Annotated in this window: 66 protein-coding genes and 2 pseudogenes (2 of these 68 running past the window's edge); 32 read left to right on the top strand and 36 right to left on the bottom strand. The window is 30.6% G+C overall.

What is annotated here, in order from left to right; all coding sequences use genetic code 11:
• The 7 genes from ACOSP6_RS08850 to ACOSP6_RS08820 all read right to left on the bottom strand — a co-directional run.
• Positions 1–672, bottom strand: the 5' end (the start) of a protein-coding gene (locus tag ACOSP6_RS08850) for a PcfJ domain-containing protein (RefSeq protein WP_422095165.1). Its footprint begins 690 nt before the window's first position; the window shows 672 of its 1,362 coding nt (coding positions 1–672); it begins with the start codon at positions 670–672; the stop codon falls past the left edge of the window.
• Positions 673–1,489: 817 nt separating this feature from the next.
• A complete protein-coding gene (locus ACOSP6_RS08845; RefSeq protein ID WP_422095164.1) occupies positions 1,490–2,227 on the bottom strand; it encodes a hypothetical protein in 738 nt (245 codons plus the stop codon).
• A 36-nt stretch (positions 2,228–2,263) separates the two neighbouring features.
• Positions 2,264–3,040 (bottom strand): zinc-dependent peptidase, encoded by a 777-nt coding sequence (locus ACOSP6_RS08840; RefSeq protein WP_422095163.1) that lies wholly within the window; start codon positions 3,038–3,040, stop codon positions 2,264–2,266.
• Between the two features lie 33 nt (positions 3,041–3,073).
• Complete coding sequence (locus ACOSP6_RS08835; RefSeq protein WP_422095162.1) at positions 3,074–3,754, bottom strand: hypothetical protein; 681 nt, start codon at positions 3,752–3,754, stop codon at positions 3,074–3,076.
• Positions 3,714–4,034 carry a hypothetical protein gene (locus ACOSP6_RS08830; protein ID WP_422095161.1) on the bottom strand — a complete coding sequence of 107 codons (321 nt, stop codon included), beginning with the start codon at positions 4,032–4,034 and terminating at the stop codon, positions 3,714–3,716. Before ACOSP6_RS08830 ends, ACOSP6_RS08835 begins: the two co-directional genes overlap by 41 nt.
• Complete coding sequence (locus tag ACOSP6_RS08825; RefSeq protein ID WP_422095160.1) at positions 4,031–5,407, bottom strand: RtcB family protein; 1,377 nt, start codon at positions 5,405–5,407, stop codon at positions 4,031–4,033. Before ACOSP6_RS08825 ends, ACOSP6_RS08830 begins: the two co-directional genes overlap by 4 nt.
• Positions 5,408–5,598: 191 nt before the next feature.
• Entirely contained in the window at positions 5,599–5,895 is a 297-nt protein-coding gene (locus ACOSP6_RS08820; RefSeq protein ID WP_422095159.1) for a hypothetical protein, read from the bottom strand.
• A gap of 130 nt (positions 5,896–6,025) precedes the next feature.
• On the opposite strand from ACOSP6_RS08820, the gene ACOSP6_RS08815 reads away from it, so the two are divergent.
• From ACOSP6_RS08815 to ACOSP6_RS08805, 3 genes are read left to right on the top strand one after another with little or no spacing between them, the layout of a single operon-like run.
• Entirely contained in the window at positions 6,026–6,646 is a 621-nt protein-coding gene (locus tag ACOSP6_RS08815; RefSeq protein ID WP_422095158.1) for a hypothetical protein, read from the top strand.
• A gap of 26 nt (positions 6,647–6,672) precedes the next feature.
• Positions 6,673–8,967, top strand: a complete 2,295-nt coding sequence (locus ACOSP6_RS08810) for a CAP domain-containing protein (RefSeq protein WP_422095157.1) — start codon at positions 6,673–6,675, stop codon at positions 8,965–8,967.
• Positions 8,968–8,972: 5 nt separating this feature from the next.
• Complete coding sequence (locus tag ACOSP6_RS08805) at positions 8,973–9,998, top strand: helix-turn-helix transcriptional regulator (protein ID WP_422095156.1); 1,026 nt, start codon at positions 8,973–8,975, stop codon at positions 9,996–9,998.
• 49 nt (positions 9,999–10,047) lie between these two features.
• Here the strand turns inward: ACOSP6_RS08805 and ACOSP6_RS08800 are convergent, their stop codons facing one another.
• The 3 genes from ACOSP6_RS08800 to ACOSP6_RS08790 all read right to left on the bottom strand — a co-directional run bounded on the left by ACOSP6_RS08800 (position 10,048) and on the right by ACOSP6_RS08790 (position 12,204).
• Complete coding sequence (locus ACOSP6_RS08800) at positions 10,048–11,046, bottom strand: VOC family protein (RefSeq protein WP_422095155.1); 999 nt, start codon at positions 11,044–11,046, stop codon at positions 10,048–10,050.
• A 201-nt stretch (positions 11,047–11,247) separates the two neighbouring features.
• A complete protein-coding gene (locus tag ACOSP6_RS08795) occupies positions 11,248–11,796 on the bottom strand; it encodes a hypothetical protein (protein WP_422095154.1) in 549 nt (182 codons plus the stop codon).
• Positions 11,797–11,820: 24 nt separating this feature from the next.
• The gene (locus ACOSP6_RS08790; protein ID WP_422095153.1) at positions 11,821–12,204 is read right to left on the bottom strand and encodes a hypothetical protein; all 384 of its coding nucleotides are present in this window, start codon (positions 12,202–12,204) and stop codon (positions 11,821–11,823) included.
• 369 nt (positions 12,205–12,573) lie between these two features.
• Between ACOSP6_RS08790 and ACOSP6_RS08785 the strand changes: the two are divergent.
• The 4 genes and pseudogenes from ACOSP6_RS08785 to ACOSP6_RS08770 form a co-directional block, all read left to right on the top strand.
• A pseudogene (locus ACOSP6_RS08785) lies at positions 12,574–12,846 on the top strand (DUF4331 family protein); the annotation flags it as partial.
• A 30-nt stretch (positions 12,847–12,876) separates the two neighbouring features.
• Positions 12,877–13,797, top strand: a pseudogene (locus ACOSP6_RS08780) (DUF4331 family protein).
• Positions 13,798–13,968: 171 nt separating this feature from the next.
• A complete protein-coding gene (locus ACOSP6_RS08775) occupies positions 13,969–15,255 on the top strand; it encodes a tetratricopeptide repeat protein (RefSeq protein ID WP_422095152.1) in 1,287 nt (428 codons plus the stop codon).
• Entirely contained in the window at positions 15,255–17,504 is a 2,250-nt protein-coding gene (locus ACOSP6_RS08770; RefSeq protein ID WP_422095151.1) for a TonB-dependent receptor, read from the top strand. The genes ACOSP6_RS08775 and ACOSP6_RS08770 overlap by 1 nt, the downstream gene beginning before the upstream one ends.
• A 261-nt stretch (positions 17,505–17,765) precedes the next feature.
• Here ACOSP6_RS08770 and ACOSP6_RS08765 read toward each other — a convergent pair whose 3' ends face one another.
• Positions 17,766–18,569, bottom strand: a complete 804-nt coding sequence (locus ACOSP6_RS08765; protein ID WP_422095150.1) for an anti-sigma factor — start codon at positions 18,567–18,569, stop codon at positions 17,766–17,768.
• A gap of 2 nt (positions 18,570–18,571) precedes the next feature.
• Positions 18,572–19,099, bottom strand: a complete 528-nt coding sequence (locus ACOSP6_RS08760; RefSeq protein ID WP_422095149.1) for an RNA polymerase sigma factor — start codon at positions 19,097–19,099, stop codon at positions 18,572–18,574.
• Between the two features lie 256 nt (positions 19,100–19,355).
• Here ACOSP6_RS08760 and ACOSP6_RS08755 point away from each other — a divergent pair, with 256 nt between their 5' ends.
• Positions 19,356–20,102 (top strand): sulfite exporter TauE/SafE family protein, encoded by a 747-nt coding sequence (locus ACOSP6_RS08755; protein ID WP_422095593.1) that lies wholly within the window; start codon positions 19,356–19,358, stop codon positions 20,100–20,102.
• Positions 20,103–20,163: 61 nt separating this feature from the next.
• Positions 20,164–20,916: a TerC family protein gene (locus ACOSP6_RS08750; protein WP_422095148.1), complete on the top strand. Its 753-nt coding sequence runs from the start codon at positions 20,164–20,166 to the stop codon at positions 20,914–20,916.
• Between the two features lie 103 nt (positions 20,917–21,019).
• On the opposite strand, the gene ACOSP6_RS08745 is transcribed toward ACOSP6_RS08750, so the two are convergent.
• Positions 21,020–21,355, bottom strand: coding sequence for a single-stranded DNA-binding protein (locus tag ACOSP6_RS08745; RefSeq protein WP_422095147.1), 336 nt, complete (start codon positions 21,353–21,355; stop codon positions 21,020–21,022).
• 161 nt (positions 21,356–21,516) lie between these two features.
• Between ACOSP6_RS08745 and ACOSP6_RS08740 the strand changes: the two genes are divergently transcribed.
• A complete protein-coding gene (locus ACOSP6_RS08740; protein WP_422095146.1) occupies positions 21,517–21,870 on the top strand; it encodes a hypothetical protein in 354 nt (117 codons plus the stop codon).
• Positions 21,871–21,911: 41 nt separating this feature from the next.
• Positions 21,912–22,589, top strand: a complete 678-nt coding sequence (locus ACOSP6_RS08735; RefSeq protein ID WP_422095145.1) for a GIDE domain-containing protein — start codon at positions 21,912–21,914, stop codon at positions 22,587–22,589.
• A gap of 3 nt (positions 22,590–22,592) precedes the next feature.
• Here ACOSP6_RS08735 and ACOSP6_RS08730 read toward each other — a convergent pair whose 3' ends face one another.
• Positions 22,593–23,060: a CBS domain-containing protein gene (locus tag ACOSP6_RS08730; RefSeq protein ID WP_422095144.1), complete on the bottom strand. Its 468-nt coding sequence runs from the start codon at positions 23,058–23,060 to the stop codon at positions 22,593–22,595.
• 194 nt (positions 23,061–23,254) lie between these two features.
• On the opposite strand from ACOSP6_RS08730, the gene ACOSP6_RS08725 reads away from it, so the two are divergent.
• Both ACOSP6_RS08725 and ACOSP6_RS08720 read left to right on the top strand, forming a co-directional pair.
• Positions 23,255–25,546: a M28 family peptidase gene (locus ACOSP6_RS08725; protein ID WP_422095143.1), complete on the top strand. Its 2,292-nt coding sequence runs from the start codon at positions 23,255–23,257 to the stop codon at positions 25,544–25,546.
• Between the two features lie 62 nt (positions 25,547–25,608).
• Positions 25,609–25,890 (top strand): Sec-independent protein translocase subunit TatA/TatB, encoded by a 282-nt coding sequence (locus tag ACOSP6_RS08720; RefSeq protein ID WP_422095142.1) that lies wholly within the window; start codon positions 25,609–25,611, stop codon positions 25,888–25,890.
• Positions 25,891–25,901: 11 nt separating this feature from the next.
• Here the strand turns inward: ACOSP6_RS08720 and ACOSP6_RS08715 are convergent, their stop codons facing one another.
• The 4 genes from ACOSP6_RS08715 to ACOSP6_RS08700 form a co-directional block, all read right to left on the bottom strand.
• Positions 25,902–26,543 (bottom strand): O-methyltransferase, encoded by a 642-nt coding sequence (locus ACOSP6_RS08715; protein WP_422095141.1) that lies wholly within the window; start codon positions 26,541–26,543, stop codon positions 25,902–25,904.
• A 100-nt stretch (positions 26,544–26,643) separates the two neighbouring features.
• Complete coding sequence (locus ACOSP6_RS08710) at positions 26,644–26,907, bottom strand: hypothetical protein (RefSeq protein WP_422095140.1); 264 nt, start codon at positions 26,905–26,907, stop codon at positions 26,644–26,646.
• Between the two features lie 3 nt (positions 26,908–26,910).
• Positions 26,911–27,483: a sigma-70 family RNA polymerase sigma factor gene (locus ACOSP6_RS08705; RefSeq protein ID WP_422095139.1), complete on the bottom strand. Its 573-nt coding sequence runs from the start codon at positions 27,481–27,483 to the stop codon at positions 26,911–26,913.
• A 14-nt stretch (positions 27,484–27,497) separates the two neighbouring features.
• Positions 27,498–27,977 (bottom strand): nuclear transport factor 2 family protein, encoded by a 480-nt coding sequence (locus ACOSP6_RS08700; protein ID WP_422095138.1) that lies wholly within the window; start codon positions 27,975–27,977, stop codon positions 27,498–27,500.
• A 112-nt stretch (positions 27,978–28,089) separates the two neighbouring features.
• Between ACOSP6_RS08700 and panB the strand changes: the two genes are divergently transcribed.
• The 7 genes from panB to ACOSP6_RS08665 all read left to right on the top strand — a co-directional run bounded on the left by panB (position 28,090) and on the right by ACOSP6_RS08665 (position 32,172).
• Positions 28,090–28,908 (top strand): 3-methyl-2-oxobutanoate hydroxymethyltransferase, encoded by an 819-nt coding sequence (gene panB / locus ACOSP6_RS08695; RefSeq protein ID WP_422095137.1) that lies wholly within the window; start codon positions 28,090–28,092, stop codon positions 28,906–28,908.
• A gap of 24 nt (positions 28,909–28,932) precedes the next feature.
• Entirely contained in the window at positions 28,933–29,328 is a 396-nt protein-coding gene (locus ACOSP6_RS08690; protein ID WP_422095136.1) for an RDD family protein, read from the top strand.
• 12 nt (positions 29,329–29,340) lie between these two features.
• The gene (locus ACOSP6_RS08685; RefSeq protein ID WP_422095135.1) at positions 29,341–30,279 is read left to right on the top strand and encodes a 2-hydroxyacid dehydrogenase; all 939 of its coding nucleotides are present in this window, start codon (positions 29,341–29,343) and stop codon (positions 30,277–30,279) included.
• 27 nt (positions 30,280–30,306) lie between these two features.
• Positions 30,307–30,714, top strand: a complete 408-nt coding sequence (locus tag ACOSP6_RS08680) for a response regulator transcription factor (protein ID WP_422095134.1) — start codon at positions 30,307–30,309, stop codon at positions 30,712–30,714.
• Positions 30,715–30,809: 95 nt separating this feature from the next.
• Positions 30,810–31,316, top strand: coding sequence for a DUF4199 domain-containing protein (locus ACOSP6_RS08675; protein ID WP_422095133.1), 507 nt, complete (start codon positions 30,810–30,812; stop codon positions 31,314–31,316).
• Positions 31,317–31,324: 8 nt separating this feature from the next.
• Entirely contained in the window at positions 31,325–31,783 is a 459-nt protein-coding gene (locus ACOSP6_RS08670; RefSeq protein ID WP_422095132.1) for a DUF1801 domain-containing protein, read from the top strand.
• Complete coding sequence (locus ACOSP6_RS08665) at positions 31,783–32,172, top strand: VOC family protein (RefSeq protein WP_422095131.1); 390 nt, start codon at positions 31,783–31,785, stop codon at positions 32,170–32,172. Before ACOSP6_RS08670 ends, ACOSP6_RS08665 begins: the two co-directional genes overlap by 1 nt.
• On the opposite strand, the gene ACOSP6_RS08660 is transcribed toward ACOSP6_RS08665, so the two are convergent.
• Positions 32,167–33,672 (bottom strand): hypothetical protein, encoded by a 1,506-nt coding sequence (locus ACOSP6_RS08660; RefSeq protein WP_422095130.1) that lies wholly within the window; start codon positions 33,670–33,672, stop codon positions 32,167–32,169. The two genes, ACOSP6_RS08665 and ACOSP6_RS08660, sit on opposite strands and share 6 nt — an antisense overlap.
• A gap of 154 nt (positions 33,673–33,826) precedes the next feature.
• Between ACOSP6_RS08660 and yiaA the strand changes: the two genes are divergently transcribed.
• Positions 33,827–34,315, top strand: coding sequence for an inner membrane protein YiaA (yiaA, locus tag ACOSP6_RS08655; RefSeq protein ID WP_422095129.1), 489 nt, complete (start codon positions 33,827–33,829; stop codon positions 34,313–34,315).
• 105 nt (positions 34,316–34,420) lie between these two features.
• Positions 34,421–34,963, top strand: a complete 543-nt coding sequence (locus ACOSP6_RS08650) for a hypothetical protein (protein ID WP_422095128.1) — start codon at positions 34,421–34,423, stop codon at positions 34,961–34,963.
• Between the two features lie 63 nt (positions 34,964–35,026).
• On the opposite strand, the gene ACOSP6_RS08645 is transcribed toward ACOSP6_RS08650, so the two are convergent.
• The 7 genes from ACOSP6_RS08645 to ACOSP6_RS08615 all read right to left on the bottom strand — a co-directional run bounded on the left by ACOSP6_RS08645 (position 35,027) and on the right by ACOSP6_RS08615 (position 40,770).
• Positions 35,027–35,896: an OmpA family protein gene (locus tag ACOSP6_RS08645; RefSeq protein WP_422095127.1), complete on the bottom strand. Its 870-nt coding sequence runs from the start codon at positions 35,894–35,896 to the stop codon at positions 35,027–35,029.
• 115 nt (positions 35,897–36,011) lie between these two features.
• Positions 36,012–36,188, bottom strand: a complete 177-nt coding sequence (locus tag ACOSP6_RS08640; protein ID WP_422095126.1) for a hypothetical protein — start codon at positions 36,186–36,188, stop codon at positions 36,012–36,014.
• A 32-nt stretch (positions 36,189–36,220) separates the two neighbouring features.
• Positions 36,221–36,487, bottom strand: a complete 267-nt coding sequence (locus tag ACOSP6_RS08635; RefSeq protein ID WP_422095125.1) for a hypothetical protein — start codon at positions 36,485–36,487, stop codon at positions 36,221–36,223.
• A gap of 108 nt (positions 36,488–36,595) precedes the next feature.
• Positions 36,596–37,093, bottom strand: a complete 498-nt coding sequence (locus ACOSP6_RS08630; protein ID WP_422095124.1) for a LytR/AlgR family response regulator transcription factor — start codon at positions 37,091–37,093, stop codon at positions 36,596–36,598.
• An 88-nt stretch (positions 37,094–37,181) separates the two neighbouring features.
• Positions 37,182–38,993: a GNAT family N-acyltransferase gene (locus tag ACOSP6_RS08625; RefSeq protein WP_422095123.1), complete on the bottom strand. Its 1,812-nt coding sequence runs from the start codon at positions 38,991–38,993 to the stop codon at positions 37,182–37,184.
• Between the two features lie 48 nt (positions 38,994–39,041).
• Complete coding sequence (locus ACOSP6_RS08620) at positions 39,042–40,298, bottom strand: aspartate kinase (RefSeq protein WP_422095122.1); 1,257 nt, start codon at positions 40,296–40,298, stop codon at positions 39,042–39,044.
• Positions 40,285–40,770, bottom strand: a complete 486-nt coding sequence (locus ACOSP6_RS08615) for a GNAT family N-acetyltransferase (RefSeq protein WP_422095121.1) — start codon at positions 40,768–40,770, stop codon at positions 40,285–40,287. The genes ACOSP6_RS08620 and ACOSP6_RS08615 overlap by 14 nt, the downstream gene beginning before the upstream one ends.
• A gap of 188 nt (positions 40,771–40,958) precedes the next feature.
• Between ACOSP6_RS08615 and fbp the strand changes: the two genes are divergently transcribed.
• Positions 40,959–41,966: a class 1 fructose-bisphosphatase gene (fbp, locus tag ACOSP6_RS08610; RefSeq protein ID WP_422095120.1), complete on the top strand. Its 1,008-nt coding sequence runs from the start codon at positions 40,959–40,961 to the stop codon at positions 41,964–41,966.
• A gap of 132 nt (positions 41,967–42,098) precedes the next feature.
• On the top strand, positions 42,099–42,707 hold the full coding sequence (locus tag ACOSP6_RS08605) for a superoxide dismutase (RefSeq protein WP_422095119.1): 609 nt from the start codon (positions 42,099–42,101) through the stop codon (positions 42,705–42,707).
• 338 nt (positions 42,708–43,045) lie between these two features.
• On the opposite strand, the gene ACOSP6_RS08600 is transcribed toward ACOSP6_RS08605, so the two are convergent.
• Positions 43,046–43,687 (bottom strand): TetR/AcrR family transcriptional regulator, encoded by a 642-nt coding sequence (locus tag ACOSP6_RS08600; protein ID WP_422095716.1) that lies wholly within the window; start codon positions 43,685–43,687, stop codon positions 43,046–43,048.
• Positions 43,688–43,794: 107 nt separating this feature from the next.
• Here ACOSP6_RS08600 and ACOSP6_RS08595 point away from each other — a divergent pair, with 107 nt between their 5' ends.
• Together ACOSP6_RS08595 and ACOSP6_RS08590 are read left to right on the top strand one after the other, a co-directional pair.
• On the top strand, positions 43,795–44,628 hold the full coding sequence (locus tag ACOSP6_RS08595) for a DUF2975 domain-containing protein (RefSeq protein WP_422095117.1): 834 nt from the start codon (positions 43,795–43,797) through the stop codon (positions 44,626–44,628).
• Positions 44,629–44,631: 3 nt separating this feature from the next.
• Positions 44,632–44,841 carry a helix-turn-helix domain-containing protein gene (locus ACOSP6_RS08590; protein WP_422095116.1) on the top strand — a complete coding sequence of 70 codons (210 nt, stop codon included), beginning with the start codon at positions 44,632–44,634 and terminating at the stop codon, positions 44,839–44,841.
• An 89-nt stretch (positions 44,842–44,930) separates the two neighbouring features.
• Here ACOSP6_RS08590 and ACOSP6_RS08585 read toward each other — a convergent pair whose 3' ends face one another.
• Both ACOSP6_RS08585 and ACOSP6_RS08580 read right to left on the bottom strand, forming a co-directional pair.
• Positions 44,931–46,079, bottom strand: coding sequence for a cystathionine gamma-synthase (locus ACOSP6_RS08585; RefSeq protein WP_422095115.1), 1,149 nt, complete (start codon positions 46,077–46,079; stop codon positions 44,931–44,933).
• Between the two features lie 23 nt (positions 46,080–46,102).
• On the bottom strand, positions 46,103–46,558 hold the full coding sequence (locus ACOSP6_RS08580) for a DinB family protein (protein ID WP_422095114.1): 456 nt from the start codon (positions 46,556–46,558) through the stop codon (positions 46,103–46,105).
• Between the two features lie 40 nt (positions 46,559–46,598).
• Here ACOSP6_RS08580 and ACOSP6_RS08575 point away from each other — a divergent pair, with 40 nt between their 5' ends.
• Positions 46,599–46,946 carry an arsenate reductase family protein gene (locus ACOSP6_RS08575; RefSeq protein ID WP_422095113.1) on the top strand — a complete coding sequence of 116 codons (348 nt, stop codon included), beginning with the start codon at positions 46,599–46,601 and terminating at the stop codon, positions 46,944–46,946.
• On the opposite strand, the gene ACOSP6_RS08570 is transcribed toward ACOSP6_RS08575, so the two are convergent.
• Positions 46,943–47,419, bottom strand: coding sequence for a DUF4252 domain-containing protein (locus tag ACOSP6_RS08570; RefSeq protein ID WP_422095112.1), 477 nt, complete (start codon positions 47,417–47,419; stop codon positions 46,943–46,945). The two genes, ACOSP6_RS08575 and ACOSP6_RS08570, sit on opposite strands and share 4 nt — an antisense overlap.
• A gap of 99 nt (positions 47,420–47,518) precedes the next feature.
• Positions 47,519–48,253: a bacteriorhodopsin-like gene (locus ACOSP6_RS08565; protein WP_422095111.1), complete on the bottom strand. Its 735-nt coding sequence runs from the start codon at positions 48,251–48,253 to the stop codon at positions 47,519–47,521.
• Positions 48,254–48,347: 94 nt separating this feature from the next.
• On the opposite strand from ACOSP6_RS08565, the gene ACOSP6_RS08560 reads away from it, so the two are divergent.
• A complete protein-coding gene (locus tag ACOSP6_RS08560) occupies positions 48,348–49,232 on the top strand; it encodes a Brp/Blh family beta-carotene 15,15'-dioxygenase (RefSeq protein WP_422095110.1) in 885 nt (294 codons plus the stop codon).
• Here the strand turns inward: ACOSP6_RS08560 and ACOSP6_RS08555 are convergent.
• Genes ACOSP6_RS08555 through ACOSP6_RS08545 form a run of 3 tightly spaced genes read right to left on the bottom strand, consistent with a single transcriptional unit; the run spans position 49,204 to position 51,518 of the window.
• Entirely contained in the window at positions 49,204–50,262 is a 1,059-nt protein-coding gene (locus ACOSP6_RS08555; RefSeq protein ID WP_422095109.1) for a DUF3089 domain-containing protein, read from the bottom strand. The genes ACOSP6_RS08560 and ACOSP6_RS08555 overlap by 29 nt on opposite strands.
• Entirely contained in the window at positions 50,246–50,638 is a 393-nt protein-coding gene (locus ACOSP6_RS08550; protein ID WP_422095108.1) for a DUF6165 family protein, read from the bottom strand. Before ACOSP6_RS08550 ends, ACOSP6_RS08555 begins: the two co-directional genes overlap by 17 nt.
• A gap of 19 nt (positions 50,639–50,657) precedes the next feature.
• A complete protein-coding gene (locus tag ACOSP6_RS08545; protein WP_422095107.1) occupies positions 50,658–51,518 on the bottom strand; it encodes a hypothetical protein in 861 nt (286 codons plus the stop codon).
• Between the two features lie 100 nt (positions 51,519–51,618).
• On the opposite strand from ACOSP6_RS08545, the gene ACOSP6_RS08540 reads away from it, so the two are divergent.
• From ACOSP6_RS08540 to mscL, 3 genes are read left to right on the top strand one after another with little or no spacing between them, the layout of a single operon-like run.
• A complete protein-coding gene (locus tag ACOSP6_RS08540; protein WP_422095106.1) occupies positions 51,619–52,227 on the top strand; it encodes a thymidine kinase in 609 nt (202 codons plus the stop codon).
• On the top strand, positions 52,224–53,324 hold the full coding sequence (alr, locus tag ACOSP6_RS08535) for an alanine racemase (RefSeq protein ID WP_422095105.1): 1,101 nt from the start codon (positions 52,224–52,226) through the stop codon (positions 53,322–53,324). Before ACOSP6_RS08540 ends, alr begins: the two co-directional genes overlap by 4 nt.
• 45 nt (positions 53,325–53,369) lie before the next feature.
• A complete protein-coding gene (gene mscL / locus ACOSP6_RS08530) occupies positions 53,370–53,783 on the top strand; it encodes a large-conductance mechanosensitive channel protein MscL (RefSeq protein ID WP_422095104.1) in 414 nt (137 codons plus the stop codon).
• Positions 53,784–53,854: 71 nt separating this feature from the next.
• Here mscL and ACOSP6_RS08525 read toward each other — a convergent pair whose 3' ends face one another.
• Positions 53,855–54,445: a carboxymuconolactone decarboxylase family protein gene (locus tag ACOSP6_RS08525; protein WP_422095103.1), complete on the bottom strand. Its 591-nt coding sequence runs from the start codon at positions 54,443–54,445 to the stop codon at positions 53,855–53,857.
• Between the two features lie 55 nt (positions 54,446–54,500).
• Here ACOSP6_RS08525 and ACOSP6_RS08520 point away from each other — a divergent pair, with 55 nt between their 5' ends.
• A complete protein-coding gene (locus ACOSP6_RS08520) occupies positions 54,501–54,926 on the top strand; it encodes an OsmC family protein (RefSeq protein ID WP_422095102.1) in 426 nt (141 codons plus the stop codon).
• 1 nt (position 54,927) lies between these two features.
• Here ACOSP6_RS08520 and ACOSP6_RS08515 read toward each other — a convergent pair whose 3' ends face one another.
• Positions 54,928–55,329, bottom strand: partial view of a T9SS type B sorting domain-containing protein gene (locus tag ACOSP6_RS08515; RefSeq protein WP_422095101.1) — the end only. It continues 1,752 nt past the right edge of the window; 402 of the gene's 2,154 nt are visible here — the last part of the coding sequence; the start codon falls outside the window, past its right edge — the gene reads right to left on this strand; the stop codon is at positions 54,928–54,930.

The following is a 55,329-nucleotide window of genomic DNA, read 5'->3' as shown; positions in this document are numbered from 1 at the left end:
AACCACTGTTACCCAAAATTTCTCTTCACTTTCTCTGATAATAGAAAGTCTTGAAAAACCTATTGTTTTGGCTGTTTCTACTGAAGCTCCAAACCCGAGTGCTTGTGCATATCGTAATGCTTGGTTTGCTTCAAAAAAAGCTGGAGCATTTCTAAATTCGTGTGCCATTTTACTTGTTAATTGTACTGGCATTTGTGATAACTCTTTAATGCTTTTTCCTCTTCCTATTTGTATATACCAAAGCATGTATTTTTTATCACTTCTAAAGAATGAACTCTCCAAAAAAGCAGGTGTTTCATAAATTGCAAAACAGTGCTGTATTAATGACTTTAACTGTTCTTCCTTTTCAAAACCTTCTTGCTTCCAGTCTTCTATGTTTCTCACTATTTTATTTCCGAAAGAACTCATTTTATGAACTACCTCTACACTGTAATAATCTCTTAGTATTGCATAACATTTTTGATTATACAAATGAATTAATAGCCTTTTAAAAGTCTCTCTTTTCCAAGTATAGCGCTTCTTACTAGTTTTTCCAAAAAACTCAAGAAGCATGGTCTCAATAGTTCTTTTATAACGTGTTGGTTTATTGTTTTCTCTATCAATTTTTTCAACAAGTTGAATAAAACTACTTTGACGGTTCTCTACATTTTGTGTTTTCCAATTCGTTTTCATTTTTAAAGTTCTTTACTAGATTATTGTCTACGTAAAGCCACTTAATTTCTAAGCCAATACATGTTGATTTTTTGCATTAGCGATTAATTTTGGCAAATACTTCTTCATTCAGAAAACTCACGATAGCTAGTTATTTGAGAGTTTCCCACAGATCAATTCTTCCTAAAAAGGGTATTGTCGAATCTTTTTGAGTTTCGAAATTTTGCTTAAACTACTTTTGGAAAAGGCATAAAAAAATCCGAAACTTTAATTTGGCTTCGGACTATTCATATAATTAGATTGGTATTCTATTTATTACTGAAGTCACGAAGCGAGTATACTAAAGAACCTAGTTCTGTTGTAATACTTTGTTTTACTGTTTTACTAAACATATGTACTTCGTTTTAAAATTGTTTTGTTGCATAATTGCGATGCAAAGATGTGAGGCTTTTTTGAATTACGCAAATCTTTTTTGAATTTATTTTGTTGAAAATCAAATAGTTATGTTGTTTTTATAGAATAGAATTCCTGTCCGAATTTCTTCAGATAACTAATCTACTGATGCAGAACTATGTAGTACTTCACAGGATGTTTTCAATAGCTTGAAAATTTTTCATAAAAAAAGCGTCCAAATTTTACAACTTGGACGCTTTTAAGTGATTTTATACTACAATAACCTATTTGTAACACCATAGAAATCGCTTTTGGGCGTCCATTATGTAATCAAATTGCATTGTCATAGGTTATATATTTTATCGTTTTATTACTTATTTGATGGCAAATATGCCATTTTTATTTGATTAAAGTCCTTAGATTGATTTTAAATTGACTTTTAAAACTACTTAGAAGTTAAATATTCTAAGATTACATATCTCATTGGGTCTGATTTTGAAACTTTCAATAATATTTTATCTCCAATTTTTTTTTCTCCAACAAACTTATTTATCCTAGTAATATCATTATAACTCTTTCCATCACATTTAAATTTATAGTAAATTCTTTGATAATATCCTCCACCTGCTGCATGAGCCCAATTTGTTTTATAAATCTCTGCTTTGATAATCTCAGTTTCTTGACCTATAAATTTATAATCTCCTGTGTAAAATAAATTCAACACATATAGCGCTAATGGCATTAAGGACAACCCGATAATAATATTCTTTATAAACTTAGATTTATTTGAAACTTTTAATTGAGAGTTTTCCCTTTTCCATTTTTCATATTTTATTTTTTGTTCTTTCTTATTTTGAAGGGTTAATTTATCGAACAATTCTCTCGTTTTATTTTCATTTTCATTCAGAAAACTTCGGACATAACTAAAATACTCGGAAATAGTATAAATCTGTATCGTATCAAAATTTGATTCTGTTTGATTAAAGTATTCTATAGAATATATTTCATCTTTCTTATGTAATTTTATTCCTTCATATTGTTCTTCAGAATACACTTTAAAAACTATAAAATTATACTGAGTAAAATCTTGAAGTTCCTCTAAGAATACTATTATTTCATCAAGGGAATTAACTCTATAAGTTTCATCTTTGAATTCAAAAAGTGCTCTTACAATTATCTCCATAACATGTTACCTTTATCACTATAATTTCATGAAATCCTAATCTACATTAAAACAGTCGTGTAACATTTTATATAAGTCGGGATGTTTACGTTGTAATAATTTTGGGCGCTCGAAAAAATACTCAGAAGCAACAGCAAAAAATTCTTCTTTAGATGTTCCTCCATAGTTTCTAATATCAGAATCATCATTGTTAATCGCCTCCATTTTATCATGAACCACATCTAACCATTGCAGTAGATTCTCGTTATCAATTAATGCTTTTGGAATTCCATCTATGTTTCCGTCAAGCTTATCTAACAAATGAACAAACTCGTGAATTCCTGTATTTCCTTTATCTGTTTTATTCAAAAAACCATGATGCAAGGCGCGTCTAGATAAAATCATTTTGTTTTCGAACATTCCATTTCCGACCAAGCCACCAATAGTTTTGTTATCAGATTTTGCAGCAAACTCCAAATTCTCATTAAAATAATCTGGGTAAATAATAACAGTTTTCAAATTTGGATACATCCAGTTATTAAAACCAAATACCGGAATTACTGCGCTTGATGCAACTAAAAGAATATCTAAATCTTCCAATTCAAAATCTACTGCGACAATTTCAATACTATTTAAGAAAGATTGGATTCTCTTTTTAAAATGTAATCGTTGTTGAGCACCTAACTTTTGATAAAACAGTACATTTTCCTCGAGAATTGTATACCAATGTTCTTGAATTTCAATTTTATTTACAACTTCTTGGGATTTCTTCTCTTTTTTTTGAGACAAATAAATAATCAGGAGTAGCGCGATAGTAATAATTATGTAGATCAAAATACTTTTTCTTTGTTGGTAAAATTAAGGAAATTAAATGTTTTCCGAATTTAGAAAAGGCTCAACAAAACCAATAAAATCTAGATTACTCATTTTCCAACGAACACCATGGCCAGAAGCTACTCTAATTTCATAAACAAGTTCATGCTGAAAATGATAATACACATTCCACCACGTTTTATGTTCAAAGACAAATTTCAATATTTCTCGAACTTTTCCCTCTTTCTGTTTTGGATTCCCCTTTACTTTTCCCCAAAAGTTCTTCTCAAATCTTTCTGAATGTTTTTCAAAAGCTCTAACTGCTTTGCTAATTTGACTATTATACAATTGAAAACTAGCGATAAATAAATCGTTATCTAACGGAGGAATTGCTTTCTCATTTCTTACACTGGCTGAAGTGAGACGCTGACCTAATACAATTAAAAAATCTTCCATCTTTGTTTTTTGAATTCTCAAAGCATTCTCTGATTGTTCTTCATTGAATAAGAATAAAAACTCTTTAAATGATTCACTTCGATCAATCTTAAATTCTTCATCAAAAAAAGGCAGATTGAACTTATTTAAAAACTCTTCATCCCCATCAAACGAGCATAGATTATTCGCAAACTCTTCAAGATGTTCATTTTTGAAACGAACTAAATAATGATTTAAATTTCTTTGAAGAATTTCTTCTTTAAGAAACAATAACTTTTGATATAAATTTTCTTTTTTCATTTCTTAAGTTTTTCTTTTCACAATTTAAAAATATAATCAACTCACATAGAGACTCCAACTTCCAAAAGTCAGAGTCCTTATGCTTTACTAATCTAAAAGCCTTTTTAATCTCTTCAACGTTTTCTGATTCAATATTCAAATATTCTTTAACCGCTTCATAATATTCAGAAACCTCGTTAATCTCATCAGGCCAATCATTTATAGCATTAAAAAGATTTAAATAATGTTGACTTTCTGGAAGATTACTATCTATTATATCAATTAACTCGTCTATATTCATTTTCTTCTATTTCTTCTTCGTTTCCAAGGCGCATTCTTTTGCCAGTCTCCTGCCATAATACAACCATAAGGCATAACTTCATCAATTACTTCTCCTAAACCAAATTCTTCCATTTGGTTACGAACTATTTCTGCATTTTTATATGCTGATGGTAATTCAGTAATATCAATTTCATTTGAGAAAAAACGCACATCTAAGCCTTTAGTTTCTTCTTCAAAAATCTCTTCAAAAGTTCCTGTTTTGCTTTTTCTATGTTGAGTTCTACTCACATTTCTACCCGCACCATGTGGAGCAAAACCTAAGTTACCATCCGTCGTTTTTCCTTTAACAATTAATACTGGCTCACTCATATTTAATGGAATTAATCTCGGTCCGGTAATATCTGGCATAAACTTAGGATCTAATGGTGTAGCTCCTTTTGCATGATAGAATAAATCACCATCTTTAAACACAAAATTATGCTCATTCCAGAATCTATTTTCCTTTTCAATTCCTAACTTCTCTAAAGTTGCATCATGTAAAACCTCATGATTCTTTTTAGTCCATTTTCTAATAATTTGTAAGGCTTCCCAATATGCTTTTCCTTCTTCTGTTTCAAAAGGAATCCATGCATTTTGTTTCATCGTTTGTGGAGAAAGTTCTTTTCTAAAACGTTCAGCCACTTTCATACCTTCTTTATATAATCCAGCTCCAAAACCTCTACTTCCATGATGTGTAACCAACATTGTGTTTCCGGTTTTTTTAGATTTTCCAACAAATAGAAAATGGTTTCCGTCTCCTTGTGTTCCTAAATGTGAACGCGCAGCAGCGACACTTTTTTGACCATTTAAAAATCTGTTGTTTTCGATTTCTTCAAGTAAATCTGACGGAAATCTAAACTGATTTTCTCTTGATCTTCCACCGAAACCAAAATGTGTAATACTATGAGCAGCATCTAATACATCCTTTGGATTTGCTTTACCAAAATCTGTTAGCATCACTGAACAACAAATATCTGCACTATGCATTCCCGGATGAATTGCATTTTTTGCTACTGCCACTCCACCTACAGGAATATTACCAGCTGGACCAGTAGGACAAGCATCTGGCATTACCGCTCCGTTAACTAAAGTTGGAGTTTTCATTAGGACTTCCATTGAATTCACCACAGCATTTACATTAGTTTCTTCTAATTCGTTTTCAGCCTTGATATTAATGCTGAAATTTGCTGGCGCTTCTAATAATGGAATCTCAGGTGCAGATCTAAATTGCTCTAAATATTCCACGATTTGAAGATTTGTTAATTCATTTGAATTCACATATTCCATAGCTTCTGGAAACCACTTTCCTGGTTTAAATCCCATTTCAATTAAATCTTTTCCTGTAATTTTCATTTTTGTTTGTTTTAAATTGTTTTGTTTCTTCATAGCATTTCCCCACTTACGGCGTTTTCTTTTTCTTAATCAGACTGCAAATATTTTACAATATTGCGCAATGTTTTTGCGTAATAAAAATTACTTAGAAAAAATTTTGAATTTTATTTGAGAGTAGAAAAGTCTAGAAATAAAAAAAGTGCTTATCAGCACTACTTAAATGGTAAGATTTCAGTTACTATACCATAAACATTTTTCGTCCATCCGTTAAGATGTCCACGATTATTACCTATTACTAATCCTCGTTTGTCGTTTTTACCTTTTACTAAATGTGTAAAACAATTTCCCCGCACTTTACAAAAAACGATATCGCCTTCCTTACAATCTTGCCAATCCACAGGTTCTAAAACCACAGGTTGTCTAGATTTCAAAATTGGTAACATTGAGTTTCCTGGCTCTTTAGAGATAATTGTTTCTCCATTCAATAGCTTTTGAATTTTCCAATTCATAATTATTTGTATTTAAATTAAACATTAATTCAAAGACTATTGTTGAACAAAAAGTAAAAGAACGAATAACTTTATTCCTTTTAAAGTCTGTATAAAATTAGTTTTTATTTTTGTAAAGCAAACTATTTAATTGAAAAAGTTGACTTTACAAGAACGTTTTACCGACTTATTAAGTCGTTTTACAAATGATATTACGTTGATTTCTTCTTTATGGAAATCAATAGAATCAAAGTACACTGAAAAACACAGAACCTACCATAATCTTAAACATTTAGAAGAACTATTCTCTTATTTTGATGATTATAGGACTCATCTTGAACAACCTGATGTAGTAGCTTTTTCTATTTTTTATCATGATATTATTTATAACATTTGGAAAAAAGATAACGAAGAGAAAAGCGCAGATTTTGCCATAGAAGTTTTGAGTAGTTTTTTACCAGAATTAAGTTTAGAGATTATTAAAGAACAGATTATTGCAACAAAAACTCATGAAAGTGAACATCTAGATTCTCAATATTTAATTGATTTTGATTTAGCAATTTTAGGTCAGTCTTCAGAAGTATATCAACAGTATTCGAAGTTAATTCGGACTGAATACAAACTCGTTCCCAATCTATTATACAAACAAGGTAGAAAAAAAGTACTACAACATTTTATTGACAAACCTTTTATTTTTAAGACTGATAGCTTTATTGAAAAATATGAGCAACAAGCGAAAACGAACCTTCAAAACGAATTAAATCAGCTTTAGGCATTGTTTTTGAAATGCTTCTTTCTATGAAAAAACTACTACTACTAATTGCTATTATAAGTTCATCTTTTAAACTGTATTCTCAACTGACTAACGAAGAAGAAAGTTATTTATCCGATATACTGATTAAAAAAATCAATACACTCAGAAAAATAAAAAACATTGGTCCTCTTGAAAAACATATTCAATTAGACAGTGCTGCAAAATTTCACGCTAGTTATATGTGTGAGAAAAACAAACTAACTCACCATCAATTAGAAAGTGAATTTGTAACCCCCAAACATAGAATTGAAAAATACTCAAATGATTTTACAGGATTTGGAGAAAATGTGCTTAAATCAAGATCTATAAAACCACCATTCACAAAAAGAAAACTAACATTACTTGCAAATTTAATGTTTAACTCATGGAAAAAATCAGAAGGCCATTATAAAAACATGATTTCCAGAGAATTTACCCATTCTGGATTTGGTTTTGCTTATTATAAAAAAACCAAGCAAATATATGCTACACATAACTTCGGAACGAAAAGTTTTAAAATTCAAAATCAGTTTTCTAACAACTCCTTTGGTATTGGTGACAATTATGATGACTGTATGGAAATGTTAGATTACAGTAATATTATTGCAAGTTTCGGAAATAATATCAGTATTGAAGACAATGAAATAATTTTTAGATATCATAATCTCTATTATTTTAAAAAAATTTTCAAAGATAAAAATGATGGATTAGCCATCGATTTGGTAAAAAACGAACAATTTGCTTGCAATCAAAGTAATAAATTAGACGATTCTCCGATTTATGATGGGGTATTATTGAAACCTGTTTATAAAGATGAAATACTTTCAAGAAATAAAGCACTAAGTCCTTTTAGACTAAAAGTGTCTTTAGGTAAAATACCGATATCTTTTAATACAAAGGAACTATCTGCAAACCTTATTCTAATTAATAACGGTAATAGATGTGAATACAGAGTTCCCATAACCATCCCTCGTTCTCGTTATGGTTTAATTCCTATTGAACCAGAATTATTTACTCCTTCAATCCAATTAAAAACAGAAGGAATCTCTTTTGTAAAAGAAATATTTTTCGACTTTGGTTCCTCTAAAATAACAGCGAGTAAAATTACTTCGGACACGATTAATCCAAATAGTATTCAGACTATTGATATTAAAAGTTATACTTCTGTTGACGGTACTTATTCTAACAACAAGTATCTTTTTGACAAAAGAGCTTTATTTATTAAAAACTACTTACATAAAAATTACGGTAAATTACATCATAAAATTTCAATTGAATCAAAGGAAAACTGGGAATTGTTTGATTTTCAATTAGAAGTTTTCGGATATTTAAATGAATTACAAAAACCCAAAAAAGAAAAAAGACGATATGCCAATACTACTTTAAAAAGCTTATTCAAGTACCAATTTGAACAACAAAGAAAATCTAAAGCTATTATTTATGAAAAAGGAATTTGGACAACATCAGATAAGAATCACGCAACCTATAATTTGATTGATGCACTACTTCATGAAAATAGTGATTTGGCCAACGTAGCTTTAGTAAACTTATACAAACAAAAAAATGCTGGTTATATTCTTGAACAAGATTTTATTCTAGACAGATTAATACACAAAAAGGAATTAGTACAAAACACCTCAGCGTTAATTATAAAAAACATACAGCAATATCAAACTGATCTTATCATATATTATATTAATTATTGGCTCAAAAGGGCAGATAAACTATCAAAAGATGCTCAAAAAAACTTATTAAATCTTTATACAATAACTACTAGAGAACTTTTAATGTTTTGGGATATAGATAATGAAAGACTTGCTAGAGTATTACACCCAGAAAAGGTCAACCATTTGTTTTCAGAAATAGAAAAATCTGAAGGGAATGACGCTTTATACTTAAATTATCACATGGCTATAATTCAATACTATGCTCAGATTAATGATTATCCTATGATTTCAAGGTCCTTTGATTACATAAGTAACTATTTTAAGAAAAAATCATTAAGTATAGAGGATGATATAAAATTAGCTTTGTTTTTTAATCAATGGAGTAGGTATGATTTAACTTTACAACTACTTGCTAAAGCCTATTTAAATGATCAATTAAATGAAGATGCATTGTTTATTTATGCGCAAACGTTAATGGTAGATAAAAGTAATTCTAATGATATTCTTAGAGAAACAATAGTTGAAGAAGCTTTGAAAAAAAATAAAAAAAGGTGGTGTAAATGGATTAAAAAAGATTTTCAAAATTTACGATATCCATTGATTAAAAATGCATATTGCAATTATTGTAAGTAACTATTATGGCTTCTAATAAAAACGCACTTATTCGCTACAAAACCATTGATCAATGTTTACGAAACACGATGCGTAAATGGACTTTGGATGATTTAATTGATGCTTGTTCTGATGCTTTATATGAATATGAAGGAAAAGATGTGTATGTTAGTAAACGAACTGTTCAGTTAGATATTCAAATGATGCGAAGTGATAAATTGGGTTATAATGCTCCTATTGAAGTTTATCAACGTAAGTATTACAAATATGCCGAAGAAGGCTATTCTATCATGAATATTCCTGTTACTGAAAATGATGTTAAAGTGATGAATGATGCTATTCAGGTGCTTCGTCAGTTTAAAGATTTTTCTTTATTTAAAGAGATGGACGGTGTTTTACAACGACTGGAAGATTCGGTGTATTCTTCTCAAAAAAACAATAGAGCGATTATTCATTTGGATAAGAATGAACAGTTAAAAGGATTACATTTTATTGATCCATTATATAATGCGATTCAGAAAAAACGAGTACTTGAAGTTAACTACAAATCTTTTAGAGCTCGGAAGGAAAGTCAACTCGTTGTTCATCCACAGCTGTTAAAAGAATTTAATAACCGTTGGTTTTTAATTGTTCATCATAAATCAGATTTTATGAATTTGGCTTTAGATAGAATTGTAGCAATTAAGGAAATATCAGATATTAATTATATTGATAAAAACATTGATGGAGATGAATATTTTAAAAATGTAATTGGAGTTACTGTTTCGAATACAAAGCCGAGAAGAATTGAATTTTGGATTGAAAAAAGATTGGCTCCTTATGTAATTACCAAACCATTTCATCATACACAACGTGTTATTAGAGAAACAGAAGATGGTGTCATCTTTAATATTCTAGTGCAACCGAACTTTGAATTGGAACGTGTTATTTTAGGTTATGGAGCATCTATTGAAATTCTAAAACCCGAAAAGTTAAGAACACAAATCCAAAAACAATTACACAGAGCTAGAAATAGATACATTTCACCAAATGAAGAAAGCCCAACAGCGTAAACTATTGGACTTACTTGGTTGTTGATTGGTTGATTGAAATATCTCTTTTTTAAAAAAGAGTATTTTGTACTAATTCAATTACGGTTCCATCGGGATCTTCAAAAGCTACATATATGATAAAAGAAAATGGACCTGTTGGTTTTATTGCTTCTGGACTATACGTTTGAATTCCTTTTGCATGTAGTGTTGCGATATCACTATCTAAATCATCAGTATTGATAGCAATACGTGCAATTCCTAAATGATTTAGCTTTTCATAAGGCATTAATTCACTGTCCGACTCAGTCAGAGTTATTTTTCTTCCATCTCGTAAACCAATATCAGCAACTCCATCTTCTATACTCAAAATTTCAAATCCTATTTCACTGTAAAAGTCAACAGCCGTTTGTAAATCACTAACATTAATATTCGTAGAATACAATCCGTTTACCGAACCTTTACCGAAAATATTTGGCACATTTCCATCATATACCTGATGGATATAAATAGTATTTCCATCCGGATCTTGCACTTTAATCTTCTTTGGATTTAAAAAGCTTCCGGCAAGTAATTCGTAAGCATATCCATTTCTTTTCAATAGTTTCATATCACACCAAACACAACTACTTTTCAAACTTAACGTGGTTATTCCTAAGGCGCTTTCATCTGTGTAAGGTGAAGCATCATCGTAAGGATCGTTGAATTTAATCAAATCGATGACAAAACGATCAAATAGTAATAATGGTGTGGTTTTTAAAGAATAAGGAGGTAAATTTAAACCTTGCGCTTCTACTGGATCAGTAACATTAATATTTAAATCGATAGCTGCTACAAAGCCAAGTAATTCATAAAACTTTTTAGATTTATTAAAATCTCTTACGTTGATGTTATAGTGTAAAATAGAGGCTAAGTTCATATCTGACATTTCTGAACTTCTAGCATCATATTTTACATTGGTTTTACTCAACTCTTGCTCTATAATTAAGTCATCGTTTTTAGAACAACTTGTAAAAGCAACAAACAAAATGAATACAATTCCTGAGAATTGTTTAATGAAAGGGTTTTTCATGATAAATGTTAATTTTAGATTTATTTACAGCAATATTATTAAATAATTGATAGCATTTTAACAAAATTTAACATTTGAAGAAAAAGAAAACATATTGGTTAAATTTAAGCAACTTTAGAATTAGTATTAGCTTGAACTATTATGTTAAAACAAAAAACCCAATAGCAAAGTATTGGGTTATATTATTAAGTTAAAAGAATTTTAAAACGCGAGTCCTACTAAAATTCCGACTCCAATTCCAGCCGTTCCAATGAGTATTTTTTCGAAAATACTTTTTCTTCTTTGACGCTTTCCTTCTTTTTCTATAATGTCTAAACTCTTTGTAGCTTTATCTAAACTTTCGATTGTGTAATCGAGTGCTTTCTGAGTTCGATCTAATGTAATTTGATTTCGCTCATATATTTTTTGATCCAAACTATCTGATTCTTGAAAATTAAGTTTTAGCTTTCTTTCTAGTTCAACATTCCTTGTTAGTGTAGCACTATATCTTTCTACAAGTTCTTTGGTCATTTTATCCTGATCAATCGTAGCTTGATATATACTTTTCATCGCTAAAAATGATTTTTTATTCACTAAATAGATCTCAGAAGTTTTAAACCGATATAAACTATCTTGTTTAACCAACAAGGGTTCTCCAACTCTATTCGCATAAGAAGCTGGAATTTCAATTACTTTTACTGAATCTCTTGCCTGCTGTGCGAAATTTGAAATCATAGCGAAGAAAAAGACAAGAATTATTACTTTTTTCATATTAAATTATTTATTTGGTTCTATTTAATTTACTCCAAAAAGACCGTCTAAAATTACTCTGTCTTTAGCTAACTTATCATTTACCAATTTTATAGAGTCTTTAATTCTTTGCAGTTCTTCCCAGTCTTTAGCATTTTTCTTCCTAAAGTGCAGAATCAAGGAATCTCGTTTGTGAATGATAAAATCTTTCTTAGCTTTCATCTGCTCATACTCTTTTTTGAAAACCTCTAGCTCAGTTTTAGCATTTATAACATTGTCTTTTGACGTTTTTAGTTCTTGACGTGCATTATTTAATTCTATTTCAATCACTTTCCAATTAGAACTTGACTTGAAAACTAAGTAACCTATAATTAATAGTATAATTATGGCTACTATTTGAAGTAGCGTATTTACATTAGTGCTTTTCATTATTAGATTTTTGGTTGATTACATCTTAAGAATGATGAACAGTTAAAGTACTATAATTTTAACAATTTTAAAAAGTTATTACCACCAAAAATTCAGGAGCTTTTCCCCTAAAAATATCATCCTCTTATAAGTAATAAAGTCAATAATAACCATCAGACTTTAAAGATTAATTCCTTTTTTAAAAAAAAATTACATTTTTTTTGAAATTTATTCTTAAATATAAACACCTGTATTACAACACTCTAAGCAAGCACATCTTCTTTCATATTTACTTTTTTTAAAAAATTTTTCACCTTTTGAAAAACCAAGGTCTCAAAAACCTCGTATGTAGAATTGTAAAACGAATTATTTCATTTAAAAACTATCACAATGAAAAAAACACAATTATTTAAAGCATTATTGGTTGTTGCTTCAATCGCAGGACTGATAGCAGCAGACCATATCGATGCTCCAGCAGTTTCTGGTGGAACTTCAGATATCACTGATTTTTATGCCTTTCAAGGAGAAGACACTAATAACATTGTATTTGTTGCAAATGTTAAAGGTTTATTAAGTCCTTCGGAAACAATGAACGCAGCATTTGATGAAAACACAATGATTGAATTCAATATTGATACAAATGGAGACAATATTGAGGATTTAGTTATCCAAGCTACCCCACGAGATGGCAACATGTACTTCTTTGGACCTTATGCTCCTTCATCAACAGGTTTAAACAGTACTATCGACACTTCAGTAACTCAATCAAAAGTAGTTATTACTAAATATGGAGAAGAGCCAATGATTGGTATGGAAAATAGCATGAAATATTTTGCGGGACCTAGAGATGATCCATTCTTTATGGACTTTGCAAGATACGGTGAAATTATTGCTGGAAACGCTTCTGGGTTTAACGATCCTGGTTCTGACACATTTGCTGGTACAAATGTACTTTCAATTGTAGTTGAAGTTCCAAAATCTATGATTGGTGGTTCTGGAACAATAAACACTTGGGTAGAATCAAAAGTAAGATCATAATCAATAAAACTAAACATCATGAAATTAAAAAATATAAAATTATTAGCATTAGCATCATTTGCCATAACAATTATGAGCTGTAGTGATGATACCGATTCAACAATGGTTCCAATTACACCTAATTTTTCTGGAACTTATGTACAACAAGACCAAATGGGAAGACCGGCTATCAATACGGTGTTTGTAAATTCAGACAAAAAAGATGAATTCAATACAACTATTCCTTCTGAGCAAGGAGCTGCTTTTCAAGCAATGTTTGAAACTAACTTAAAAGCCCTAAGTCCAGCTTATGCTAATATGGGTGATAAAAATGCACTTGGATTAGATGCTGCCGCATTTACTGGTGTATTGGCTACAGATGTTTTATCTGTTTCATTAGATGGCACTACTACTTTTTATGACGGAACGAATGTTTTAACAGGTAGAGCTTTAGCAGACGACGTTATTACAGTTGAACTGTTATTAATTTTTGGTGGTGAGGACTTTACAGAAAACCCATCATTATCTGATGATCATGTAGATGCTAACGATAAGAATTTCCTGAGTTCTTTTCCTTACTTAGCCTCTCCTTGGTAGGAGTAGAATTATAATAATCCCTAAGTATAATCCCCAATTATAATCCCCGATAACGGTCCCCCGAACACAGAAGTCCCTAAAAATTATCCCCCAATGGTAATCCCCCTGCTGGTTGATGTATTAAGAGTGTGTCAACCAGTAACTCTACCATCATTTAAAAAATAAAACATCATGAAACTAAAATATTTACTTTATAGCATTGCTTCTTTTGTAGTAATAAGTTGTTCAACTAACAACTCAACAAACATTACCAACAAAAATGATTATGAATACTTCTTAGCTGAATCCAACGATGCAGAAATTTATCGAGTAAAGAAGAATTTATTTTTTTGGAAAAACAAATTAGAAAAAACTCCATCACAATACCCTTATTTAAGTAAAATAGCTTCCATAAATACTAGGTTATTTACCATAACAGGTAATATTGAGTATTTAAAAGAAGCTGAAAAGGAGTTACTAAAAGTAAACGAAAAGGCTTTTTCTGTGGGAAATTTAAGAGCATTAGCAAGAAATTATATTTCGCAACATAAATTCAAACAGGCATTAAACATTTTAAAGAAAGCAGAAAAAAGTGGTGAGAAATTAGTAGCTACTCAAAAAATGCTATTTGATGTTCATTTAGAACTTGGACATGATAATGAGGCCAAACATTATTTAAATCAAATAGAAAAATATGCTGACTTTGACTACTATATAAGAGCTGGAAAGTGGAGTGATCATAAAGGTGATTTGTATTCAGCAATTAATTTTTTAGAAGAAGCGTTGAACATTGCTAAACTAAAAAATGACAAAAACTTACTGGTTTGGAGTTACACGAACTTGGCAGACTTCTACGGACATAATAATGAAATAAAAAAATCATATAAATATTACTTAAAATCTTTAGCAATCGAGCCTCATAATAGTTACGCAAAAAAAGGTATCGCATGGATTGTTTATTCTTATGAAAACAACCCAGATGAGGCAATAAGGATTTTAAATAAAATAAAAGAATTTAATGCTTCTCCAGATTACTCATTACTAATGGCTGAAATATATGAGTACAAGAATAATTTAGAAATGAAGGATAAATATCTGAATTCATTTTTAACTCAAACAGAAAATAAGTCTTACGGGGTTATGTATAATAGTCATATTGCAAAGATTATTCTGGATGAATTTGACGAACAATCGAAAGCATATAACATCATCCTTCAAGAAATTGAAAATAGAGCAACAGCCGAATCTTATGATTTATTAGCTTGGGCTGCATACAAAAAAGGTGACTTTAAAAAGTCATTATCAATAGCTAACGAACATATCGTTGGAAAGAGCTTTGAGCCGTCTTTATTATATCATTTAGCTGAAATTTATAAAGCTAATGGACTACTTGATAAAGCTGCAGAAATTAAAACGGAATTATTGGAATGCAGTTATGAACTAGGACCAGTTACTTTTAATAAAATAGAGAGGCTATAATGAAAACAGAAAAACTTATAATACTACTTAGTTTACTACTAATAGCTTTTTACGGAGAAGCTCAAAAAAGTGATACTTTTTCAATAAATGGACAAATAATAAATCAAAATAAATTACCAATTGCAGACGCTTATATTTACAATTTATCGTCTCAATCGCATGCGCATTCAAATTCAAATGGTTTGTTCAAACTTACTAATTGTCATGTAGGTGATACCATACAAGTCGGAATTTTAGGATATAGCACTCATAAGTTTACTCTTTTAAAAGAAGATCAAAACAAAAAACATATAATTCAACTAACAGAAAAAATCTTTCAACTAGATGAGCTAGTCATTGGAAAAACAAAAAATCCTTTACACTCTATAGTTGCGGTAGACTTAAAAACAAATCCTGTTAATTCTTCACAAGAAATAATGAGAAAAGTACCAGGATTGATAATTGGTCAACACGCTGGTGGTGGTAAAGCAGAACAAATATTTTTAAGAGGATTTGATGTTGATCATGGAACAGATGTAAGTATTAAAGTAGATGGAATGCCTGTGAATATGGTTTCACATGCACATGGTCAAGGATATAGTGATTTACACTTTTTAATTCCTGAAACTATTCAAAAAATAGATTTTGGTAAAGGTCCGTATTATGCAAATCAGGGTGATTTTAACACTGCTGGATATGCTGACTTTTCAACAAAAAACAATATTGAAAAAAACAATATAAGTGTTAGGTTTGGTTATTTTAATACCCTTAGAACTCTCGGTATGTTCAATTTAACCGAGAGTTCTAAAAAAAGTAGTGCTTACATGGCAATTGAATACATAGAAAGCGATGGACCTTTTGAATCTCCTCAGAATTTTAATCGTATCAATTTATTTGCTAAGTATAGAGCTATATTAGAAAACTCAGATCAAATTATTTTAACTGCTTCTCATTTTACGAGTGATTGGGATGCTTCTGGACAAATACCTCAACGTGAGGTTGACAATGGAAACATCACTCGATTTGGAGCAATTGATGATACTGAAGGAGGAGAAACTTCTCGTTCAAACTTTAATATTCAATTATTAAAATCATTACAAGACGGTGGTGGACTTACCGCTAATGCGTATGTATCTAATTATAATTTCGATTTATTTTCTAATTTCACATTCTTTTTAGAATATCCAGTAAACGGTGATCAGATTCGCCAACGTGAACGACGAAATATCTACGGATTCAACGCAAACTATTCAAACAAAAAAGATTTCGGAACAGCTACAGTTAAGTATAACCAAGGAATTGGAATCCGTTTCGATGACATAAAAAACATTGAACTATCAAAAACAAAAAATAGAAATGAAACATTACAGCAAATACAACTTGGAGATGTTAATCAAACAAATTTTTACACCTTTTTTGACGCCAGTTTTAGTACCGGTAAGTTCGAAATATCGCCCGCTTTACGCTTAGACTATTTTAAGTTTTTGTATAACAACAGGCTTGAAACTAATTACCAAACTCTTTCTAAAAGTAAAACGATTGTAAACCCTAAACTTAATGTAACCTACGATGCTAATGACAACTTACAACTGTTTGTTAAAAGTGGAATTGGTTTTCACTCAAATGATGCAAGGGTTATTCTTCAAGAAGATACACGAAAATTACTACCAAGAGCTTATGGTGTAGATGTTGGTGGTGTTTGGAAACCATCAAAAAATTTAATCATAAACTCAGCTTTGTGGTATTTACTTTCTGAAGAAGAATTGGTATACGTTGGCGATGCTGGAATAATTGAACCTTCGGGAAAATCAAGAAGATATGGTTTAGATTTTGGGTTACGTTATCAATTATCTCCTAAAATATATTTTGATTCCGATTTAACATTAACAACTGCTAGAAGTTTAGAAGCAGTTTCTGGTGAAGATTATATTCCATTAGCTCCAGATTTTACATTAACAGGAGGAATTTCTTTTAACGATGTACAAAATTTTTCTGGTGGATTGCAATTTAGATATATAGATAATCGTCCGGCAAACGAAGATAATTCAATCGTTGCTGAAGGTTATTTTGTAAGCGATTTTAACCTTAATTACACAATAAAAAATATTACCCTTGGAGTGAATATTGAAAATATATTTGACACTGAATGGAATGAAACTCAGTTTGCAACAAATTCTCAGTTATCAAATGAAACAGCTCCTGTTGAAGAAATTCATTTTACTCCAGGAACACCATTTAATGCCAAAGCAACCATCACCTATAAATTTTAGTTAAGAGTAGTTTTATGATTTTTATTTAAAATCATCGTTAATGTAATCTATCCGGGGGGCTAAGATTCATTAGCGTAAAACAATAGTCACGTAGTTGTGGCTATTGTTATTTTTATAAATCTCAACTAAAAATATTCTATCTATTGAGACTCAGAGAGAACTTAAATAAGAAAATGAAAATCCAAGACAAATGATTGATAAAATAAAACCCTGTACGATTAAGTACAGGGTTAATTTGTTTATATAATTCTATATTCCTTTTTAAGACTCAACAACTCCAATAGTATATAATTGTTCTAAAGTTGGGCTTTCACTTCCACCTTCTGGCTCTAAAGTAATTCCAAACGCTTGAGATTCATTAGGATTCGATATAGAAAATATTTTATTCGCATCTGCCATAAAATTATCTAATGTACCCAAACTCGTAGGAGTTAATGGCTCTAATTTTAAAGACCATAATTGATACACCTTACCTTTTGGTGGATCAGGAAGCCCTTGAACATCAACATAAATTTTTTCAGTGGTTTTATTCCAATATACTTTTGCATATGAATCAGGTGAAACTTTTTGTCCTTGTAAAGGAATACTAATTACGTTTTTATCACGAATAGCAGCTAACAACGTTTTATTCGTTTCTAAATTTGTAGTTGTTTCTTTTAATTTTTCCTGAAACTGCTCATTTTTAGCACTAGTTTCTTTTAATTCTTCAGATAAAGATGAGCTATTTAATTGAGAGAAAAGTAATGCACTACCTACAATTATTGAAGCCGCCCAACCTGTATAAGTAACCCAGTTTCTTCTTTTCGAATCAATCGGAATTACTTTAGTATTTGACTCTTTATCCTGAATAATTTTAATTAATAAATTCTTGAAAGAAGGTTCTTTTTTAGCCGGAGCAACACTTGATGTTAAAGTTGATACGGTTCCTTCTATTTTTTGCACTTCTGTTAATAGCTCAGGATATTTTAATAGCATTTCATACACTTCTTCATTTTCTTTCTCAGAAAGTGAACCAGCAACATATAACTCTAAAATTCCTGACGCTATGTATTCTTTTATATCCATGATTATTCTAACATTGTTCTTAAGTTAGTAAGACAATTTCTATTTCTCGTTTTTACAGTTCCTAAAGGAATTTCTAAACTCTCAGATGCTTCTTTTTGAGTAAATCCTTTGAAATAAAGTAAATCGATAAGCTTTTTACATGTTTCTGCTAGCTTATTTACAAACCCTTTTATTCCAATTGCATCTGTTCTGTTATCTAAATTAACATTGTCCTGTAATATATCTACGAAAATTTCGGCATCAAGGTTTTTAGATTTCTTGTTAAATTCTTTAGATCTTGTTTTATCAATTGCTGCATTTCGCGCAATATTCAACATCCAAGTAAAAAAACGCCCTTTTTTTGCGGAGTAAGAATGTGCATTGTTCCATGCCTTCATAAATACATCTTGAGTTACTTCTTCTGCAACATCATTGTCTCTAACAATATTAAAAACTACACCTAGAATATTTTTATAATACATTTCATAAAGCTGCTCAAAAGCTAAAGCATCTTTTTCTTTAAACTTTTTCAGAAGTTCTTCGAGTTCCATACTTATGATTTCTGTGAATTTAGTAAAAAAAAGGGTGTTAATTTACATTTATAAATGAAAAAATAATTTTATCGGTTGATTAAAACATTGTAAGTTGTTTTATCATTTGATATACTTTATATCTCCAAGTCTGAACTTTAAACTCCAAAAGAATTTGTTTTCTAAGGTAATATTATGATTAAAATGATAAATTGTAAAACCATTTAGGATTTGATCTGAGGTTTTTTAATCTGTTCAACTTGTCAAAAAATACTTTATCTTGAGTAGAATCAATTATATTTTTATCCTACTTGCTTTGTTAGCAGAGATTATTGGAACTATTGGAGGTTTTGGATCTTCTGTATTTTTTGTGCCAATTGGAAATTTTTACTTTGACTTTTATGCTGTATTAGGACTTACAGCTGTTTTTCACTTATTTAGCAACCTCAGTAAGATTGTTCTCTTTAAAAAAGGAATCGACAAAAAACTACTGATTAATATTGGTATTCCGTCGGTTGTATTTGTTATTATCGGCGGATTATTATCTAAAGTTTTAAAAAGTGATTACTTAGAAATTTTCCTTGCTTTTTTCCTTATTGCATTGAGTTTATTATTTCTAATAAGAAAAAAATTAGTGATTCCTCCAAACAAAAAGAATGCAATTACAGGTGGTATCTTTTCTGGGTTTTCAGCTGGTTTGTTAGGAACTGGGGGAGCTATTAGGGGCTTAACAATGTCTGCTTTTAATTTAGAAAAAAACGTATTTATCGCAACCTCAGCTTTCATCGATTTTTTAATCGATTTTGCTCGTTCAATTGTTTATTTCAAAAACGGATATATCCAAAAAGAATACCTTATATATTTACCTTTTTTACTTTTAATTGGAATCGTAGGTACTTACCTGGGAAAAAAAATATTGGCATACATTCCTCAAGATAAATTTAAAAAAATATCATTACTACTAATATTGCTTATTGGAATAGTTACTCTTATAAATGTATTTGTTAAATTTAGTCCATCTTAAATTGGAATAAAACTCAGGGTCAACTAAAACACAATTAGTAAAATTCAATTAACATTAAATTATGGAGTGGTTCTTTAGCGCCGAAACTTTAGCTTCCTTAATTACCTTAACAATAATGGAAATTGTTTTAGGTATTGATAATATCGTATTTATTACTATTCAAACCGACAAACTTCCTGTTGAACAACAACAAAGAGCTCGTGTTTTAGGACTCGCATTTGCATTATTTACAAGAGTTATTTTACTTTTTAGTATTACTTGGGTCATGACACTTACAAGTACCATTTTTAATGTTGCAAATTGGATAGGAATTTCGGGAGTATGGCATGAAAATTTAGCAATATCGGGTAGAGATTTAATTCTATTGGTAGGTGGATTATTTTTAATTTACAAGAGCATTAGTGAAATATACGAGATGCTCGAAGGAGAGGATAGTGAATTCTCCATAAAAAAGTTATCATTTTTCCAAACGATAGTTCAAATAGGTTTATTAGATATTGTTTTCGGTTTAGACTCGGTTATAACGGCTGTAGGTATGGCGAAACATGTTGAAATAATGGTTATTGCCGTAGTAATAGCCATGGTTATTATGGTTTTTTCAATAAAAATGGTGAGTGGATTTGTAAGTAAACATCCAAGTGTTAAAATATTGGCTTTAGCTTTTTTATTATTAATTGGAATTACCCTTATCGCTGAAAGTATCGAACAACCTATAGCTAAAGGATATATTTATTTTTCTATGGGATTCTCAATTTTTGTAATTTCATTAATTATAAGAATCAAGCCCTCGAAAAATCCAACTTTAAACAATTAATAGCTTTAAATTATATTTTAGAAAAAAGAAAAATCCAGTAGTTTTCACTACTGGATTTTCTTCTTTTTCATTTTTCTTTTTTCGAGTTTAGCAATTTCCCCCTCTACTTATTTCCTAACATTAGTAATTCATTACAAACTACTTCGGTAATGTATCTTTTTTCTCCACTTTCAGTTTCATAACTTCTTGATGTTAATTTTCCTTCAATCATTACTTCACTTCCTTTATCTAAGTAGCTTTCAATAATTTCAGCAGTTTTGTTCCAAGCTACAACGTTGTGCCATTGTGTATCTGTAACTTTTTCTCCATTTGAATTTTTGTACGTTTCATTTGTTGCAACCGAAAATTTTGCCAGTTTCTTTCCAGAATCTAAAAGGATTACTTCTGGTTTGTTTCCTAAATTCCCAATTAACTGTACTCTATTTTTTAATGCGTTCATGTTATTTAATTTTATCGTTTAACAGTTAAGACCTTGCCATTGAATAATGACACTGCAAAGATGCGATGAAATCAAAGTTGAAGTCGGTTGCAAAACAATTACTTTCGATTGTAAACAATTGTAGTCGATTACATTCAGATAATTTTATATATTTACATACTATGGAAAAAAGAATGTGTTTAGAATGTTCAGAAGAACTAAAAGGAAGGTCTGATCAAAAGTTTTGCTCCGATTATTGCCGAAATACTTACAATAACAAAGTCGATAAAGACACTAAAAATTTAATAAGAAACATCAATAATCGACTTAAAAAAAATTACAAAATACTATCTGAATTAAATTCAAGTGGTAAAACAAAAGTATCTAGAACAAAATTGTATGATAAGGGTTTTGACTTTCAATTATTCACATCAATTTACAATACTAAAACAGGTAATACTTACTTTTATGTTTATAACCAAGGTTATTTACCTTTAGAAAACGATTTGTTTTTACTAATAAAAAAAGAACTGTAACTTTTTTGCAAACATTTGACTAATTAGTAAAACTAACGAGCATGGAAATTCTTTTTATTATTATACCTGTAATTGTAGTTATATTTTATCTTATTTATTATTTCGACAATAAACAAATGGTTATCCGTACCTTAAAAAAATTACCGAGTTCGGGTATTAGCGGCATTAGAACCAATCAACTTACGAAAGTAACCGGAAAAGCTTTGCATGTTGAAGAACCATTAACTGCCCCTTTTAGTAAAAGAAAATGTATCTTCTATAAAATAAAAATAGAGGAAAAAAGACATACCGGTAAAAGTTCGCATTGGGCTACCATAGTTAAAGAAGAAAAGTTTCAACCTTTCTTTATTGAAAAAAATGGTGAGTATGTAATTGTATCACCTTCCAGAAACCCAAAAAACTATAAATCTCATTTAGTCGTAGACAAGAAGGCTTCTTATGGTTATTTCCAAGATAGTACACCTGAATTTGAACGACTATTAAAAAATTATAATGTAAGAAGCAAAGGCTTTTTAGGGTTCAAGAAAAACATACGCTATCAAGAAGCAATCATTGAAATAGGTGAAGAAATTACAGTGGCAGGAATTGCTAAATGGAAAAACTTAAACGAGCCAATTGAAGGATATTCATATTCCAAAATTGCTGCTTTAGAAAGCAATGAAAAACAGAAAATCATAATCACAGATTTACCTAAAAAAAGAGTCAACAAAAGAATTTAAATTTTACTTCCAAGAGTTTCCTTTCATCTTCAGGGCTGCTTTTAAAATATCTTTCTGACTTATTTGACCTACTAGTTTTCCATTTTCGACAATAGGAAATCTACGTCTTTTTGATTCTAAAAATTTATTGGCTGCATCAAAAACATTCATATTACCATCGATGGTTTCCACTTCTTTTACCATAGCTTTTCCAACCGTATTACTCTTATCAATTGGTAAATTATAATATCTGCTTTCCGAGATTTGTTTCATACAATCTCCTTCAGAAATAATTCCAATCAATTCATTCTTACTATTAACAACTGGTCCACCAGATATTTTATTTTTTATAAGAGTCTCAATAACATCCTCAATAGCTTGATCTTCTTTAAAAGTTATTAAATCTCTGGTCATATAATCTGAAACTAAAATCGGTTCAGATGGTTTACTAATCGTTACTGTTCGTTTACCTTGAAAGCTTTTAATTCCCATAATTGTGTAGTTTAGTTTATCTAAATATACTGATTTATAGTTACTTATAAAAACATATACTTATGATTTAATTTTCCTATTTTTAATTCCAATAAAACTAACTTAGGTTTCTACTATTAATTTAAAATTAAAAAGAGTATTAAGTATCTTAAAAATTACAGGTGTTAACTGCTTAAAAAAGAAAGTAAAATCAAATGACCACAACCAACAAAACGTTTACCTTATTCATTCTTCTTTTAGCTGTTTATTGGGGGTTCCATGATATGAAACCGAGCTCGGATGAAGTTACCGAAAATTCAATCGAAGAATTGTCTATTACTAATGCTTTACATCATTTAAATAATATTTCTCAAAAGCCACATCATGTCGGTACATCAGAACATAAAAAAGTTCAGAATTATTTATTCACAGAACTAAAAAACTTAGGTTTAGAGCCGGAAATACAAACCAAAACGGTCTTTAATAAGAAGTGGAGAGCCGGCACAACTGTAGAAAATATTATTGCAAAAATTAAAGGTAGTTCAGATGGAAAATCTTTATTAGTAGCAAGTCATTACGACAGTAATCCGCACTCATCCATTGGTGCATCTGATGCGGGATCTGGAATAGTAACTATTTTAGAAGGTATAAGAGCTTTTCTAGTAAAAAACATAATTCCTAAAAACGATATCATAATACTTTTTACTGATGCTGAAGAAATAGGACTGTTAGGTGCAGAGGCTTTTGTAAAATATCATCCTGAAGCAAAAAATGTTGGTCTAGTTTTAAATTTTGAAGCTAGAGGTAGTGGTGGACCTAGCTATATGTTGATGGAAACTAATGGTAAGAACAGTCATCTTTTAAAAGAATTTTTAAATGCCAATACATCATACCCTGCTGCAAACTCATTGATGTACAGTGTCTACAAAATGCTACCAAATGATACTGATTTAACCGTTTTTAGAGAAGGAGCGAATATTAATGGATTTAACTTCGCGTTTATTGGCGATCATTTTGATTACCATACTGTTATGGATAACTATAGAAGATTAGACCGTTCTTCATTAGCTCATCAAAAAGACTATTTTGTTTCTTGTTTAAACTATTTTTCTGAAACTGATTTATCAAAATTAAATAGCGATAAAGATTATGTATTTGTAAATTTTCCTTTCATAGGTTTACTTACATTTCCTTTTGCATGGATTTTGCCTCTCATCGTAATCGCCATTATTATTCTTATAGGACTTATTTTTATTGGAATTCGAAAGAAAGCCTTAACTGAATTAGGTATTTTAAAAGGAAGTATCCCTTTTTTAGCATCTTTAACTTCTGGTACTGTAGTAACGATTTTATTGTGGAAACTAATTTTAATACTTCATCCGTCTTATAATGATATGCTGCATGGTTTTACCTACAATGGGTATTATTACATAGCCGCCTTTTGTCTTTTAAATATTTGGATTGTTTTTAAAATATATAACCAATTCAAAAATATAAAATCTATCGATTTATTGGTATTCCCTATTATTTTTTGGGTGCTAATAAACATACTTATCTATAACTATATAAGAGGCGCAGCATTCTTTTTAATTCCAATTTTTACGGCGCTACTAGTATTATCCTTACTAATTATTGAAAATAAAAGAGTTAAAAACCTAACTATTACAATTTTGTTTATTCCCTCGTTATACATTTTTGGACCATTAATAAAAATGTTTCCTGTAGGTTTAGGTTTAAAGAACTTATTTATTTCTGCAATATTTATAGCCTTATTATTGGGACTGTTAATTCCTATTTTTCATCAAAATAAAAGAAAAAACCAATGGGTAATATTAGCCGGTATCGGAACGATTCTTTTTTTCTTTCTAGCTACTATAAATAGTGGATTTTCAATAGATAGAAGAAAACCAAATAGTTTAGTTTACATTCAAAATATTGACACCAAAACTGCGTATTGGGGAACTTATAATAAAACTTTAGACAACTACACTAAACAAATTTTTGATCAAAGTTTTACTGAAGGAAGCATAAAAAATGCTGAAACTGTAAACAAATACAACAGAAAATTCAACTATCTGAAAAAAGCTGATTATAAAGAAATTAAAACTTCTATTATTCAAAAAGAATTAGACACTATTATAGGTAATGAGCGTGAAATTTGGTTGAAAATTCAACCACAAAGGGACATTACGAAATATGAGATTTTTAACAATAATCAAATACAACTATCCTCTTTATCGGCCAATTCTGCACCTATTTATGAGGAAAATAAAAACCTAAAAAAACAAACACTCTTAATCTATCATTTAGGAAATGAAGATAAAGGGTTAAATCTTAGAATTAAGTTTCAAAAAGATCAAAAGCTACACCTCACTTTAAATGAAGTGTCGAACGAATTACTTTCTCATTCGTCTTTCAACTTAAAAGTTAGAGATGATAAGATGATGCCAATGCCATTTGTAACTAATGATGCTATCATTAGTAGTAAAGAAATTATTATAGAATAATTTTAACTGTTTTTCTAGGTAGATAAAAAACAAGGTACGGTAATTTATGTATCTTTGTAGCCATGAACATAGTATTGTTATTCATAAGTGGTCCTGAGATTTTTGTAATTTTTGCAATTGTATTAATTGTATTCGGACCAAATAAAATTCCTGAAATAGCTCGTGGATTAGGAAAGGGTATGCGTCAAGTAAAAGATGCTACTAATGAGATAAAAAGGGAAATAAACGACAGCGCTAAAAATCAAGGAATTGATACTGATATTGTTTCGGATATTAACAAAGAGGTAAACGAAGTTAAAGACAATATAGACGATTTAACTGGTCCTATTAAAAGGAACATGTAAAACGAATTCCTTTATTTTACTCGACTTACGGTTAAACCATCTCGAATTGGTAATAAAACTGTTTCAATCCTTTGGTCTTCATTTAATAGACGATTGTACTCAAGTAAAACCTTTGTGTCAATATCTTTTTCATCTAAAGGCTCAATTACTTTACCACTCCACAAAACATTATCCGACAGTATAATTCCTCCTTTATTCATTTTTCCGATGATCAACTCGAAGTAATTTAAATAATTTGATTTATCGGCATCAATAAAAACTAAATCAAAACTATCTTCTACGGTAGGAATAATCTCAATGGCATTTCCAACATATTGCTTTATTTGATTTCCAAAAGAAGATTTCTCAAAATACTTAGTTTGTAATTCTTCCAATTCTTCATTTTTATCAATGGTATGTAAAACTCCATTTTCTTGAAGACCTTCAGCTAAACACAAAGCAGAATAACCTGTGTAAGTTCCAATCTCTAGAATCGTTTTTGGAGAAATTAATTTGGAAATCATACTCAAAACCCTTCCCTGAAAAGCTCCGCTTAACATTCTTGGATTTAATACTTTCTGCCAAGTTTCTCTGCTTAACTCTTTCAGCAATTGAGGCTCCTGCTGAGAGTGTTGTACTACATAATTATCAATATCTTCTGGTAAAAAGTGCATCTATTTAAATTTAAAAAAACGGAATTTACCTAAATTCTAAGTAAACTCCGTTTTAATCTAACAAAAAATCAAAAACGTTCTTTTAATTCATTAAAAGAAACTAACTTGACATTTCTTTTAATTTTTCTTTTAATAATTCTTTGTCGTTTTCATTCATACAATGAACATGATTCTTACAATCAATAGCCTTTGATTTAAAGATGTCTGTTAATTTAGCATTCTGTTTAGAATACAAAGCACAAATCTTACAAAAAGCTATATGAATGTTTAGCTTTACCTTCTCTAAGAGAGTTGCTTCATTGTATTGAGATTTATTACAAATCTCATTTGCATCTTGACAGGTAATTTTTAAAAATTTAAACATTTGTTATTTATTGAACCAATTTTTTTCCATACAACTTCTCAGTTGCGTTCTTGCTCTATGGATGATCACCCAAAGGTTTGACGGTGTTATATCTAACTCCTTACAAATTTCTTCAGTTTCAAACTCTTGAATTGTTTTCATTCTGAAAACCATTGCATATTTCTCTGGGAGATGATCGATACAATCATCTATTTGGTTTTTTAATTCTTCGTTTTCTATTTCCTTCTCCGTTTCACTACTCCATGATTGAGGCACACGTTCTTCAATCCAATTTCCTTCGTTTTCTCCATCTTCATAAAAACTCATTCGAACCTCAGCTTGTCCTTTTTTAGAGTTTATCTTTCGATAGTAGTCAATAATTTTGCGCTTCAAAATAGAAATCAGCCAGGTTCTTTCTGTTGATTTTCCTTCGAAATTCTTCGCAGATCTTAAACCTGCGAAAAAGGTTTCCTGAACTAAATCCTTCGCAATATCAGAACTATTCACCCTAACTATTGCATAATTAAACAAATAGTCAGAATAGCTATCTACCCAAGTATTAGGATTTAATAGTTGTTTTTTACTAGTTTCACTCACGCTTTAAAGATACATTATTTTTTTTCTTGAACTACTTTACAACCTACCCTCTTTCTCATATCTACTAAAAAAATAATTTCCCATTTACCGTTATTATTGAACAGTTGAAATGAATTAGCACCACAATGACTAAAGTTATTATTGTAGTAAAACTCATAAGGTGTCCAAACTGACGCCAAATTTCCATCAACTTTTATATCGTATGACAGTAATTTCTCAAAATAAACATCTTCTTTTTTCTTACTAGCTATTCCTTTTAATAACTCTTCTCTCTTTTGATTTCTTAAAATCTTTACTCCTTCTTTATTTGTAAAAGTCGTTTGAATTTTTATATCTAAATGAAGTGTTTTAGAGGCCACAGTTGAATCTCCAGTATGTAAGCCTTCAAAAAAAGTTTGAATTACTTTCTTAATTTCTTTCTCTTCAGAAGTGCTTTGGGCAGAAAGATTAAAACTTAAGAAAATTATTAAAAGTGAGGGTAAATATATTCTCATAATATCAGTTTTATGTAAAACTATAAAAAACATCAGTATTCAATTCAAATTAACAATATATTAACTTGTTTCCTCTATTTTGTCTATTTTTACCCAAATAAAAAAACAACAAATGTCTGTAGCAAAAAAAGAATATAAAAAAGTTACTGTAAAGTCGTTAGTAGAAATGAAAAGTAACAATGAAAAAATTTCAATGTTAACTGCTTACGATTACACAATGGCTAAAATCGTTGATGATGCTGGTATTGATGTAATTTTAGTTGGTGATTCGGCTTCAAATGTAATGGCTGGACATGAAACTACATTACCTATTACTTTAGATCAAATGATTTATCATGCAAGTTCTGTAGTAAGAGCTATTGACCGTTGTTTAGTTGTGGTAGACTTACCTTTTGGATCGTATCAAGGAGATTCAAAGCAAGCATTAGGTTCAGCTATTCGTATTATGAAAGAATCTGGTGGGCATGCTGTTAAATTAGAAGGTGGAGCTGAAATTCAGCAATCTATTTCTAGAATTTTAACCGCGGGAATTCCTGTTATGGGACATTTAGGATTAACTCCACAATCTATTTATAAATTTGGAACTTACACTGTAAGAGCTAAAGAAGAGGAAGAAGCAAGGAAATTAAAAGAAGATGCTAAATTACTGGAAGAACTTGGTTGTTTTGCTTTGGTGCTAGAAAAAGTTCCAGCAAAATTAGCGCAAGAAGTTGCTGAAAGTATTTCAATTCCTGTAATTGGAATTGGGGCTGGAAGTGGTGTTGACGGACAAGTATTAGTAATGCACGATATGCTTGGAATGACACATGAATTTAATCCTCGTTTTTTAAGAAGATATTTAGACTTACATACCGAAATGACCAACGCTTTTAAGCAATATATTTCTGACGTAAAGAGTGTTGATTTCCCAAATGAGAAAGAGCAGTACTAATAAAAAAGTTATGAATCTGAAATAATGAACGAAGAATATCCTGGGCTTTTTATAAGAATTAAAGCAGCTACTATTGATGGTATCATCTTAGTAGTTTCGTGTTTAGCCGCTTCTGATATATTTTCAAACATGGAAAATCCTTCAGAGTATTTAAAAATTATTGTCTTCTCTTTAATTTTTCTATTATATGAACCTTTAATGATTTCAATTTCAGGAGCTACTATTGGTCATCAAATTTGTAAAATTAGAGTACGTGAAATCCATAAAGACAATAAAATTAATTTCTTCTTTGCGATTTTAAGGTTTATAACCAAGGCTTTTCTTGGTTGGATTTCTTTATTCACGATAACGACAAGTAGGAAAAAACAAGCTATTCATGATTCTGTAGCAAATTCTATAGTTGTATTTGATGATAACTAACAATTAGAATAAATGAACGTCCTTCACCTCGACTCAAATCACCCGTTATTAATTCATCAATTTGCTGATTTAGGTTTTACAAATCACGAAGATTATACTTCTTCAAAGGATGAAATAGAAGCTAAAATCCATGAATATGATGGAATTGTAATAAGAAGCAGGTTTACTATCGATAAACAATTTTTAGATAAAGCTACAAAACTGAAATTTATTGGTCGTGTTGGCGCTGGACTTGAAAATATTGATTGTGATTATGCACAGCAAAAAAATATTGAATTAGTTTCCGCTCCTGAAGGAAATAGAAACGCAGTTGGTGAGCATGCTTTAGGAATGTTACTTTCTTTATTCAATAAACTTAATAAAGCAGATAAAGAAGTTCGACAAGGAAAATGGTTACGAGAAGATAACCGTGGAATTGAACTAGATGGTAAAACAGTTGGTTTAATCGGTTATGGAAATATGGGAAAAGCCTTTGCTAAAAAACTTGGAGGTTTTGATGTTGAGGTTTTGTGTTACGATATAAAACCAAATGTTGGCGATCAAAATTGCAAACAAGTTTCTTTTGAAGAACTACAAGAAAAAGCTGATGTATTGAGTCTTCATACCCCGCAAACAACATTAACTATGAATATGGTTAACGAGTCGTTTATTAATGGGTTTAAAAAACCATTTTGGTTAATCAATACTGCAAGAGGAAAATCTGTTGTAACAAAAGACTTGGTCGCGGCCATTGAAACGGAAAAAATTTTAGGCGCAGGTTTAGATGTATTAGAGTACGAGAAAAAATCGTTTGAAAATCTTTTTACAGATTCAGAAATGCCAGATGCTTTTCAATATTTAATCAACTCAGAAAAAGTATTGCTTTCTCCTCATGTAGCAGGTTGGACAATTGAAAGCAAAGAAAAATTAGCGCAAACAATTGTTGACAAAGTCAAGAAGAAATTCTGTTAGTTTATCTCGAATTTATAAATTAGAAGCATGAAGAAAACAATTCTTGTTTTTAGTGCTTTAACTATTGCTTTGTTAGTTTTATTTCAAGTTACTAAATATTCAATTATTTCTGGAGGAATAAAAACCGAACTTGTAATTACGAGCATTGCTGTTGTAGCTTTTTTCATAGGTATTGTAATCAATAAAAAAACAATTAAAACCAAAGAAAGTGCAACGGAGATTAATCATCAGAAAATAAAACAACTCGAAATTACCTCAAGAGAATATGAAGTTTTAGAGCTTATTGCAAAAGGATTTTCAAATAAGGAAATTGCAGACACATTATTCCTATCCGAAAGCACCATTAAAACGCATGTTTCTAACCTACTCACTAAACTTAATGCTAAACGCAGAACTCAAGCAGTTCAAATTGCTAAAGAACTAGAAATTATCTAGTTTTATACGAAAGTAGGAGTGCTTTGGTACTTTAGTATGATTAATTTTTTCTCCAACTAAACTACTTTTGAAAGATCATTTCAAACTAAAAACTTATGAAAAATACAATCATTAAATATGGAGTGTTTAGTATTATTACAGCTTCTATTTTATTCTTTTTAGCATTAACCTTAGGAAAAACTTTTGACTACTCTACTCAAGAAGTTATTGGTTATCTGTCAATGGTTGCCTCTCTTTCTTTTGTTTATTTCGGAATCAAGCATTTTCGAGACAATGAAAATAACGGATCAGTAACTTTTATTAAAGCTTTATTAATTGGGATTCTCATATCTGCTTGTGCTGGAATTGGTTTTGGAATTATTGATTATTTATACACTACCCAAATCAATCCTGATTTTGCGACAGAGTATTTAGAAAAAACTTTGGGGACAATGAAAACAACATTAAGTCCAGAAGAGTTTGAAATCAAAAGAAAAGAGTTAGTACAACAAATGGAACAATACGGCGGATCTGGTTTTATGGCTTTTATTATGTTTATAACAGTAGTAATTATAGGATTTATTATATCTTTAATATCAGCCTTATTCCTACAACGTAAATAATTTATAGTATGAAATACGAAGCATCTACACCAGAAGAATATATAAGTCAGTTACCTGAAGACAGACAGCCTGTAGTTGAAAAAATTAGAGCGATTATAAAGGAAAATCTTCCTGAAGGTTTTGAAGAAGGAATAACTTATAACATGTTGGGATATTATGTGCCGCATTCTATTTACCCAGATGGATATCATTGCGATCCAAAGCAACCTTTACCGTTTATGAATGTCGCTTCACAAAAGAACTCTGTGAATTTATATCACAGTGGAATTTATGCAAATCCAGAAATTCATGATTGGTTTGTAAATGAATATCCAAAGCATAGCAAACGTAAATTAGACATGGGTAAAAGCTGTGTTCGTTTTAAAAAAATGGATGATATTCCTTATGAGTTAATTGCCGAGTTGTGTAAAAAAATAACGGTTGAAGATTGGATAAACACTTATGAAACTAACGTAAAAAAGAAGTAATGAAAAAAGGTAAGGTAACAGGAATTGGAGGTGTGTTTTTTAAAACTGAAGATGTAAACGCAACGAAAGATTGGTATCAAAAACATTTAGGTTTTAATACTGATGATTGGGGCTGTACATTTTGGTGGAAAGATAGTGATGATAAAAAAGCTTCTACACAATGGAGTCCGTTTAAGAAAGATACAAATCACTTTCTTCCTTCAAAAAAGGATTTTATGGTGAATTATAGAGTTGAAAACTTAAAAGAATTATTAGAACAACTCAAAACTGAAGGCGTAACTATTCTCGGAGATGTTGAAGAATATAGCTATGGAAAATTTGCATGGATTGTAGATTTAGACGGAAACAAAATAGAATTATGGGAACCTATTGATGAGGCTTTTCTATAATTCCTGAGCTTGAGCTATTAAATCTAAAGTAACATCGTAAATGGGTTGTTTAATCATTTTACTTTTTAACCAAGCATAGAAACTCATTACGAAAATATCTTCTTGTTTAGCTCCAATCCAATCAAAAGAATTTTCAACGGTATTTTGAAAGTTATCAGATGTTACGGCTTTCGGATTATCATAATACTGTTGTACATATTTCAAGAAAATTAAAACTCTTTCCTGACCAACTTCCTTGATATAAGATGAATATTGACGTTTAAACCTACTTATTCTATTTTCAAACAAATCAAATTTATCAAGTTCTACAAGCAATAAAATTTCAATCAAACTTTTTTTAATCACCCACTCTTTCCCTACTTTTTCCAAATACCAATTGTCCGTGTGATAAAGTTTCGATAATAAACTGTAAGAAGCTTTTATTGCTCCTTTTTGAAAGTAAAATACCACTAAACTTAAATGTAAATCTAAAGTTCCAATTACATCCGAATGTTTCTTTTTCATTATCGATTCAAGCCTTTCAATTGCTTTATTTTGACTGTTGGTATAATTTAGGTTCAATGTATAGAGTAACTCATATTTCAGTCTAAAAATACGTTCGTACTTTTTTCTATTTTTCTGAATTTCATTATCCATTAAATCTAAAAACTGCATCGACTTTCCAAATTGTTTTGTTCTAAAAAGTGTATTAGCAATCATGTATAACACATGAATATGAAAAAAACGTTCTCTATCTTTATTCGGATGTTCTTTTAATACCTCATACATTTCTAACATAAACGACTCGATTTGCAAATAATCTTTAGATACAAATGCTGAAATACTAGCAATCGTTAATAATTGGTAAAAGGATTTAAACGATAAGGATTCATTAATATCTATATCTTGTTCGTGAAGAATACGTAAAACAATTTTTTGAAAATCTATTACCTCACCTTTAGCTGTAATTTGATGTAATATGGCTCTTACTTTAGCGTATACAATATTCAACTCTTCTTCTAACCGAGCTTGTTTTCTGTAAAAGTTATACGACTCAATTAATTGATTTAAATCTTCTTTATCATTAGCATGTGCGAATTGAATTCTTAAGTGATAAATTTCATTTAAATAAGGATAGAGCTGATATTCTTTTGCGATTTTTGATGCCTTCGTTAGCAATTTATAACCTAAAAGAAACTGTTGCTGTTGCAGAAAAGAACGTGCCACCAATATATATTTGATCACGGCTACCTTTTCAGAATTTTCTTCTTCCAGATTTACTGCAGCTAAAAATTCAATTATAGATTCATATAACCTTTTTCTTAATGCATGATAAGCATCTTTCCTTCCATTTGAATATAATCGCTTACAAATCTCCTCTGAGGAAAGTTCATCGGTATACAAATACTTGAATAACTCAATATTCTTAACATCAGATCTTTTGTTCTTTTTATTCAAAAAACCAATAAACCGAGTAGCTTCTTCGGAAGAAAAAGAGGAAACTAACAAATTTAAACTCATTTTATATCATCAGTTTTGTAAAAAATATGTCAATAATTACTAATAATAAACATAATAAAAATAATTATATATCATCAGTTTCAAATAAAAATTGTTTTCCATAAGAACTGAGATCGTTTCATCTTTGAAGTGTAATTATTTAAAATAAATTATTATGGATTATCAAACAACAGTTTCAAACAAAGAAGCTACAACCAAAAAAGAAAAAAGAAAAAAGAACACTATTTATGATCAAAAACCAACACCAGCATTTGTTGGAGCGTCATGGGCTAGTTTATTCGTGGGAACAATTGCTTTCTGTATCGGTTTATGGAATGCCGATATGTTATTGAATGAAAAAGGATACTATTTCACCATTTTACTATTCGGTTTATTCTCAGTTATTTCTGTTCAAAAAGCAGTTAGAGATAAACTTGAAGGAATTGAAGTAACTCAAATGTATTATAGCATTAGCTGGGCAACAACTATTATCTCAATCATTTTGCTAATTATAGGACTTTGGAATGCTGATTTAGAATTGAGTGAAAAAGGATTTTACGGAATATCGTTTATGCTTAGTATATATGCCGCTATTGCTGTTCAAAAGAACACAAGAGATATTGCTTATATCGAAAGAAATCAAAAGGAGAAAGATTTGTTTTGATAATTCGATTAGCTAAGTAGTTAGTCAAAAACCCAACAATATGAGATTGTTGGGTTTCTTTTTATTTTATAAATTTGAGAAGTAACTAACTTTAAATCAAAAAAAATGTCTGAAGAAAACAAGAATTTAGAAGATAAAGCAAAAGATGCTAGTGAAAATGTAGAAAATACAGCTAACGAAGCTACAGAAAATGTAGAGGATACAGTAAGCGAAACCGCTGAAGCTACAGAGGAATCTGCCAAGTCTGCAAAAGACACATTCAATGAAGCCGCTGACAAAGCAACTAAAATGGCCGGTGAGGCAAAAGAAGCTTTTAAAGAAGCAGCGGATAAGGCAGGTGAATATGCTAAAGTTGCAGAAGAAAAGATTTCTGAATTTGCTGGAGAAGCCGGAGAAAAATTAGCCGATTTAGCTGACGATGCGAAAGAAGCTTATAATGACACAAAAGAGAAAGTAAAAGAAATGCTGGCCAGCGAAGAAGCTCAAAAGATAAAAGCAAAGGCTAATGAATTTGCAGAAGAGACTAAAGAAGCTTTAAGTGAAGCTGCTGAGAAAGCTGTTGATTTAGCGGAGGATGCGGCTGAAGAATTAAAAGAAGCAAAAGGAAAAGCTAAAGGGTTTTTTCAACGTCTTTTTGGAAAAAAATAAAATTTAAAAAGCCTATCTAAATTAGATAGGCTTTCATTTTTATGAGGGATTATAATAACCTTATTACGGGTTAAGCGTTTGTTCTTCTGCCATTAAACCAAAGAACTTATCAAGATTTGGAAGAATAACGATTCTAGTTCTACGGTTTCTTGCTCTGTTTTTTGCTGTAGTATTTTCAACTAAAGGAACAGAACTTCCTCTTCCTGCTGCAATTAATCTATTTCCTTCAACATTATATTTTTTCTCTAACAATCTAACAATTGATGTAGCTCTTTTCACACTTAGATCCCAGTTATCTTGAACAACTGCGTTATTAATAGTTCTGGAGTCTGTATGACCTTCAATCATTACATCCATACTAGGCTCTGAATTAATCACATCAGCTAATTGCTTAATTAATTTATGAGCTTTTCTCTTTACTCTATAACTTGCTGTATTGAATAATAAATTATCTGCAACAGAAATCATTACTACTGTTTGATCAATATCGATGTTTATATCATCAGAATTTTCTAACTCAGAAGTATTGATTGATTTTTTTAAATTATAAGCTATTGCCAAATTCATAGAATCTTTCAATGTTTTTGCCTTCGCTAATTCCACTTGATCAACATTTTTAAGCGTTTCTCTCATCTTTTCTTTCATAGAATTAGAAATAACAGCAGTTTTTCCTATCATGTCTAATTTTACATTATTCTCTTCCTTAAGAGATGAGTTGTAGTTTTTTAATGAGTTAATCTTCTCATTATAGTTTTCAACTCTTTTTTCAATTTTAGCAAACTTCGCTTCTAACTCTTGTTTTTCTAGTGTTGTTTTTTGAAGATTTCCTTTAGTGTCTTGATATTGATGCTCTAGCTCTGCATATTTTTTTTTTGATACACATGAACTCATTACAATAGCTAATGAACTTAGGAGGATTACAGTTTTTTTCATTTTTTAGTTTTTGATTATTTCAGTTGTTAGCTAAACGAGTGAAGTATAATATTTATTGTAAACAAAAAACGCTATTCAAATGAATAGCGTTTATATATTGATTTGCTCTAATTATTTAAAAACAAGGACCAAAGTTTACAGTTGTTCCCCCTCCACAATAACCTATTAGAGTTCCATTAATACACCCTACTAATGCTCTTTCTCCATTAGGACAGTAGTACCTTCCTCCATTTATAGTTTGTTGCTCTCTTTTTTCTAAAGCTTTTCCTAAGTTTAAAATTGATTTTTTCATCATTTAATATTTTAAATTGGTTGAATTATAAATTAAGCCCAGATTTCTATTCCTCCTCCAGTTGGACGAATTCCTCCACCACCAGTTCCGGTTGAACCTCCTGAACCTCCACAGCTTGGATGATTTGTAATTATAGCAGGGTAATTTAAATAGCAATCGCTTCCTTGACCAGGAACTAATTCATAGTTTGTGCCATCGCACTGGTATTGACATTCTAATGATAGCGGATTTCCTCCTTTTACTTTCTTTTGCTCTCCTTTTTCTAAAGCTCTACCTAAGTTTAAAATTGATTTTTTCATTCTATTGAATTTTTAATTGTTTCAATAAAATTATCTTATAAACTGTCTCAATCAATTGAGATTTATGTAAGCGTAAATAATAATTGTTTAAAGTTGTAGATTTCTCTTTTAAGTGTATTTCTGTATAAACTCGGTCAACTTATTTTTATTTCTAGAAGAGACAACAATTCTCTCATTCGTGGTTAAGATAATTGCCTGTTTTTTATAAACTGATTTCACAAACTTCATATTCACCAAGACTGATCTATTTGCCCTGAAAAAATCGTGTGAATTAAATAAGTTCTCGTAGTACTTTAAAGGTTTTGAAACTAAATATTTCTTGCTGTCGTGAGTAAAAAAAACGGTGTAATTACCCGATGCTTCACATTTTAATATGGAGTTGATTTCTAAACACACGTGTGAGTCATTAACATGAAGAAACACCTTTTCTGATACTTTGGCTTTTTGCGTATATAGTTGATTTAAACCATCTAGACTTAGTTGTTTTTGGGAATTAGAATCTTTCGGGAAAAGCTGCTGTAATTGTTCAAGTGTTAACAATTGATTTTGAGAGACTTCTATATTATTATTAACCTGAACTATAATTACAGCTAACCCCTTTGTCATTTTTGATTCTTTTGTACGCAATTACTCTAAAACAGCATTTTTAATTACGTTCCATCAGATGACAAAATGTTACTATCTAAATTTTAAATTATTTTCCTTTTTGTAGGTTCTCTTGTGCTTTCTGTTCTAATTCCGCTTGAAATTCTTCTAAAACAGGTTTAACGGTGCTTTCAGGTAAATCAGCTACTTTTATATACATTAAACCATCAATTGCGTTATTAAACTTCGGATCAACATTAAAAGCTACTAATCGTGCATTTTGCTTCACATACTTCTTAATTAAAACAGGAATTCGTAGTGCTCCTGGTTCAATTTCATCAATTACTTTATCGAATTTATTCATATCCGATTGTGTAGCATCAAATACAAAATCTTTATCCCCATCCTTTAATTTTACCTTAAATTCTTTCTTCGGATGAATATACTGCGCAACATAAGGGTCGTAGTAATGAGACTTCATGAATTCAATCATTAAGGATTTTGAAAATTCCGAAAATTGATTACTAATACTAACTCCTCCCATTAAATATTTATACTTTGGATAACGAAGAGTGACATGAACAATTCCCTTCCAAAGTAGAAATAACGGCATTGGTTTTTGCTGATATTGTTTTATGATGAAAGCTCTACCCATTTCGATAGTTTTTTCCATCATCGGATGTAACTCAGGTTCAATTTTAAATAATGACTGAACATAAAATCCGTTTATACCATATTTCTTAAAAATATCTTTTCCTAGTCCCATACGATAAGCTCCAACTACCTGATTTGTATTATTGTCCCACAATAATAAATGGTGGTAATACTTATCGAACTTATCTAAATCTATCGCATTATTGGTTCCTTCGCCAACTTCTCTAAACGTAATTTCCCGAAGTCTTCCTATTTCATGCAATATATTAGGAATCTCTTTTGCATCTGTAAAGAAAACCTCATAATTTTTGCTTTCCAACATTCGTTTTCCATGATCCCTTAATCCATCAATCTCTTTAATAAATAAATCAGGGTTTCGTTGTGAAGTAATCTTTTTAACCTTCTTAGGAATTTTTAATTTTTGAGTTGAAATTAACTTTTGATTCTTCTCAAATGGATTCGCCAACATGTAGGTCTTTTTACGCAGGTATTCGTAAAATGCTGGTATTTCTTTATAGTTATCCTGGTCTTTTACTGAAATAGGTTTTCCTATTCTTACTTTGATAACTCTATTCTTTTGTGATAATAACTCAGAAGGAAGTTTTGCTGTACGTAACGTATCACTAATTCTTGATAAAACGTAAAACAATCTACTATTCTTAGCATGAAAGTAAATAGGAATTACAGGAACCTTTGCTTTCTTAATCAACTTCACTGCACCTTCTTCCCATTCTTTATCTACCATTAACTTTCCATCTCGATATGTAGAAACTTCACCTGCAGGGAAAATTCCCAATGGTTTACCTTCTCTTAAATGCATTAAGGCACTTTTAATTCCAGCAACACTCGACTTTGCATCTTTATGATCTTCAAAAGGATTTACTGGCATTACATAAGGCTTCAGAGGATCTACCCTATGCAATAGAAAGTTAGCAATTATTTTATAATCTGGACGATGCTCTACTAATAAACGTAATAATAAAATTCCATCAATTCCTCCTAATGGGTGATTTGAAATTGTAATAAACGGACCTTCTTTTGGAATCCTCTTAAAATCTTCTTCTGGAATTTCAAAATCAATTTGAAACTCGTCTAATAATCCTTTTAAGAATGGTAAATCGTTAAGGTGCTTATGCTTATTATATACTTTATTCGCTGTAGATATTCTAAGAACCTTCATTAGTAACCAACCAATAAATGTTCCTAAAATCCCTAGTTTATCAACTTTTATAGCTTTTGCAACTTCTTTAGATGTAACTAAACCCATAAGTTTGGTGTTAACGTAAACCGCAAATATAGGAGAAAATTGTTTGTGTTAAGCGTTTTCTTGAATAACTAACTGAGCTGTTTCTGTATTAATTTGTCTTATAATAGGTTTTCCTTTACTTTTTATACTATTTATTGCTTCGTCATTAAAATGTCGAATAGTATATAATGTAACATCTTTATAAGACTTTATATTGAATGTTGATTTTAAATCATTATAAAACTTATCGAAGTTAAAAAACTTATCTTCGATACATACAGAAAAACTAATTGCTGAGTTTTGAATTAAATTAACCTTTAACTTATAATCATGTAGTCTTTTAAAAACAGCACTGATATTATCTTCAACCATGAATGAAAAATCTTTTGCAGAAACCGATACTAAAATTTGATTTTTCTTAACAATGTAACAAGGTACTTCTGGTTGAATTCCTTTTGTGCTTCCAGAAACAGCTGTTCCTTCTTTATCTAAATCCTCAAACGATCGAACGAAAAGAGGAATTTGTTTTTGCTCTAGAGGTTGAATTGTCTTAGGATGAATTACCGATGCGCCGTAAAACGCCATCTCAATCGCTTCGGTATAAGAAATATCTTTCAGTAATTCAGTTTCTTCAAAAACTCTAGGATCGGCATTTAAAACTCCCTGTACATCTTTCCAAATTGTAACGCTATCTGCATTTAAACAATAGGCAAAAATACCAGCGGTATAATCGGAACCTTCTCTTCCTAAAGTTGTGGTGTATTCTCCATTATTTCCCAAGAAACCTTGCGTAATATTTAGTTTTGAAGTATCAACTTTTTCCTTAATAATTGATTCAGTCAATTCCCAATCTACTTTAGCATCTCGGTAATTACTATCTGTTTTGATATACTCTCTAACGTCCAACCAATGATTTTCTATTCCTATTTTAGTAAAATAAGCACTTACAATTGTAGTGGACAATATTTCACCAAAACCTACTAATTGATCATATATATAATTATAGTCTTTAGAGGTGTTAATTGCCATTCGACCAGCAAGTTCACCAAACAGATACATTACTTTGGTGTAAATCTCATCATTCTTATCGAACAAGCCATCCATCATTTCTGTATGGAAATCTTTAATTGCTTGTAATGCTTCATTCAAATCATCTGAACCGTCAACATAGGCGTTTATTAAACGCTCAAAAGCATTGGTCATCTTTCCCATAGCGGAAATTACAACCAGTGTATTTTCAGTTCCTTCATGTTGTAGCACACGTGCTACATTTCTCACTGCATCAGGACTTTTTACTGACGCTCCTCCAAACTTAAAAATTCTCATTTATAAATTTCTCTAAATTTTGTTTATTCATTTGAGCTACATCCCAATCTCTTAAAACTTTAGCCCCCGTTTTTTCATAGAAATTAATAGCATTTGAATTCCAATCTAACACCTCCCATGCAACACGATTGTAATTATTATCGTAAGCGTATTTTAGTACGGCTCCATACAAATCTTTACCTGCTCCAATTCCTCTTTTTGATGCTGTAACCATTAAATCTTCTAGATGAATTGCCTTACCTTTCCAAGTTGAATAACGCTCATAGAATAAAGCCATCCCTATAATAGTTCCGTCAGGTTCTTCTGCAACAAAAGTTTTAAACTTTGGATTATTCGAAAATCCATCTCTAATTAAATCTTCCGCACTAATTTCAACAGCATCTGGTTCTTTCTCAAAAACAGCTAATTCCACAATTAAATCTAAAATTGCTTGTACATCTTTCTTTTGTCCTTGTCGAATTATAAAACTCATTTTTAAAAAATTTATGCAAAAATACTTTTTATCATAACTGGTTAAAAAAAATTACAAATTACAACACATCATATTGTTTTGTTGATTTTTTATTCTAATTTGAGTTTGTAAAAATTACTCGACTAAAACGTTGTAGTTCTACAAAAAGTTGTCATCTTTGTGGCGTCTAAAACATTGTACATTGCTCTATGTCTAAAAAAAATCAAACTCTCGGCGAATTTATTATTGAAAATCAAACCTCTTTCAAATATACTTCTGGAGAACTTTCAAGATTAATTAACTCGATACGACTTGCTGCTAAGGTAGTAAATCATGAAGTAAATAAAGCTGGTTTAGTTGATATTATAGGTGCCGCGGGCGAAACAAACGTTCAAGGTGAAGATCAACAAAAACTTGATGTTTACGCTAACGATAAATTTATTCAAACATTAACAAATAGAAATATTGTTTGTGGTATTGCAAGTGAAGAAGAGGATGATTTTATTGTTGTAAATAGTCAAGATGAAAACCACCAAAATAAGTACGTGGTTTTAATTGATCCATTAGATGGTTCATCAAATATTGATGTGAATGTTTCTGTAGGAACTATTTTTTCAATTTACAGAAGAGTGACACCTGTTGGAACTCCCGTTACTATAGAAGATTTTCTACAAAAAGGAAGTGAGCAAGTTGCAGCTGGGTATGTGGTTTATGGAACTTCAACAATGATTGTTTACACAACTGGTGATGGTGTAAATGGATTTACATTAAACCCTGCAATTGGTACTTTTTATCTTTCACATCCGAATATGGAATTTCCTGAAGACGGAAAAATATATTCAGTAAATGAAGGGAATTATATTCACTTTCCTTTAGGTGTAAAAAAATATATTAAGTATTGTCAGGAAGAAGAGGGAGACAGACCTTACACTAGTAGATACATTGGATCACTAGTTTCTGATTTTCACAGAAACATGATTAAAGGTGGAATTTATATGTACCCTAAAAGCTCTAAAAACTCCAATGGTAAACTACGTTTATTATACGAATGTAACCCAATGGCATTTTTAGCAGAACAAGCAAATGGAAAGGCTAGTGATGGATTCAATAGGATTATGGATATCCAACCAACTGAATTACACCAAAGGGTGCCATTTTTATGTGGAAGCAAAAATATGGTAGAGAAAGCTGAGGAGTTTATGCGAGAATATTCTTAGAAGTATCTTTTAATAAACATTATAATTAAATCTTATAATCAAATAAGAAATCTAATAGGACTACAAATTGTTAGTCCTATTTTTTTGCAGTAACTTTGTGTAAGTTAATTAGTAATCAAATAAACAAAAATTATGGCTTTTGAATTACCAGAATTAGGATACGCTTATGATGCGTTAGAACCAAATATAGATGCAAGAACAATGGAAATCCACCACTCAAAGCATCACAACGGATATACTACAAAGTTAAACGCTGCAATCGAAGGAACTGATTTAGACGGAAAGTCTATTGAAGATATTTTAACTAACTTAGATATGAATAACGCTGCTGTTCGTAATAACGGAGGAGGATTTTATAATCACTCTTTATTTTGGACAGTAATGAATCCAGAAGATAGAGGATATTTATCTGGTGAGTTAAAAGACGCTATTGAAGCTGAGTTCGGATCTAAAGATGCTTTTATTGAAGCTTTCTCTAAAGCTGCAGCTACTCAATTTGGTTCTGGATGGGCATGGTTATGTGTGCACAAAGGAGGTAAAGTTGAAGTATGTTCTACTCCAAACCAAGACAATCCTTTAATGCCAGGTGTTGCTTGCGGCGGAACTCCGATCTTAGGATTAGATGTTTGGGAACATGCTTATTATTTAAACTACCAAAACAGAAGACCAGATTATATTGATGCTTTCTTTAAAGTAATCAACTGGAACGAAGTTGAAAGAAGATATGCTGAAGCTAAGTAATTAGTGGAGTAATTTTTCTATTACAATAAACAAAAAAGCACCCAAATTGGGTGCTTTTTTTCGCTTAAACTATTTTTGAAAGTGCAAAACTTTTTAGACCCTTTCATTTAAAGTTTGTTGTTTGTTATATTTCAAGTAACATTTCTTTTCAAAAAAGCAAAAAGCGATTTTGTCTTCAATAAATTCTTCATAGAAGACGATAGTAACAAATTAAAATACATAAGCGAACTCAACGTCAGAATGAAGAATCCGAACTCTGTTTCTTTTGGGATTATTTCTACTATTAAATTCATTAACTATATTTTTATACCAATTGGTATATTTTTATTCAAAAAAAATTAAACTCTTAACTCATTTGTTATCATAGTTTTCATGACCTCAGCCAAGTCCTCCATGTAACTTCCATCTTTCATTACGTGCGACATATATGTTGCTCCTTCTATCATGTACGCAAACCTTTTCGCATACACCTCACTATTCACTTCACTTCTAATTTGAGCAGACTCCTTAGCAGCATCAATTAACTTAGTGAACTTATCTAATATTCGTTCGTTATAAGATCTTACTAATTTTGAAATAGAGGTTTGTTGATTTTCTGAATCAACTCCAATATTCAAAATTGGACAACCTCCAAACTTTTTACTGTAATTATAGTACTTTTTATAAAAATTTGAGACGTTGATTAATCTGTCTAATGCTGTGCTCCCCTTTGCCACATGTGCATTTAAATCTTTAAGAACGGTTCGAATACAATATCGAAAAGCTTCTATTGCCAATTCTTCTTTATTCTCGAAATGTCCATAAATAGCTCCTTTCGTTAAACCTGTTGCTTGTGTAATCCCAGATAAACTCATTCCAGAGTATCCTTTCTTATTTAATAATGGTGCAACTGTTTCTAAAATATGTAACCTCGTCCTCTCCGATTTCAACATGTCTGACAAATATATAAAAATATACCGTTTGGTATATTTTTTATTCATTTTTATTAAAATAATTGAAAAAAGGCACTTTAATATCTTTTTAAAATGTTTTATTATTGTTTTTCAATAATTTTTATATCTTTGACCCAGAACAAAAATTCAAAAAAATGAATAGAAAAAACAAACTTTCGTCAATTTTACACCTAATAACTTCCATTTCTTTCTGGTTTTTCATTGCTTTTTTAACATTTAACACAACTTTGAGTCTTTTTTTTGAGAATTCTGAAATTAAAACAGGTAAAAAATCAAAAATTAGAAGTTTAGAAGGATATGCTATACCAATGAAACTATCATTAAATTTAAGGGACGAAGGATATATTTATACAAAAGGAAAAACTACAGTTCATGTATTTAATAACGAAGAGTTAAATGAGACTTTTCTTTACAACGGTCGCTATAAGAAAGAATTTATTCAAGAGCTTAAATCATCCTATGACAAAAAAGAAAAAGTAGGAAGCAATTTCATCCTTACCGATCCAACACAGCAAGGAAACTTTGATTTCACAAATGAATTAATAGATACTCAAACAAGAATAATGGTAAAACCAAAAACTACGTTTTTATCTATTATGTTGTTCTTGGATAGATATCACTCCGTTTTAATTACCATATTAATTTTATACTTTTTAAAGCAAATTTTTCACTATTTAAAAAAGGATTTATCATTTAATTCAAAAGTATCTATCAATGTAAAACGTATTGGAATACTTATATTACTTAGTGAGGTTTTAGGTTTGATTTTTAACCTAATCATAGGAAGGTATATTTCTCATGTAGGAATTGAAACTGACATAATTTACAATAATGCCTTTAATATCAATTTTAATCCCACTTTAGAATTTGACTTTTCAATGTTTATCGTAGGTTTATCATTACTAGTTGTAAGTATCCTTCTTCATAAAGGAAACGATTTGCAAACTGAAAACGAATTAACAATATAGATTATGGCAATAATTGTAAACCTTGATGTTATGCTTGCTAAACGAAAAATGAAGAGTAAAGATTTAGCAGAAATTATTGGCATTACCACAGCGAACCTATCTATTTTAAAGTCTGGAAAAGCAAAAGCTATTCGTTTTTCAACATTAGAGGCAATATGTAAAGCTTTGGATTGTCAGCCTAGTGATATTTTAGAATACCAAGCTGAAGAATAAATTACTGAAAACTATCGATAAGTGGGAAAAAGCTATGAAAAACTTAACACTTTTCAGTAAATGAAAAACTCCTCAATCGGAGTTTTTTTTTATATTCTTAATGCTTGTTCTAAATCATCAATCAAGTCTTCTATATTCTCAATCCCCACACTCAAACGAACTAGAGAATCGGTAATTCCAATTTTCAATCGCTCTTCTTCAGGAATTGAACCATGCGTCATTGTAACAGGATGATTGGCCAAACTTTCAACACCACCTAAAGATTCGGCAAGTGTGAAAAGCTTCAGGTTTTCTAAAAACTTAAACGTTTCTTCTTTACTATCAGATTTCAATTTAAAAGAAACCATTCCCCCGAAGTCATTCATCTGTTTTTTTGCTACTACATGATTCGGGTGATTTTCAAATCCCGGATAATAAACCTTTCCAATTTTTGGATGATTATCTAAAAACTCAGCAACTGCTTTTCCGTTTTCACAATGACGTTGCATTCTTACGTCTAAAGTTTTCAATCCGCGTAAAGCTAAAAATGAATCCATTGGACCAGCGATTGCACCAGCTGCAAACTGTATAAAGTGAATTTCTTTCGCTAAATCTTCATTATTTACCATTAACGCTCCCATGACCAAATCGGAATGACCACCAATATATTTGGTCGCTGAGTGCATTACAATATCAGCTCCTAAATTTAGTGGTTGTTGGATGTAAGGAGTAGCAAAAGTATTATCCACAGCTACTAAAACTTCAGAATTTAGATTCTTAACAGCCTTAGTAATTTCCTCGATATCGGCAATTTTCATTAATGGATTTGTTGGTGTTTCAATCCAAACCAGTTTCGTATTCGAACCAATTGCATTAGAAACATTATCAACTTCATTCATATTCACATATTTGAAATGTAAATTGTACTTTTCAAATAATTGAGTGAACATTCGATAAGTTCCACCGTATAAATCATCTCCAGCAATTACTTCATCTCCTGGTTTTAATAATCTTAAAACACCATCAATCGCAGCCAATCCTGAAGCAAATGCAAAACCATGAGTTCCATTTTCAATAGCAGCTAATCCCTTTTCAAGAGCTGTTCTGGTTGGGTTTGTCGATCTAGAATAGGCGTATCCTTTATGTACACCAGGACTAGATTGCGCATAAGTAGAAGTTTGAAAAATAGGTGGCATAACAGAACCTGTTGCTTCCTCAGGTTTTTGACCTCCATGTATAACTTTTGTACTAAACTTCATACTGTAATTTTTTAAAAAATATTTTACACCAATTTAGTCAATGCCATAATAGTTCCTAAATGAATTCCTTCATGTAAGTTGTTAAAAGCAATTGCGTTATCAATCGAAGTTAACACAAAACCTGTACTTGTAGGGTATTCAGTATATTCTTGAAAAATTCCTTCTTTATAATCTTCCTCAAGTGTATCTGGCAAACCAGCTAATAATTCCTTTACATCTTCAAAATCTTCTGCATTCATTTCTTCGCTTGGACCTGTGCCTTTTCTATATTTTTCAATTAACTCATCTGGAACTAAACATTGCAAGCCAGACAATTTATAATGTAATAATTGTTGTGTAACTACTAAATGAGCAACATTCCAAACAATATTATTATTAAATCCTTCTGGAATTTTATGCAATTGTTCGTGAGTTAAGCCTTCAATTCTTTTTAAAACTAGTTCTCTTGATTTTTTTAAAATATCGAATTGTGTATCCATTTTCTGTTTATTTTAGCGTTGATAAAGATACTTATTTAACATGAAGAAAGTCTATTTTTTACAAACTTGTGATACCTGTAGAAGAATTTTAAGAGAAGTAAATCTTGACGGATTTGAAAAACAAGAAATAAAATTAAATCCGATAACTGTTAAACAATTAGAAGAGCTGTACAGCTATACCAAAAGCTATGAGGATTTGTTTAACAAAAGAGCTAAGTTATATAGAGAAATGGACTTAAAAAATCAGAATTTAACCGAAGATGATTACAAACAATATATATTGGATGAATACACTTTTTTAAAACGTCCTGTATTTATTGTAGATGACGAAATATTTGTTGGAAACAGTAAAAAAACTGTTGAGCAACTAAAAGAAAAGCTTCTCTAACGAGAAGCTTCTTTATTTTTTAAATCTGAAACTATTTCAGCAAATTCATCTTTGGTCAATGTAATTTTTAAACCTACCATAACCAACTGATCTTCATCGCTATTTGCCTTAACAATAATCTCTTTAATTAAGTCTCCTTTTTCTTTAAAGTAAATTGCAGCTTTGTCTTTTCCGTCCTTAACTTTTACTAAAGTTGTTAAGCCATTTTTTCTAGCAAATTTTCTAAAACTCTTTTCAATAGCATTTCCTTCATTATTGTAAACGGTTATTTTACAATGCTCTGCTTTTTTTAATAAAAGATCTATTTCTTCTGTATCTGCCTTGTCAGAAATTAAATTTGACAACGAAACAGGTACACTCATTGAAAATTGAGATTCTTCTTTATGATCTTTGTAGAAATCGTTATACGCCGTTTTTTGTGCCGTAATTGATACAGTTAAAAATAATAGTACTGCTGTAAATAATTGCTTCATAATACTTGGTTTTTTTAATGAAGACGAGCCTGAGAAAAATTTGTTACAAAAAAAGTCTCGCCAAAGCGAGACTCTCGATTAATTAACCAATAACCCAAATTAACTGGCTACTGAATTTTCCGATGCATTAACAGCAAGATTAAAAACAACTAGTCCAAAACCTATCTTATTAATTGCATCTCCAATATTGTAAACAACATCCATTGCTAATCCTCCAAAAATACCATCGTACCAACCTGGGGTTCCTGCCATATAACCAATTGGGTAAATTGCCCAACCAACTAATACGAACCAACATAACATTTTGTGGGCTGATAACACAGCACCTCCGGCCTTTTCAGCAAGTTTTTTAGCCGAACCAAGCCAAATTTCATAAACTATAACGAAATACGCGATACCTGAGATTAATCCCCATAACCATGCTTGATCTCTATAAACAGCTTCCCCAAAATATCCAGTCACTAACATGATAACTGATAATCCTATCAATTTCCACATTAAATCCTTCTTTGCTCCGGCTACTTTTAGTATTAAATAGAATTCAACGCACATTAAAGGAACAGTTAAAATCCAATCTACATATCTAAAAAATGTAGGTGAACTTCCGTTACTATACCAATAATCTCTCATATACCAATAGTGCACTGCGGCAATAAATGTGATTAAACCAGACACCAAAATAGAAGTCCTCCATTTTCTATCATAATTATTCATTGAAAAGAAAAAGAATACTGATGCTGCCATCATGGCCATACAGCCAACAAAAAACGTAAACCCTACATAATCGTCTGTAGCGATCTCAGGGGTGTTAATAAAAGTAAAAAGTGAGTTCATTTTGTAAAATTTTTATTTGTTTAATCAAATTTACAAAATATTAAACAAAATTGTTTAATTTTATACTATAAATATTAAACAAAATTATTCTTTTATGATTGATTTTAAGAGTTTTATAATTGTAGCCACTTTCTTCTCACTATGGATTTCGGTATATTTTAGTATCGAAGTAGAAAGCTTTTTGTCCTACATTTTAATACTCTCTTTTGGAATCGTTCATGGAGCGAATGACCTTAGACTTATAGAAAGAAAATATATTAATTTCAATAAATCAGTATTTACAAAAATACTTTTAGCCTACGTTTTGTTTGTAGGAATTACTGGAAGTATCTTTTATTTTTTTCCAATTACGGCACTAGTTCTTTTCGTTATTTTTAGTAGTTATCATTTTGGAGAGGAGCATTTATCATCAAAAATTGCTAAAGCTACTAAAACATCATTCTTATTGTATACGGTCCACGGTTTACTTATTTTTTCAATCATTTTTTTCTGTAATCAAAAGGCTGTCATTGAAATCATTCAAGAGATAACCAACAAAGTAGTTCCATCTCATTATTTTTCAATTTTTCTTAATGGGACAATTATATCTTTATCCTTACTGTTTATATTAAAATACAGACTGAAGGAAATTAAATTACTAGAAATATTAGAAGAGACATTCTATTTATTCATACTTTATGTGATATTCAAAACTGCCTCACTGATTTGGTCTTTTGCAATTTATTTCGTCTTCTGGCATAGCATTCCTTCTTTGATTAGACAAGTTAAATATCTCTACGGAAATCATAAAGTATCAAGTTTCAAAGATTATTTAAAATCATCTTTTCTGTATTGGGCAATTTCCATTATTGGTCTAGTTGTGATTTATTTCCTGTTTAACAACAATGAAAATCTATTCACTCCAATATTGTTTATTCTTTTGGCGTGTATTACGTTTCCCCATGTTTGGATTATTTCTCGACTTGATAAAGATTATTAATCTTCCTCTTTGACAGATAAGTATTGGTTCTCAACTCAGCATTTTCTCTAATATCTTGCCAAAATAAATTAATATCACCAGCGTGATAATTTTTTAGAAAAGACATAAAAAAGCGTAATGGAAATTTAGGATTCGTGCTCCAAACTAATCCATCGGTAATTTTTATTGAAAGTGCTTCGTCATAAATTTTACCATTTGTATATAAAAAACCTTTATGTTCCTCTAATGCAGTTTCTTTAGAGTTATCCCAAGTAATTGGATTGGTCGTAACACTTCCCTTGTACCAATCTTTATCTTTCTTAGGGTAATGACCTTTTTTATATGTATTCCAAGAAACAAAACCTCCCGTTTCATTTGGTTTAGTCATTGGATTAATTGAACTATATAAATCTGATTTAATTCTAATTCCAGGAATGTAAGCCGCTATCAATTGTTTTTGCAAAGGCTTTCCGTCAAAAAATTCTTTTAATAATCGAGAAGTATGCGTGGTTCCTTGACTATGACCAACCATAACAATTGGTCTTCCTTTATTATACTTTTTAAGATACACTTCAAAGGCATTTTTCACATCAGAATATGCTAATTCTTGCGCTTCTTTCCCACCATTTTTAAACATTCTATAAGAACGAATATGAGCTTGTCGATAATAAGGAACATATACTTTTCCAGAAGTTGCAAAAGCAGAAGCTTGCATTAAAACAGCTTTATTTAAAACCTTATTATTCTGCTCAGAATCTGTAATTGGAACATTCCAGCGAATGTCTTTCTTATCTGAAATTAACGTCGGATATACATAAAAAACATCTGCTTTTAAAGTATCGAGGTTCTTGGAAGCATACTTCTGAAACTCCGTTGTATATTTTGAAGGTAATACAGCCCAAAAAGTTTCTTTAGTATAATCTGGTTTTGGTGGAATATTGGCTTGCTGAAATGATTGTGTTTTGTAAGCAGATTTGCAGTTGTATAGTAGTACAACTGCAAATAAAAAATATAGAACTCTTGATAATCTTAATCTATTTATAATCCTCATATGATTTTTCTTCTACTAAATCAGAACCAGTGAGTGTATTTATATCTTTCTTCACCACCGATCGATCATCATTAGTAAAATAAACAGCACGAGCTAAATCAATAAATGTTTGTCCAAAATCTTTTTTTCGCTCACACTCTCTGATATCATCTTCAATTTTCCATAATTTTTTATTGATCGTTAATAAATCATTATGCAATTCTTTCAATTTAGATTCATCTGAAACTTCTTGATAAATACTTTTAATTATCGGAGTTAAAACATCATATTCGTTCTGAATATTCTTTAGCTTTTTTACATCCTTTATTTCTGAAAGCTTAATTTCTAAAATTGTGTATTTATCTACAATCTCACCGTTTGATACTTCTATCTTCATATATTAGTTTAAAATAAATTTAAGCGAAACGACGTTCGATGATTTCCATTAAACGAGTTTCATATTCTTCTTTGTCGCTCCAATCGTAATCAGGTTTTACCATTTTAATGATAAAACTTTTAGCTTCTTTTTCGGTTTTAAAGGTATTTAATTGAGAAACAACTCTATTAAAATCAGCTTGATCTCCGTTAAACAAATGATTTACAAAAGCTATACGGTCGTTTAAATCGATTTTAATAGTGTTTTGTAAAACATCGTTTATGGTTTTTTGAGGTTCTACTTTCTGAAACAAGTCTGCCATTACATCAACTGGCAATGTATCTTGAAGTTCATCTTCAAGAGTTGGAGCAGCGTGGTCTTCAATTTTCTTTACATCTGGAGCTTCTGGTAAAACTTCTTCTTCTCCAAATAATAAGTTTTCTAACTCATCAAAAGGTTGTTCAATAATTTCTTCTACAACTTCAGTTGTTTCTTTCACCTCTTCTTGCTCGTCAAGTTGACTACTAACAAGATCTTGAACAACTTCTAACTCTTCCTCAACTTTTTCATTTGTTATTGCTTCTTGTATAGCTTCCTCAATAACATTTTCGACTTCACCTCCTTCAAGCTCCGTGTTAAATTCATCTAACTGATGAATTACCACTTCATTTTCTTCTTTCTTTTCTGCTACAATAGACTTCTCTATTTTTTGAATCAACTCTTCTTTAGTTTCTTCTGCATGAGGAGTTGTGTTAATATACTCTTCAACATAAGCCAAAAGGGCTAACTTTTCATAAACTTCATACGCCTTTTCTTTTAACGCCATAACATCTTCCTTGTTTTTCATTTGTAAGATGCTGTGTGCTAAACTAGTTAAATCAGAAGCCAATTTTTTGTGCATAAGTTCTTTGTAGGTTTTAATTTTTACCTTTAAATTTTAATAAATTTGTTTTCTATTAAAAGTGAAGCAAAAATAAATAATTGAGCATTAAAATTACAAAATGTTTCTTGAAAACACAGTAAATCATACAGAACAATTTGGGTGGATTGAGGTAATTTGTGGCTCAATGTTTTCTGGTAAAACCGAAGAGCTTATCCGACGTTTAAAGCGTGCAAAATTTGCAAAGCAACGCGTTGAGATATTTAAACCGGCAATTGATGTTAGATACGATGAGGAAGAAGTCGTTTCTCATAATGATAATAGAATTCGTTCTACACCTGTCCCAGCCTCTGCAAATATTAGATTACTAGCGAATAACGTAGATGTTGTTGGTATTGATGAAGCACAGTTTTTTGATGATGAAATAGTTGCTGTTTGTAACGATTTAGCAAACAGAGGCATTCGTGTAATTGTTGCTGGACTAGACATGGACTTTAAAGGAAATCCTTTTGGACCAATGCCTGCTTTAATGGCTACAGCTGAGTACGTAACCAAAGTGCATGCTGTATGCACTAGAACAGGAAATTTAGCTCATTACAGTTTTAGAAAAGCGGAAGGGGACAATATTGTTATGTTGGGAGAAACCCAAGAATACGAGCCTTTAAGCAGAGCTGCTTACTATAAAGCAATCCAAGAACAAAGCAAAAGTAAATTAGAGGAAGAAGAATGAATAATCATGTAACGGTTTTAGAGATTGATGCAAACGCTGTATTGCACAATCTACAATATTTTAAAAAACGCTTACAACCTAACACAAAAATCTTAGCGGTTGTTAAAGCTTTTGGTTATGGCAGTGATGCAATTGAAATAGCTAAAATTGTTAAGGATCATGTTGATTATTTTTCAGTTGCTTATTGTAATGAAGGAATTGCTTTACGTGAAGCAGGAATAGAAACTCCTATTTTAGTATTGCACCCTCAAATACAGAATATTGCTGATATTGTTAAATATAGATTAGAACCAAATTTATACAACTTCAAAATATTTGAAGCTTTCTTAAATTATGCTTCAGATGTTCCTTTAATGAATTACCCCATTCATATCAAATTCAATACTGGACTAAATAGATTAGGATTTTGGCACTCTGATATTCCTAATATTTTGGCACGACTGAAAAAATCAAGTAACGTAGTTGTTCAGTCTATTTTTTCACACTTAGCTGCAAGTGAAGATTTAAATGAGCAAGAATTCACAGTTGGACAGATTAATAACTTCGCTTATATAGTAAAACAAATTTATACGCATTTAGGATATGAACCTATGATTCATATTTTAAACACATCTGGTGTTATTCATTATCCACAGGCGCAATTTGATATGGTTCGAATAGGTATTGGTTTATATGGATTTAGCAATACACCTAAAGAAACTTCAGAATTAAAAAACACCCATAGCCTGAAATCTATAATTTCACAAATTCATACGATCCAACCAGGAGAAACAGTAGGTTATAACAGAGCTTTTGTGGCAAGTAAACCAACCAAAAGTGCAACCATACCAGTGGGACATGCAGATGGAATTTCCAGACGATTAGGGAATAAAAATGGTTTTGTGATTGTTAATAATCAACCGGCACCGATTATTGGAAATGTTTGTATGGACATGATTATGGTTGATGTTACAAAAATAGACTGCAAAGAAGGTGATGAGGTAATTATATTTAATCACCAACAGCACATAGAGTATATGGCTCACAAATGTGAAACCATTCCTTATGAAATTTTAACCGCTATTTCACAACGAGTAAAAAGATTGGTAAAGCATTAATTTTTTTATAAATTACCATCTATTAATAATCAAAAACTAAAACACATGGGAATGCTAAAAGAGTTTAAAGACTTCGCTATGAAGGGTAACTTAGTAGACATTGCGGTTGGTTTCGTAATGGGTGCTGGTTTCAACAAAGTAGTTTCTTCTTTTACTGGAGGAATTGTTTCTCCGCTAATAGGAATGATTGGAGGAACTAATTTTAATGATTTAAAATACGTACTTAAAGAAGGAGTTGCGGATGACTTAACAGGCAAAGTAACAGGTGAAGTTGCTGTTTTATACGGTGCATTTATTACAAATGTTATTGACTTTATCATTGTTGCATTTGTAATGTTCATGATTGTAAAAGGTGTTAACGCCATGAAGAAAAAAGAAGAGGAAGCTCCAGCTGCTCCAGCAGGACCAACTCAAGAAGAGTTATTAGCTGAAATTAGAGACTTATTAAAGAAGAACTAATACGTTTTTCTTTTAACTACTACATAAAAAGCTCGCAATATTGCGAGCTTTTGACTTTTATAGATAAAATTTTACATATGCTTACCTTTGTTCCATCCATGTTTTCCTAAGTATTGTTCTCCACTTTCGACAGCCCCGTCTTCAATACTTGTTCCCATAGAATCATTCCAACGATTTAAATAACCGAATAAAGAAATAACACCTAACATTTCTACAATTTCACCTTCATTCCAATGTTCGTATAATCTTTCTTTAATAGTTTCGTCAACAACATTTGGAACTAAAGATGCAGCTAAAGAAAAATCTAAAGCAGCTCTTTCAGCTTCAGTAAAAGCTGGATGTGTTTTATACTCCCAAATATTATCTAACTTTTCTTGTTCTGCTCCATATCGTTCAGCAGCTCTAATAGCATGAGCCTGGCAATATCTACATCCTGTAGCATTACTACTAACCCAAGCAATCATTCTTTTTAAAGCAGAAGTAACACGGCCGTGGTTAGCCATTACTGCTTTATTCAGGTTTATAAATGCTTTTGATATATCTGGTCTTCTTTGCATAGTTAATACCGAATTTGGGCAAAAACCAAGTGTTTCATTATAAAAATCCGACAACCTTTTTGTTTCCTCATCATGATTAGGATCCAACGGAGTTACTAATGGCATAATTTATTTTTTAAGTAGTTTTGTAATTCTATACAAGAAACGAAAAAAATCTCATATGGCATCAAATATTGTAACTACAGAATGGCAGAAAAACCTATTATTTAAGAGTGATAATCCAAACGGAGCTCACGTTTTAATGGATACTTCATTCGCTAATGGAGGAAACGAAGTTGGCGCTTCTCCAAAAGCTTTAATGCTATCTTCATTAGCTGGATGTTCAGGCTTAGATGTTGTAATGATAGCAGAAAAAATGAGAACTTCTTTTGATGATTTAAAAATCATAGTAGAAGCGAATTTAACTGAAGAACATCCTAAATATTACAATAAAGTTCACGTGAAGTATCTTTTCGAAGGAACAGCGTTAGATGAAGAAAAATTAACCAAAGTTGTAAATTTATCTATCGAAAAATACTGTGGTGTAATGGAAATGTTCCGTCAATTTTCAACAGTTACAACAGAAATAATCTTTAACGAGAAGTAGTTTATTTCCGCAATAAACTTAAAGGACCTTTTTTACGAATTATTCTCCCATTCTTATCTGTTACTTCAATAGAAAACCAATACGTATCTGACGGGAGAATATTTCCATTGTAAGTTCCATCCCAATTACTCGAAGTATCTGAATTTTCATATAGAAGCTTTCCATATCTATTAAAAATTCTAATTTTAGAAGATGAATATTCAATTACACTAAAACCTTCTACACTCCACTCATCTTTTACACCATCGCTATTTGGAGTAAAAAAGGATGGATAATTGAAAACTGAAAATTCAAATGGTAATGTACCACAGCCATTTTTATCTCTTACATACAGTGTGTAAATTCCTGGTTGCAAGTTTTGAAAAACACCATCCTCCTTGTAATTAATATCATCAATTGAATA

It is taken from the genome of Tenacibaculum sp. MEBiC06402 (genome assembly GCF_049239625.1).
Taxonomy (GTDB): domain Bacteria; phylum Bacteroidota; class Bacteroidia; order Flavobacteriales; family Flavobacteriaceae; genus Polaribacter.
This window is presented reverse-complemented; position numbering and strand designations above follow the sequence as displayed.

Excerpts from the sequence above, each read along its gene's own strand:
- ACOSP6_RS08550 (WP_422095108.1), bottom strand. The coding sequence starts at position 50,638 with ATGAAGATAGAAGTATCAAACGGTGAGATTGTAGATAAATACACAATT.
- ACOSP6_RS08670 (WP_422095132.1), top strand. The coding sequence starts at position 31,325 with ATGAAATACGAAGCATCTACACCAGAAGAATATATAAGTCAGTTACCT.
- ACOSP6_RS08585 (WP_422095115.1), bottom strand. The coding sequence starts at position 46,079 with ATGAAGTTTAGTACAAAAGTTATACATGGAGGTCAAAAACCTGAGGAA.
- fbp (WP_422095120.1), top strand. The coding sequence starts at position 40,959 with ATGTCTAAAAAAAATCAAACTCTCGGCGAATTTATTATTGAAAATCAA.
- ACOSP6_RS08750 (WP_422095148.1), top strand. The coding sequence starts at position 20,164 with ATGGAGTGGTTCTTTAGCGCCGAAACTTTAGCTTCCTTAATTACCTTA.
- ACOSP6_RS08820 (WP_422095159.1), bottom strand. The coding sequence starts at position 5,895 with ATGAATTGGAAAATTCAAAAGCTATTGAATGGAGAAACAATTATCTCT.
- ACOSP6_RS08730 (WP_422095144.1), bottom strand. The coding sequence starts at position 23,060 with ATGGGAATTAAAAGCTTTCAAGGTAAACGAACAGTAACGATTAGTAAA.
- ACOSP6_RS08660 (WP_422095130.1), bottom strand. The coding sequence starts at position 33,672 with ATGAGTTTAAATTTGTTAGTTTCCTCTTTTTCTTCCGAAGAAGCTACT.
- ACOSP6_RS08620 (WP_422095122.1), bottom strand. The coding sequence starts at position 40,298 with ATGAGAATTTTTAAGTTTGGAGGAGCGTCAGTAAAAAGTCCTGATGCA.
- ACOSP6_RS08665 (WP_422095131.1), top strand. The coding sequence starts at position 31,783 with ATGAAAAAAGGTAAGGTAACAGGAATTGGAGGTGTGTTTTTTAAAACT.
- ACOSP6_RS08685 (WP_422095135.1), top strand. The coding sequence starts at position 29,341 with ATGAACGTCCTTCACCTCGACTCAAATCACCCGTTATTAATTCATCAA.
- ACOSP6_RS08650 (WP_422095128.1), top strand. The coding sequence starts at position 34,421 with ATGTCTGAAGAAAACAAGAATTTAGAAGATAAAGCAAAAGATGCTAGT.
- ACOSP6_RS08580 (WP_422095114.1), bottom strand. The coding sequence starts at position 46,558 with ATGGATACACAATTCGATATTTTAAAAAAATCAAGAGAACTAGTTTTA.
- ACOSP6_RS08595 (WP_422095117.1), top strand. The coding sequence starts at position 43,795 with ATGAATAGAAAAAACAAACTTTCGTCAATTTTACACCTAATAACTTCC.
- ACOSP6_RS08560 (WP_422095110.1), top strand. The coding sequence starts at position 48,348 with ATGATTGATTTTAAGAGTTTTATAATTGTAGCCACTTTCTTCTCACTA.
- ACOSP6_RS08760 (WP_422095149.1), bottom strand. The coding sequence starts at position 19,099 with ATGGAACTCGAAGAACTTCTGAAAAAGTTTAAAGAAAAAGATGCTTTA.
- ACOSP6_RS08700 (WP_422095138.1), bottom strand. The coding sequence starts at position 27,977 with ATGAGAATATATTTACCCTCACTTTTAATAATTTTCTTAAGTTTTAAT.
- ACOSP6_RS08520 (WP_422095102.1), top strand. The coding sequence starts at position 54,501 with ATGGCATCAAATATTGTAACTACAGAATGGCAGAAAAACCTATTATTT.
- ACOSP6_RS08735 (WP_422095145.1), top strand. The coding sequence starts at position 21,912 with ATGGAAATTCTTTTTATTATTATACCTGTAATTGTAGTTATATTTTAT.
- ACOSP6_RS08680 (WP_422095134.1), top strand. The coding sequence starts at position 30,307 with ATGAAGAAAACAATTCTTGTTTTTAGTGCTTTAACTATTGCTTTGTTA.
- ACOSP6_RS08625 (WP_422095123.1), bottom strand. The coding sequence starts at position 38,993 with ATGGGTTTAGTTACATCTAAAGAAGTTGCAAAAGCTATAAAAGTTGAT.
- ACOSP6_RS08825 (WP_422095160.1), bottom strand. The coding sequence starts at position 5,407 with ATGAAAATTACAGGAAAAGATTTAATTGAAATGGGATTTAAACCAGGA.
- ACOSP6_RS08615 (WP_422095121.1), bottom strand. The coding sequence starts at position 40,770 with ATGAGTTTTATAATTCGACAAGGACAAAAGAAAGATGTACAAGCAATT.
- ACOSP6_RS08800 (WP_422095155.1), bottom strand. The coding sequence starts at position 11,046 with ATGAAAAACCCTTTCATTAAACAATTCTCAGGAATTGTATTCATTTTG.
- ACOSP6_RS08635 (WP_422095125.1), bottom strand. The coding sequence starts at position 36,487 with ATGAAAAAATCAATTTTAAACTTAGGTAGAGCTTTAGAAAAAGGAGAG.
- ACOSP6_RS08830 (WP_422095161.1), bottom strand. The coding sequence starts at position 4,034 with ATGAATATAGACGAGTTAATTGATATAATAGATAGTAATCTTCCAGAA.
- ACOSP6_RS08710 (WP_422095140.1), bottom strand. The coding sequence starts at position 26,907 with ATGTTTAAATTTTTAAAAATTACCTGTCAAGATGCAAATGAGATTTGT.
- ACOSP6_RS08790 (WP_422095153.1), bottom strand. The coding sequence starts at position 12,204 with ATGAAAAGCACTAATGTAAATACGCTACTTCAAATAGTAGCCATAATT.
- ACOSP6_RS08675 (WP_422095133.1), top strand. The coding sequence starts at position 30,810 with ATGAAAAATACAATCATTAAATATGGAGTGTTTAGTATTATTACAGCT.
- ACOSP6_RS08805 (WP_422095156.1), top strand. The coding sequence starts at position 8,973 with ATGGCTTCTAATAAAAACGCACTTATTCGCTACAAAACCATTGATCAA.
- ACOSP6_RS08775 (WP_422095152.1), top strand. The coding sequence starts at position 13,969 with ATGAAACTAAAATATTTACTTTATAGCATTGCTTCTTTTGTAGTAATA.
- ACOSP6_RS08715 (WP_422095141.1), bottom strand. The coding sequence starts at position 26,543 with ATGCACTTTTTACCAGAAGATATTGATAATTATGTAGTACAACACTCT.
- ACOSP6_RS08690 (WP_422095136.1), top strand. The coding sequence starts at position 28,933 with ATGAACGAAGAATATCCTGGGCTTTTTATAAGAATTAAAGCAGCTACT.
- ACOSP6_RS08725 (WP_422095143.1), top strand. The coding sequence starts at position 23,255 with ATGACCACAACCAACAAAACGTTTACCTTATTCATTCTTCTTTTAGCT.
- ACOSP6_RS08770 (WP_422095151.1), top strand. The coding sequence starts at position 15,255 with ATGAAAACAGAAAAACTTATAATACTACTTAGTTTACTACTAATAGCT.
- ACOSP6_RS08765 (WP_422095150.1), bottom strand. The coding sequence starts at position 18,569 with ATGGATATAAAAGAATACATAGCGTCAGGAATTTTAGAGTTATATGTT.
- ACOSP6_RS08795 (WP_422095154.1), bottom strand. The coding sequence starts at position 11,796 with ATGAAAAAAGTAATAATTCTTGTCTTTTTCTTCGCTATGATTTCAAAT.
- ACOSP6_RS08540 (WP_422095106.1), top strand. The coding sequence starts at position 51,619 with ATGTTTCTTGAAAACACAGTAAATCATACAGAACAATTTGGGTGGATT.
- alr (WP_422095105.1), top strand. The coding sequence starts at position 52,224 with ATGAATAATCATGTAACGGTTTTAGAGATTGATGCAAACGCTGTATTG.
- ACOSP6_RS08645 (WP_422095127.1), bottom strand. The coding sequence starts at position 35,896 with ATGAAAAAAACTGTAATCCTCCTAAGTTCATTAGCTATTGTAATGAGT.
- ACOSP6_RS08720 (WP_422095142.1), top strand. The coding sequence starts at position 25,609 with ATGAACATAGTATTGTTATTCATAAGTGGTCCTGAGATTTTTGTAATT.
- ACOSP6_RS08640 (WP_422095126.1), bottom strand. The coding sequence starts at position 36,188 with ATGAAAAAATCAATTTTAAACTTAGGAAAAGCTTTAGAAAAAAGAGAG.
- yiaA (WP_422095129.1), top strand. The coding sequence starts at position 33,827 with ATGGATTATCAAACAACAGTTTCAAACAAAGAAGCTACAACCAAAAAA.
- ACOSP6_RS08555 (WP_422095109.1), bottom strand. The coding sequence starts at position 50,262 with ATGAGGATTATAAATAGATTAAGATTATCAAGAGTTCTATATTTTTTA.
- ACOSP6_RS08630 (WP_422095124.1), bottom strand. The coding sequence starts at position 37,093 with ATGACAAAGGGGTTAGCTGTAATTATAGTTCAGGTTAATAATAATATA.
- ACOSP6_RS08570 (WP_422095112.1), bottom strand. The coding sequence starts at position 47,419 with ATGAAGCAATTATTTACAGCAGTACTATTATTTTTAACTGTATCAATT.
- ACOSP6_RS08835 (WP_422095162.1), bottom strand. The coding sequence starts at position 3,754 with ATGAAAAAAGAAAATTTATATCAAAAGTTATTGTTTCTTAAAGAAGAA.
- mscL (WP_422095104.1), top strand. The coding sequence starts at position 53,370 with ATGGGAATGCTAAAAGAGTTTAAAGACTTCGCTATGAAGGGTAACTTA.
- ACOSP6_RS08590 (WP_422095116.1), top strand. The coding sequence starts at position 44,632 with ATGGCAATAATTGTAAACCTTGATGTTATGCTTGCTAAACGAAAAATG.
- ACOSP6_RS08745 (WP_422095147.1), bottom strand. The coding sequence starts at position 21,355 with ATGAACGCATTAAAAAATAGAGTACAGTTAATTGGGAATTTAGGAAAC.
- ACOSP6_RS08545 (WP_422095107.1), bottom strand. The coding sequence starts at position 51,518 with ATGCACAAAAAATTGGCTTCTGATTTAACTAGTTTAGCACACAGCATC.
- ACOSP6_RS08740 (WP_422095146.1), top strand. The coding sequence starts at position 21,517 with ATGGAAAAAAGAATGTGTTTAGAATGTTCAGAAGAACTAAAAGGAAGG.
- ACOSP6_RS08605 (WP_422095119.1), top strand. The coding sequence starts at position 42,099 with ATGGCTTTTGAATTACCAGAATTAGGATACGCTTATGATGCGTTAGAA.
- ACOSP6_RS08600 (WP_422095716.1), bottom strand. The coding sequence starts at position 43,687 with ATGAATAAAAAATATACCAAACGGTATATTTTTATATATTTGTCAGAC.
- ACOSP6_RS08565 (WP_422095111.1), bottom strand. The coding sequence starts at position 48,253 with ATGAACTCACTTTTTACTTTTATTAACACCCCTGAGATCGCTACAGAC.
- panB (WP_422095137.1), top strand. The coding sequence starts at position 28,090 with ATGTCTGTAGCAAAAAAAGAATATAAAAAAGTTACTGTAAAGTCGTTA.
- ACOSP6_RS08810 (WP_422095157.1), top strand. The coding sequence starts at position 6,673 with ATGAAAAAACTACTACTACTAATTGCTATTATAAGTTCATCTTTTAAA.
- ACOSP6_RS08575 (WP_422095113.1), top strand. The coding sequence starts at position 46,599 with ATGAAGAAAGTCTATTTTTTACAAACTTGTGATACCTGTAGAAGAATT.
- ACOSP6_RS08845 (WP_422095164.1), bottom strand. The coding sequence starts at position 2,227 with ATGGAGATAATTGTAAGAGCACTTTTTGAATTCAAAGATGAAACTTAT.
- ACOSP6_RS08525 (WP_422095103.1), bottom strand. The coding sequence starts at position 54,445 with ATGCCATTAGTAACTCCGTTGGATCCTAATCATGATGAGGAAACAAAA.